General features: G+C 59.2%; 53 protein-coding genes and 3 pseudogenes (2 of these 56 running past the window's edge). 22 read left to right on the top strand and 34 right to left on the bottom strand.

Going from position 1 to position 57,225, the window contains the following annotated elements; translation table 11 throughout:
• The 3 genes and pseudogenes from recA to RBB80_RS14420 all read right to left on the bottom strand — a co-directional run.
• Window positions 1-585 (bottom strand): annotated as a pseudogene (recA, locus tag RBB80_RS14430) (recombinase RecA) (it extends 480 nt beyond the left edge of the window).
• 344 nt (window positions 586-929) lie between these two features.
• The gene (locus RBB80_RS14425) at window positions 930-1,295 is read right to left on the bottom strand and encodes a hypothetical protein (protein ID WP_433968954.1); all 366 of its coding nucleotides are present in this window, start codon (window positions 1,293-1,295) and stop codon (window positions 930-932) included.
• Window positions 1,296-1,341: 46 nt separating this feature from the next.
• Window positions 1,342-2,982: an FAD-dependent thymidylate synthase gene (locus RBB80_RS14420; RefSeq protein ID WP_433968952.1), complete on the bottom strand. Its 1,641-nt coding sequence runs from the start codon at window positions 2,980-2,982 to the stop codon at window positions 1,342-1,344.
• 199 nt (window positions 2,983-3,181) lie between these two features.
• Between RBB80_RS14420 and RBB80_RS14415 the strand changes: the two are divergent.
• From RBB80_RS14415 to RBB80_RS14390, 6 genes and pseudogenes are all read left to right on the top strand, one after another.
• Window positions 3,182-3,954 (top strand): annotated as a pseudogene (locus tag RBB80_RS14415) (YqjF family protein).
• A gap of 40 nt (window positions 3,955-3,994) precedes the next feature.
• On the top strand, window positions 3,995-4,741 hold the full coding sequence (gene fabG / locus RBB80_RS14410; RefSeq protein ID WP_433968951.1) for a 3-oxoacyl-[acyl-carrier-protein] reductase: 747 nt from the start codon (window positions 3,995-3,997) through the stop codon (window positions 4,739-4,741).
• Between the two features lie 450 nt (window positions 4,742-5,191).
• A complete protein-coding gene (locus RBB80_RS14405; protein ID WP_433968950.1) occupies window positions 5,192-6,310 on the top strand; it encodes a hypothetical protein in 1,119 nt (372 codons plus the stop codon).
• Between the two features lie 68 nt (window positions 6,311-6,378).
• Window positions 6,379-7,164, top strand: coding sequence for a class I SAM-dependent methyltransferase (locus RBB80_RS14400; protein WP_433968949.1), 786 nt, complete (start codon window positions 6,379-6,381; stop codon window positions 7,162-7,164).
• A gap of 287 nt (window positions 7,165-7,451) precedes the next feature.
• On the top strand, window positions 7,452-7,799 hold the full coding sequence (locus RBB80_RS14395) for a helix-turn-helix domain-containing protein (RefSeq protein WP_433969674.1): 348 nt from the start codon (window positions 7,452-7,454) through the stop codon (window positions 7,797-7,799).
• Between the two features lie 21 nt (window positions 7,800-7,820).
• A complete protein-coding gene (locus tag RBB80_RS14390) occupies window positions 7,821-8,312 on the top strand; it encodes a GAF domain-containing protein (protein ID WP_433968947.1) in 492 nt (163 codons plus the stop codon).
• A 382-nt stretch (window positions 8,313-8,694) separates the two neighbouring features.
• Here RBB80_RS14390 and RBB80_RS14385 read toward each other — a convergent pair whose 3' ends face one another.
• Window positions 8,695-9,126: a hypothetical protein gene (locus tag RBB80_RS14385; RefSeq protein WP_433970168.1), complete on the bottom strand. Its 432-nt coding sequence runs from the start codon at window positions 9,124-9,126 to the stop codon at window positions 8,695-8,697.
• Here RBB80_RS14385 and RBB80_RS14380 point away from each other — a divergent pair.
• Both RBB80_RS14380 and RBB80_RS14375 read left to right on the top strand, forming a co-directional pair.
• Window positions 9,049-10,686, top strand: coding sequence for a carboxypeptidase regulatory-like domain-containing protein (locus RBB80_RS14380; protein WP_433969673.1), 1,638 nt, complete (start codon window positions 9,049-9,051; stop codon window positions 10,684-10,686). The genes RBB80_RS14385 and RBB80_RS14380 overlap by 78 nt on opposite strands.
• Window positions 10,608-12,464 (top strand): hypothetical protein, encoded by a 1,857-nt coding sequence (locus RBB80_RS14375; protein WP_433968945.1) that lies wholly within the window; start codon window positions 10,608-10,610, stop codon window positions 12,462-12,464. The genes RBB80_RS14380 and RBB80_RS14375 overlap by 79 nt, the downstream gene beginning before the upstream one ends.
• Window positions 12,465-12,627: 163 nt before the next feature.
• Here RBB80_RS14375 and RBB80_RS14370 read toward each other — a convergent pair whose 3' ends face one another.
• The 7 genes from RBB80_RS14370 to RBB80_RS14340 all read right to left on the bottom strand — a co-directional run bounded on the left by RBB80_RS14370 (window position 12,628) and on the right by RBB80_RS14340 (window position 17,917).
• Window positions 12,628-13,458, bottom strand: a complete 831-nt coding sequence (locus RBB80_RS14370; RefSeq protein WP_433968943.1) for a rhomboid family intramembrane serine protease — start codon at window positions 13,456-13,458, stop codon at window positions 12,628-12,630.
• A gap of 133 nt (window positions 13,459-13,591) precedes the next feature.
• A complete protein-coding gene (locus RBB80_RS14365; protein WP_433968941.1) occupies window positions 13,592-14,083 on the bottom strand; it encodes a hypothetical protein in 492 nt (163 codons plus the stop codon).
• A gap of 106 nt (window positions 14,084-14,189) precedes the next feature.
• Entirely contained in the window at window positions 14,190-15,269 is a 1,080-nt protein-coding gene (locus RBB80_RS14360; RefSeq protein WP_433968939.1) for an MBL fold metallo-hydrolase, read from the bottom strand.
• Window positions 15,270-15,343: 74 nt separating this feature from the next.
• The gene (locus RBB80_RS14355) at window positions 15,344-15,583 is read right to left on the bottom strand and encodes a hypothetical protein (protein ID WP_433968937.1); all 240 of its coding nucleotides are present in this window, start codon (window positions 15,581-15,583) and stop codon (window positions 15,344-15,346) included.
• Between the two features lie 19 nt (window positions 15,584-15,602).
• Window positions 15,603-16,058, bottom strand: coding sequence for a MaoC family dehydratase (locus RBB80_RS14350; RefSeq protein ID WP_433968935.1), 456 nt, complete (start codon window positions 16,056-16,058; stop codon window positions 15,603-15,605).
• An 85-nt stretch (window positions 16,059-16,143) separates the two neighbouring features.
• Window positions 16,144-17,004, bottom strand: a complete 861-nt coding sequence (locus RBB80_RS14345) for a 3-hydroxybutyryl-CoA dehydrogenase (RefSeq protein WP_433968933.1) — start codon at window positions 17,002-17,004, stop codon at window positions 16,144-16,146.
• Window positions 17,005-17,056: 52 nt separating this feature from the next.
• Complete coding sequence (locus RBB80_RS14340; RefSeq protein WP_433968932.1) at window positions 17,057-17,917, bottom strand: PP2C family protein-serine/threonine phosphatase; 861 nt, start codon at window positions 17,915-17,917, stop codon at window positions 17,057-17,059.
• 259 nt (window positions 17,918-18,176) lie between these two features.
• On the opposite strand from RBB80_RS14340, the gene RBB80_RS14335 reads away from it, so the two are divergent.
• The gene (locus tag RBB80_RS14335) at window positions 18,177-18,917 is read left to right on the top strand and encodes a DNA-methyltransferase (protein WP_433969672.1); all 741 of its coding nucleotides are present in this window, start codon (window positions 18,177-18,179) and stop codon (window positions 18,915-18,917) included.
• Here RBB80_RS14335 and RBB80_RS14330 read toward each other — a convergent pair.
• The 5 genes from RBB80_RS14330 to RBB80_RS14310 form a co-directional block, all read right to left on the bottom strand.
• On the bottom strand, window positions 18,880-19,422 hold the full coding sequence (locus RBB80_RS14330; RefSeq protein ID WP_433968930.1) for a DUF4870 domain-containing protein: 543 nt from the start codon (window positions 19,420-19,422) through the stop codon (window positions 18,880-18,882). The genes RBB80_RS14335 and RBB80_RS14330 overlap by 38 nt on opposite strands.
• Window positions 19,423-19,642: 220 nt before the next feature.
• Window positions 19,643-20,194 carry a hypothetical protein gene (locus RBB80_RS14325; RefSeq protein ID WP_433968928.1) on the bottom strand — a complete coding sequence of 184 codons (552 nt, stop codon included), beginning with the start codon at window positions 20,192-20,194 and terminating at the stop codon, window positions 19,643-19,645.
• Window positions 20,191-20,454 carry a hypothetical protein gene (locus RBB80_RS14320; protein WP_433968927.1) on the bottom strand — a complete coding sequence of 88 codons (264 nt, stop codon included), beginning with the start codon at window positions 20,452-20,454 and terminating at the stop codon, window positions 20,191-20,193. The genes RBB80_RS14325 and RBB80_RS14320 overlap by 4 nt, the downstream gene beginning before the upstream one ends.
• 71 nt (window positions 20,455-20,525) lie before the next feature.
• On the bottom strand, window positions 20,526-21,458 hold the full coding sequence (locus tag RBB80_RS14315) for a metallophosphoesterase (protein ID WP_433968925.1): 933 nt from the start codon (window positions 21,456-21,458) through the stop codon (window positions 20,526-20,528).
• A 50-nt stretch (window positions 21,459-21,508) separates the two neighbouring features.
• Complete coding sequence (locus tag RBB80_RS14310) at window positions 21,509-22,174, bottom strand: Bax inhibitor-1/YccA family protein (protein WP_433968923.1); 666 nt, start codon at window positions 22,172-22,174, stop codon at window positions 21,509-21,511.
• Between the two features lie 176 nt (window positions 22,175-22,350).
• On the opposite strand from RBB80_RS14310, the gene RBB80_RS14305 reads away from it, so the two are divergent.
• From RBB80_RS14305 to RBB80_RS14280, 6 genes are all read left to right on the top strand, one after another.
• Complete coding sequence (locus RBB80_RS14305; protein ID WP_433968921.1) at window positions 22,351-22,809, top strand: vitamin K epoxide reductase family protein; 459 nt, start codon at window positions 22,351-22,353, stop codon at window positions 22,807-22,809.
• Window positions 22,810-22,924: 115 nt separating this feature from the next.
• Window positions 22,925-23,323, top strand: coding sequence for a hypothetical protein (locus tag RBB80_RS14300; protein ID WP_433968919.1), 399 nt, complete (start codon window positions 22,925-22,927; stop codon window positions 23,321-23,323).
• Between the two features lie 425 nt (window positions 23,324-23,748).
• Entirely contained in the window at window positions 23,749-24,498 is a 750-nt protein-coding gene (locus RBB80_RS14295) for a dehypoxanthine futalosine cyclase (protein WP_433968917.1), read from the top strand.
• Between the two features lie 73 nt (window positions 24,499-24,571).
• Complete coding sequence (locus RBB80_RS14290; RefSeq protein ID WP_433968916.1) at window positions 24,572-24,895, top strand: hypothetical protein; 324 nt, start codon at window positions 24,572-24,574, stop codon at window positions 24,893-24,895.
• Window positions 24,862-26,268, top strand: a complete 1,407-nt coding sequence (locus RBB80_RS14285) for a glycosyltransferase (protein WP_433968915.1) — start codon at window positions 24,862-24,864, stop codon at window positions 26,266-26,268. Before RBB80_RS14290 ends, RBB80_RS14285 begins: the two co-directional genes overlap by 34 nt.
• A 78-nt stretch (window positions 26,269-26,346) precedes the next feature.
• Complete coding sequence (locus tag RBB80_RS14280; protein ID WP_433968914.1) at window positions 26,347-26,739, top strand: hypothetical protein; 393 nt, start codon at window positions 26,347-26,349, stop codon at window positions 26,737-26,739.
• A gap of 89 nt (window positions 26,740-26,828) precedes the next feature.
• On the opposite strand, the gene RBB80_RS14275 is transcribed toward RBB80_RS14280, so the two are convergent.
• The 9 genes from RBB80_RS14275 to RBB80_RS14235 all read right to left on the bottom strand — a co-directional run bounded on the left by RBB80_RS14275 (window position 26,829) and on the right by RBB80_RS14235 (window position 38,754).
• Complete coding sequence (locus tag RBB80_RS14275; protein WP_433968912.1) at window positions 26,829-27,473, bottom strand: hypothetical protein; 645 nt, start codon at window positions 27,471-27,473, stop codon at window positions 26,829-26,831.
• Window positions 27,455-27,664 (bottom strand): hypothetical protein, encoded by a 210-nt coding sequence (locus tag RBB80_RS14270; protein WP_433968910.1) that lies wholly within the window; start codon window positions 27,662-27,664, stop codon window positions 27,455-27,457. The genes RBB80_RS14275 and RBB80_RS14270 overlap by 19 nt, the downstream gene beginning before the upstream one ends.
• Window positions 27,665-28,084: 420 nt before the next feature.
• A complete protein-coding gene (locus tag RBB80_RS14265) occupies window positions 28,085-30,679 on the bottom strand; it encodes an Rne/Rng family ribonuclease (protein ID WP_433968909.1) in 2,595 nt (864 codons plus the stop codon).
• 5 nt (window positions 30,680-30,684) lie between these two features.
• Window positions 30,685-31,851, bottom strand: coding sequence for a hypothetical protein (locus RBB80_RS14260; RefSeq protein ID WP_433968907.1), 1,167 nt, complete (start codon window positions 31,849-31,851; stop codon window positions 30,685-30,687).
• Between the two features lie 583 nt (window positions 31,852-32,434).
• Entirely contained in the window at window positions 32,435-33,535 is a 1,101-nt protein-coding gene (rodA, locus tag RBB80_RS14255; protein WP_433968905.1) for a rod shape-determining protein RodA, read from the bottom strand.
• 12 nt (window positions 33,536-33,547) lie between these two features.
• Entirely contained in the window at window positions 33,548-35,476 is a 1,929-nt protein-coding gene (gene mrdA / locus RBB80_RS14250; RefSeq protein ID WP_433968904.1) for a penicillin-binding protein 2, read from the bottom strand.
• An 87-nt stretch (window positions 35,477-35,563) separates the two neighbouring features.
• Complete coding sequence (gene mreD / locus RBB80_RS14245; RefSeq protein ID WP_433968902.1) at window positions 35,564-36,088, bottom strand: rod shape-determining protein MreD; 525 nt, start codon at window positions 36,086-36,088, stop codon at window positions 35,564-35,566.
• 18 nt (window positions 36,089-36,106) lie between these two features.
• On the bottom strand, window positions 36,107-37,417 hold the full coding sequence (gene mreC, locus RBB80_RS14240) for a rod shape-determining protein MreC (RefSeq protein ID WP_433968901.1): 1,311 nt from the start codon (window positions 37,415-37,417) through the stop codon (window positions 36,107-36,109).
• A gap of 176 nt (window positions 37,418-37,593) precedes the next feature.
• On the bottom strand, window positions 37,594-38,754 hold the full coding sequence (locus tag RBB80_RS14235; RefSeq protein ID WP_433968899.1) for an alpha/beta hydrolase-fold protein: 1,161 nt from the start codon (window positions 38,752-38,754) through the stop codon (window positions 37,594-37,596).
• Window positions 38,755-38,814: 60 nt separating this feature from the next.
• Between RBB80_RS14235 and era the strand changes: the two genes are divergently transcribed.
• The gene (era, locus tag RBB80_RS14230) at window positions 38,815-39,861 is read left to right on the top strand and encodes a GTPase Era (protein ID WP_433968897.1); all 1,047 of its coding nucleotides are present in this window, start codon (window positions 38,815-38,817) and stop codon (window positions 39,859-39,861) included.
• Between the two features lies 1 nt (window position 39,862).
• Window positions 39,863-40,186, top strand: coding sequence for a hypothetical protein (locus RBB80_RS14225; protein WP_433968895.1), 324 nt, complete (start codon window positions 39,863-39,865; stop codon window positions 40,184-40,186).
• Here the strand turns inward: RBB80_RS14225 and RBB80_RS14220 are convergent, their stop codons facing one another.
• The 4 genes and pseudogenes from RBB80_RS14220 to ald form a co-directional block, all read right to left on the bottom strand.
• Window positions 40,187-41,557, bottom strand: a complete 1,371-nt coding sequence (locus RBB80_RS14220; RefSeq protein ID WP_433968893.1) for a sigma-54-dependent transcriptional regulator — start codon at window positions 41,555-41,557, stop codon at window positions 40,187-40,189.
• Complete coding sequence (locus tag RBB80_RS14215; protein WP_433968891.1) at window positions 41,554-42,219, bottom strand: sensor histidine kinase; 666 nt, start codon at window positions 42,217-42,219, stop codon at window positions 41,554-41,556. Before RBB80_RS14215 ends, RBB80_RS14220 begins: the two co-directional genes overlap by 4 nt.
• A 20-nt stretch (window positions 42,220-42,239) precedes the next feature.
• Window positions 42,240-44,162, bottom strand: coding sequence for a sensor histidine kinase (locus RBB80_RS14210; RefSeq protein WP_433968889.1), 1,923 nt, complete (start codon window positions 44,160-44,162; stop codon window positions 42,240-42,242).
• 81 nt (window positions 44,163-44,243) lie between these two features.
• Window positions 44,244-45,355 (bottom strand): annotated as a pseudogene (ald, locus tag RBB80_RS14205) (alanine dehydrogenase).
• 185 nt (window positions 45,356-45,540) lie between these two features.
• Here ald and RBB80_RS14200 point away from each other — a divergent pair.
• Together RBB80_RS14200 and RBB80_RS14195 are read left to right on the top strand one after the other, a co-directional pair.
• Entirely contained in the window at window positions 45,541-46,878 is a 1,338-nt protein-coding gene (locus tag RBB80_RS14200) for a hypothetical protein (protein ID WP_433968887.1), read from the top strand.
• A gap of 75 nt (window positions 46,879-46,953) precedes the next feature.
• A complete protein-coding gene (locus RBB80_RS14195) occupies window positions 46,954-48,018 on the top strand; it encodes a rod shape-determining protein (protein ID WP_281376834.1) in 1,065 nt (354 codons plus the stop codon).
• A gap of 472 nt (window positions 48,019-48,490) precedes the next feature.
• Here RBB80_RS14195 and RBB80_RS14190 read toward each other — a convergent pair whose 3' ends face one another.
• From RBB80_RS14190 to RBB80_RS14175, 4 genes are all read right to left on the bottom strand, one after another.
• Window positions 48,491-49,969 (bottom strand): hemolysin family protein, encoded by a 1,479-nt coding sequence (locus tag RBB80_RS14190; protein WP_433968885.1) that lies wholly within the window; start codon window positions 49,967-49,969, stop codon window positions 48,491-48,493.
• Window positions 49,966-50,628: an rRNA maturation RNase YbeY gene (gene ybeY, locus RBB80_RS14185; RefSeq protein ID WP_433968884.1), complete on the bottom strand. Its 663-nt coding sequence runs from the start codon at window positions 50,626-50,628 to the stop codon at window positions 49,966-49,968. Before ybeY ends, RBB80_RS14190 begins: the two co-directional genes overlap by 4 nt.
• Window positions 50,625-51,566, bottom strand: coding sequence for a glycoside hydrolase family 16 protein (locus RBB80_RS14180; RefSeq protein WP_433968882.1), 942 nt, complete (start codon window positions 51,564-51,566; stop codon window positions 50,625-50,627). The genes ybeY and RBB80_RS14180 overlap by 4 nt, the downstream gene beginning before the upstream one ends.
• A 78-nt stretch (window positions 51,567-51,644) precedes the next feature.
• On the bottom strand, window positions 51,645-52,664 hold the full coding sequence (locus RBB80_RS14175; protein WP_433969670.1) for a PhoH family protein: 1,020 nt from the start codon (window positions 52,662-52,664) through the stop codon (window positions 51,645-51,647).
• 462 nt (window positions 52,665-53,126) lie between these two features.
• On the opposite strand from RBB80_RS14175, the gene rpsT reads away from it, so the two are divergent.
• A complete protein-coding gene (rpsT, locus tag RBB80_RS14170; protein WP_183768804.1) occupies window positions 53,127-53,405 on the top strand; it encodes a 30S ribosomal protein S20 in 279 nt (92 codons plus the stop codon).
• 3 nt (window positions 53,406-53,408) lie between these two features.
• Here the strand turns inward: rpsT and RBB80_RS14165 are convergent, their stop codons facing one another.
• Window positions 53,409-55,049: a hypothetical protein gene (locus RBB80_RS14165; protein WP_433968880.1), complete on the bottom strand. Its 1,641-nt coding sequence runs from the start codon at window positions 55,047-55,049 to the stop codon at window positions 53,409-53,411.
• Between RBB80_RS14165 and RBB80_RS14160 the strand changes: the two genes are divergently transcribed.
• Together RBB80_RS14160 and RBB80_RS14155 are read left to right on the top strand one after the other, a co-directional pair.
• Window positions 55,021-55,299, top strand: a complete 279-nt coding sequence (locus RBB80_RS14160) for a hypothetical protein (RefSeq protein WP_433968878.1) — start codon at window positions 55,021-55,023, stop codon at window positions 55,297-55,299. The two genes, RBB80_RS14165 and RBB80_RS14160, sit on opposite strands and share 29 nt — an antisense overlap.
• Window positions 55,300-55,567: 268 nt before the next feature.
• On the top strand, window positions 55,568-57,225 hold the 5' portion of the coding sequence (locus RBB80_RS14155; RefSeq protein ID WP_433968877.1) for a M13 family metallopeptidase. Its footprint extends 460 nt past the window's final position; 1,658 of the gene's 2,118 nt are visible here — the first part of the coding sequence; the start codon lies at window positions 55,568-55,570; the stop codon falls past the right edge of the window.

The following is a 57,225-nucleotide window of genomic DNA, read 5'->3' as shown; positions in this document are numbered from 1 at the left end:
TCGCGGATCTGGTTGATGAAGATCAGGCAGGTACGCGATTTTGAGACGGTTCCGGTGAGTTTCCGGAGTGCCTGACTCATCAAACGTGCCTGTAGGCCCATGTGGGAGTCGCCCATCTCGCCGTCAAGTTCGGCCTTGGGGACGAGCGCGGCGACCGAGTCGACCACGAGGACGTCGATGGCGTTGGAGCGGACGAGGGCTTCGACGATCTCGAGGGCCTGTTCGCCGTAGTCGGGCTGCGAGACGAGGAGGTTGTCGATGTCTACGCCGAGCTTTGCAGCATACGCGGGGTCGAGGGCGTGTTCGGCGTCGACGAAGGCTGCGAGGCCACCGGCTTTTGTGCCTCGGCGATGATCTGGAGGGTGATGGTGGTCTTACCCGAGGATTCAGGACCGAAGATTTCGATGACGCGTCCGCGGGGACGCCGCCCACGCCGAGGGCTGCGTCGAAGGAGATGGAACCGGTAGAGATGACCGAGATGGGCACGACGTCTTTCGAGCCGAGCCGCATGATGGAACCCTTGCCAAACTGCTTTTCCAGCCCGGAAAGGGCCAGTTCTATTGCCTTGCTGCGGTCATCTGCCACGATATTTCTCTCCTGGAGGGGGTGAGAGGGAGGTTGATGTTTCAATTTGGGATTCTAGCATTCAAAACGGGAAAAGCAAATAAAAGGCGAATACAACTTAGAGGTGATTCTGAAAGACCTGGTCCTGCCGGACGGGCCCACTGCGCGTGGGGCGGTCACTTCGTGACTTGTATACCTTTTTTGCGGTGAGTGAAGGGCGCTGGGCCTCCCGTTGGTCGGCGATGAATGGTTCCGACCAACGGGAGGAGCTATACGGCTCATCTTGCCTTAGACCGGTATACCCGTCACGAAGTGACCGCCGCCCGCGCAGGGCGCCCGTCCGGCAGGACCTATTTCGTTATGTGCTAGTGACGGTCGTCGTGGTCATGACGGTCGTCGTGGTCATGATGGTCGTGATCGTGATGATCGCCATGATCGTCGTGATCCCAGTGGCCTTCATGCATGCGCCAGCCTTCCTGATAGTGGTCGTAGTGCGGATGGCTCCAGTAGGCGCCGGCATAGGGTGGACGGTCCCAGCGGCCGGGAACCCAGACGTAGCGACCGTCGTTGGCTCCCCAGTAGCCATCGACCCAGGCATACCCGTCTCCGGGCATCGGTGGGCGTACTTCGTAACGCATCGGCGGAGGTGTTCTGCCGATGTAGATGCCGATCTGACCAAACACGGGCATTGTAAGGGTGACTGTGGTGACAGCAGCAAAAAGCCATTTCATCTTCAAATTAAGTTCTCTCCGTTTCAGTTCCACGTTTGAGGGAACCCTATCTTGGTGGCAATGTCAATGACCCCAGCGGTGTCTTCCACGATACGGGATCCGGCTGTAAGCGCGGCAAGAGGTGAAGTTGGGTGCCGTTCAAGCTGCCACACAGGGCAGTTATGTGCGCTTGAGGGGCGCCTCTTCCGCGCCTATTAGCCGGGAAGGAGCGGTTATCTCCGCAGCAGGTCGACTGGCTCGTTGACGTCTTCGATGCGGAAGTATTGAGCGAGTGACGGGTGTTTTTGGCGACGGCCTTGTACATCTCCCAGGCGACGCGGCGGTAGCTGAAGTGGCCGGCGACGCCTGAGCGGAGTTCGGAGATGTAGAGGGCTTCGGCGAAGTCCATCTTGAACAGAGAGCGGCAACGGGTAGCGAGTGGGAGGAGATACTGCGCGGATTGCGCGGCCTCGGGGACGTTGCTGTCGCGGAGGGTGCGGTAGGTGGCGTAGGTGGCGGCGAGGGTTTCGCTGTAGAGAGTTTCGAGGCCGGCTTCGGCGAGAGTGGGCTGGCCGGGGCAGATGGGCTCGTCGTAGCCGTGGAGGTCAGTGTAGGACTGAAGGAGCTGGACGCAGCGGCGATGTCGGTGCATGTCGCGGAAGCCGCCGATGTCCATGAGAATGTCGAAGCGGAGGCTGTGACCGGAGGAGAAGCTGCGGAGGAGCTCGTCGTGGCGGCCGCGATGCTTGGTGCCGAGGGAGACGATCTCGCCGCGCTGGTTGGCGCTGAGAGCCGCGACCTGATGGCGAAGCTGGCGGTAGGGATAGTGGCAGTGCGGGTAGAGGAGCGAGGTGGCGAGTTCGATCTCGAGGGGCTCGTCGCCGTCGAGGAGATCGACTACGGGCGCGGGGGCGATGGGCTGGCTGCCCATGAGGAGCTTGGCGGCGTGGGCGAGTTCGCTGCGGGTTTCTTTGAGGTAGACGTTGGGTGTGGCGTATTTGACCAGCGTGGGCGCGGCTTTTACAGGACGCAGGAAGGCTTCGTGGATGCGCTGGCCGCAGTTGGCGTCGAGGGAACCGATCTCTTCGCAGAGAATCTCGCCGGCTGCGTGCTGAACGTTCCATGCGGGCTCGGAGGCGGCGTTGCGTAGCTTTTCGCCGAGCTGGCGGATCTCGGCGAAGTCGCTGGTGAGCAGGCGCGAGACCTGGGTTTCGAGGGTGCGGGCGTTGACGATCTGACCGAGCGAGGTGTTGGTTGCGAGCGGGAGGAGGTAGCGGGCGACGTCGAAGGCTCGGGCCTTGAGGGTGCGATCGTAGGCGTCGGGCTTCATGGATTCGGGCTGCTGGATGGCAGTCTTGAGCGCGGTGAGCATGCCGGCGCCGATCTTGTCGTAGGCGGCGAAGAGGCGCTCGACGACGGCGGTGAAGGTGGGTGTTTCGGCAGCCAGCGCGGGGGTGAACCAGCCGGATAGACGGAAGTTCTGGTAGCGGGTGGAGCGCTCCTGGCCGTCCCAGCGGGTCTCGTCGACGAGTTCGATGGCGGCGAGGAGGCTGAGACGCTCGATGGCGAAGGGGATGTGGGCGAGGTCGGCGATGGAGCGATGGCCGTAGGCGAAGTAGAAGGTGTTGAGAAACTGCTCGGCGCGCTGGGAGCTGATCTCGGCGAGAGACTCCTTCATGGTGAGAGCGGAGCGGGAGTACTTGGCCATGGCGTAGGCGAGAACTTCTGGGTCGGCGCCGTGGATCGCGTAGACGTCGGTCTCGCTGGCCGGTGGATGGGCGGCGGGGGCGTTGGCGGGGAGGTCTGGGTGTCTGTCTTCTGGTTCGCTGGCATGGTGATGCTCAGGATACTTGATCCTGTGAAGCTGGTTTTCCGAAGGGTGATTCCGCGACGACTATGCTGAGATTATGGATGTTTTGAACGCTGTGGAGCATCGACCGTATGCATTGCCGGCCGGTCGATGGCGCATGGCGCAGAGATGGAACGACCTGCTGTTCGCGCACTGGCCGATTGCGGTGGACGCGATGGCGCGGTTGCTGCCGGCGGGGCTGGAGGTCGACAGCTTCGACGGATGGGCGTGGGTTGGCGTGGTGCCGTTCTGGATGGACCAGGTGCGGACGCGGGCGGTCGGCAAGGGATGCGTCACCGTGCCCGGCACGGCTTCGTTTTGTGAGTTGAATCTACGAACGTATGTGCGGTCGCGCACCACTGGACTGCGCGGGGTTTATTTTTCTCGCTCGATGCGGCAAGTGCGCTGGCTGTTCTGGGTGCGCGAACGCTGTTCCACCTGCCGTATTTTCTGGCCAACATGCAACGTGAGACCGCTGAAGATGGAACGATCAAGTACAAGAGCAAACGGCTGCTGACTACGCGCAGCGTCAGGTTTGAAGCGAGCTATCGCGGGCTGCATAAGATCGCGGGGCCGAGTGTCGACGGCACGCTGGAACACTTTTTGACAGAGCGCTACTGCCTGTTTACGCCGCACAATGGGAGGGTGCTGGTGGGGCATATTCATCATCTTCCCTGGCCGCTGGAGCGGGCCGAGGCAGAGATTCGCGTGAATGAACTGCCCGCGGCGCATGGAATTACACCGCCGGATCGGGCGCCGGTGCTGCACTTTGCGCGGGAGCTGAATGTTTATATCTGGTCGTTGCGGGAAGACGGTCGCAGAATCCGCTGAACGGGTTCGTATAATGGTGGGGTTTGATTCAAGGAGAGTTATGAGCATTTCGGCAAGTCGTGTTGCGTTGGTGACTGGAGCTTCGCAGGGGATCGGGCGCGCCTGTGCGCTGGAGCTGGCGCGGGCGGGAGCGACAGTGGCGCTGGCGGCAAGAAATCTCGAAAAGCTGGGCGACGTGGCTGCGGAGATTGCGGCTGCCGGTGGAAAGGCGCATGCGTTTGCGCTGGATGTTTCGAGCGAAGAGTCGATCAAAGAGTGCGCTAAGGCAGTGATTGCCCACTTTGGCGCGGTGAATATTCTGGTCAACAATGCCGGGATCACACGCGACATCCTGGCTCTGCGGATGAAGCGGAAGGACTGGGACGATGTGCTGACGACGAACCTGACCGGGGCTTTCCTGATGACCCAGGCGGTCATGTCGCAGATGGTGAAGAGCCGCTGGGGGCGGATCATCAACGTCACCTCGGTGGTGGGGCAGACGGGACAGGCGGGACAGGCGAACTACGCGGCCTCGAAGGCGGGGTTGATCGGGCTGACCAAGTCGCTGGCCCGAGAGCTGGCGAGCCGGACGATCACGGTGAATGCGGTGGCTCCGGGATTCATCGAGACAGCCATGACGGAAGTCCTGACCGTGGAGCAGAAGGCAATGAATGCGCAGTTCATTCCGCTGGGCCGAGTTGGAACCGACGTCGAGGTCGCCTATGCTGTTGCGTTTCTTGCATCGGAGGAGGCCGGCTACATTACCGGGCACACGTTGGACGTCAACGGCGGGATGCACATGGGGTAACAGGCTCTATGGGTTACCACTGTGCAGAGGAAACTTTAATCTCAGTTTCGTCCGCCACTTGCTGTAATGTCTTTCTAGCATTCGATTTATGATTCGATTTTTTGAATCTCGATGTCGATCTTTTGCGCCCGTGGGAGACATTTCGGGTTGCCTCCCATAGACAATATGGGTAGGAGTTGAGAGACCAGATTTCGAATCACAACAGCGGTTGTTGAAGCAGGAAAGATCCATCTGTTTGATTTGGCGTGTGCATATCAGCCTCTGCCTCACTCATTTGCCGGAAGCTGTTCCTAATTTTTTATAGGCAAGCTGGCCATAGAACCGGCAAGACGCATCACACGAACAGACCAAGGTCTACCGCACCGCAAAGACTAACGTCCTCTACAGTTTCAGCGATCTTCGGTTCACTACGTAACTATGCTGTCGACCAGACATGAAGCGAAGGACTTATTGGGCAATGATTTGGACGCCGCGCACTTTTTCGTTCTGCGCGGACGGGCCGCGATTCTGCGTATTCAGCCTGTCCTGGTTCGTTTGAGCGCGCTGTGCAAACAGACCGGGGCGATGGACTACCTCGAGTACTTCCTAACCGGAACTGACAATCTCAAGAAGATTCCCTACCTGGTGCTGATAGGAAAGCGGGATCTCGACCTTGCCGCACTGCGGGCAGAAGACCTGAAGGGCGCGGTACTGGTTTATGAGTACAAGGTGCTGGGGATGCCGTCGCGCGTCTTCACCACGAGTGACTTCAACGGGAGCAGAGCTGTGATTGCACTGCCTGCGGAGCGGACAAAGATCTCGGCCAGCGTAGGCCGCTACCTGATGACGAACGGCGCGCAGGTTGTCATGCTTAGTTATGCGGGCGAGGGCGATGAGACGTGGTCGGAGTGCTTTGACGGCTCGATTGCCGGGGATAAAAAACGCTTGTGGACCACGCAGACACGCGAGGTTGGGGCCACCATCGTGCTGGAGAAGACGATCGATGAGACCCTGTCCGCCATGGGCAAACACACACGCCGAAACCTGAGGTACTACCGCCGCAAGGCCGAAGCAGAGCTCGGGTGCATCTTTGAAGGCGACGTGAAGAAGATGCTGGACAAAGCGCAACTGATCGAATTGAACCTGGCCTCGACGCATCCTGTCTCCGAGGCCGTACTCGAGAGGCGATACAGCACGATGAAGGCGCTGGACGGGTTATTTTGCGTTGGCGTGAAGACTCCCGACGGCCAGTGGATCAGCCTGCTGGGCGGCAGGAGACATCATGGCGTGTCGGAGATCGACTGGCAGATGAATCGCGGAGGACTCGAGAGGTACTCGGTAGGAACGGTGATTCGGGCGTACCTGATCGAGCACGAGATCGAGATCGCGACGGACAGGCTGTTCTTCGAAGGTGGGACGCCGCACTCGATGCGGCATGCGTTCATCTCCGAGAAGGCGGTCGATATCGTGGTGGCGAAGCGGTCGCTGTTTGTCTCGCTGCTGCGCCGGGTGGCCCACTGGTCACCGCCAAGAAAGAACTTTCTTCTGCAGACGCTGGTTGATCCTGCGTTGCGTTGGGAGTTGCACTAAGCTTCTGCTCAGGGGATGAAGCCGGCGGGACTTCGTTCGCAGAGACTCTGACGCAGACACGATATCCAATGACGAGACTCAGCACAGCATGGTCGAAGCTGCGATGGTCGTTGGCTCAGCGCGGGCTGGCGGGAACGATGCGGACCGCGCTGGGACGTCTGCAACCACAGAACAGCACCGTGGGTGTAGAGAAGCCGATGCTCCATCCGTTCGATCAACGCTACGGCGTCGATACGAGCGGGCTGATCGGCGGTGGGGACTTGCGCTCGGGCCATAAAAACGATGTGTTCAATACCGCGTACTACGGCATGGCTCCTTCGCGGTTTCGGCGAGTGCTCGAAGATTGGATCTCCGACTCCGGACACGCCGCGATCTCCCAGTACAGCTTCATCGATCTTGGGTGTGGGAAGGGTCGCGCGGTGATGATGGCCTCGGAGTTTTCGTTTCGGCAGGTGATTGGTGTAGAGCTGAACGCAGCGCTGGCCAAGACTGCCGAGTCGAACCTGGCCGCGTGGATCGGCGCCGGCCGAGCGGTATGCCCGGTGCAGATTCTCTGTCAGGACGCCACTGAATTTTCGTTTCCGGATGGACCTTGCCTGCTTTATCTCTTCAATCCGTTCGCAGCTCCGGTGGTGAAGCGGCTGATCGAGCAGCTGGAGACTGAATTTGCGGACAGCCCGGGAGTGCTGGACGTCATCTACTTCAACCCCGAGGCTGGAGAGTTGCTGGAGGCTCATGCGGGCTTCAAACTTCTGTGGACCGGCACGGTAAAGATGTCGGAGGAGGATACGGCGGCGGACCACGTTGCCTCGCCGGAGGATCTATGCAGCGTGTACCGGTGGGTGGGAGTGTGACTGACCCCTCCGCAGGACCCATGCGCTGAGAGGACAGGTTACTTCAGGGCTAGTAACTGATCCTGTAATGCCTTGGGCGGTTCCAAACTCACGCAGAGTTCAAGTAAGGCTTCAGGGTTTGGCCGGTAACTGGCTCTCGATGAACCTGGGGTGGTTCCGAATAGCCCTGATCCCCAAGATAGGCATTGACCAACTCGTTGCGGCTGTTTACTTTGTGGCTAATGGCTGACATGCAAACTATACCTGTTGATCTGGCGAACGAGTCGATTGAGGCTCTTTCCATCTCGATGAATATCGGTTCTACGATTCGCGGATATCGGCTGCAAAAAGGCATGTCGCAGGGCGACATCGAGAAGCGGACCGGGCTGTTGCGCTGTTATCTCTCGCGGGTGGAGAACGGGCACACGGTGCCGTCGCTTGAGACGCTGCAGAAGATTGCGCGGGCGCTGGACCTGCAGCTGTCGGAGTTCTTTGCCGAAGAGACGATGGCCAAAGAGATGTCGGGGCTGAACCTGGGCGAAGAAGAGATTCGGTTCTTAACGCAGGTGCAACGGTACTCGGCTCACCTGTCGGAGAGCGACCGAAGACTGTTGTTGGCGATGGTGAGAAAGTTCGCTCAGACGACACTCAGCTAAGACAAACCGGAGGGTTGACTGGTGCCGGATAGCGAACTTCTTCATAAGCTCAGAGACATCACTGCTGAAAAATCAGATCGCGCAACCAGAGCAAAACGAATCGCGGATGCAATTCGGAGGGAAGGATCCTGGCGTTGGGTGGGGATCTATGATGTGGACTTCCAACGCGGACTGGTAGTGAATATCGCATGGAGTGGGTACTCCGCGCCGTCGCACCCTGCGTTTCCTATTACGCAAGGGCTCACCGCGAGAGCGATTGCTGGAATAAGAACGGTCAACGCTGGAAATGTAGCCGATGATTCGGGCTACATGACCACGTTTGACAGCACGCGCGCGGAGATCATCGTTCCGGTTCTTGGCCACGGCCACGGCGATCGAGTCATCGGCACACTGGATGTGGAGAGCGAACACCTGAATGCGTTCGATGCAGACGCTCAGGCGCTGCTGGAAGAGTGCGCCCGCGTGCTCGAAGAGTTTTGGGGCCAGGGACAAACGAAGGCCGGGCTGCGATAGGGCCCTGTATTCCTGATTGCCGAGAGCGAGTTCGTCTTGCTCGCTTCCAGTCTGGCGTACTGCATTCGGTAAAAAATCCGCGATTCTTGCGAACTCCACACTTTCGCTGAACGTATGCACTGTATCCCAGGAATGAGAGGATGCAGACGTTACCTTCAGTCCGCTGCGAAATGTAGCGCTGAGAACCGTTCATCCAGTTTTCAGCAAATTCAGTGTCCCGACCCGTCTTGAGACGGGGATCGGAGGAACGTAGTGAAGCTCAGACCCGACGCTGTGTCGTTTTAAATTGACATCCGAAATTTTCTCGGTACGTTAGTCCTACCTCCATTTTTTTAAAGTTCGTAAAATCATCGCGTTACGCGGGCTTTGATCTCAGTTTGGTTCACGTCGAACCACAAACTTTTCGTTGTCTGCGAGGAGCAGAACGGCGTATTTCAAATTCGTTCAGTTCTTCGCTGAATTTCGTTGCCTGAGTAGTGCACTGCTCTATAAGCTGCAATCTTCTTCCACAAGCAAGAACCGCCTTTAGCCGAAGTAATTGAAAGGGGTTGGTGATGAGACGCATGATCATGAGCGCAGAATGTCGAAACTTTGCAGAAGGTTTGACGAATAGGATTTCTTCCAGAGCCTCTTTTTTGTTGTTGCCTTCGCTCTCTTGTTTGCCATCTGTCCGGCAATGTACGGCCAGGCGAGCGGTAGTTTTTCCGGGAATGTCCGTGATAAATCCGGATCGGCCATATCGGGGGCTACGGTCACGGTCACCGCCCAAGGCACCGGCCTGACTCGCGAAGCCAAGACGGACAGCGCCGGGCACTATCTGGTTCCTTTGCTCCCTGTCGAGATTTACACCGTGCGCGTCGACTTCACCGGCTTTCAAAGCACAGAAGCCAAAGATCTCCACCTGCAGGTTGACGAAGCCCGCGAACTCGATTTTTCCATCGCTCCTGCAACCGTAGTCTCTACCGTGACGGTCTCCGGTGACGCCGTAACTGCCGAGACCACGAACCCTTCTCTCGGCCAGGTCATTACCTCGCAGCAGGTGTCGCAGCTTCCCTTGAACGGTCGCGACTTCGTCCAACTCGCCACGCTCACCGCAGGCGCTACGGCAGAGACCAACCCCGGCAGCTTTTTCAACTCCAGCGCCGACAGCGAGGTGGCCGCGCGCGGTCCGTTCTCTCTGTCGGTTGGCGGTTCCCGTCCCAACAGCTCCGATTGGCTCCTCGATGGAGTCGACAATAACGAACTGACGGCGGGCGGAATTGGCGTGTTTTCTTCAATCGACGATATCGCGGAATTCAAGGTGCTCACCTTCACCTATTCCGCGGAATACGGCTCCCGCGCCGGCCCCACCGTGCTGGTGACAACCAAGTCTGGTACCAATAACTTCCACGGATCTCTCTTCGAGTTCGTCCGCAACACCGCTTTCGACGCGAAAGGCGACTTTGACACTACAACTCCGAAGTTCAATCTAAACCAATTTGGCGGCTCGATCGGAGGGCCCATCCTCCACAACAAACTGTTCTTCTTCGTGGATGGCGAGCAGAAGTACCAGCGTCAAGGAATCACCTTCACCGGTCTGGTTCCTGCACTGGCCATGCACACCGGCGACTTCACGGCCGACCCCTTCGGCAAGAATATTTCTACAAACCCCGACGGCAGTTTCAATCCCGTCATCTCTAACCCGAATATGGCCGGCTCAGCCAACCCTTACTTCCAGTGCGACGCCTCCAACAATCCGATCCCCGCGAACCCCGACGGCAGCCAGGCACCGGGGCAGAACTGCAACAAGATTCCTTCAAACCTGATCAACAGCGCCGGTCAGGGACTGATCAATATCTATCCTGCGCCCAATGTTTCCGGCAATGGCTACAACTATGTCAACGAGCCCGTCCGCGTCCTGAACGAAACCAAATTCGATGTTCGACTGGACGAGACGCTCACGGCCAAGGACAACATGTTCGGCCGCTTCAGCTACGACCAGGCGTTCACTTTTGCGCCCGGCGGCGCGCCCGACCTTGCCGAAGCCAATGCCTTCGGCAGCAATGAAAACCTGATCAACCACGCACGCAATGTCGGCGTCGGCTGGAGCCACGTGTTTGCGGCCACTACGCTCAACCAGGCCACCTTCGGGTACGACCGCATCTTCAACTACATTGCCTCGCAGGGTAACTTCTCCTGCGGATCGGCCCTCCTGGGCATTCCCAATGCCAATCTCGGCTGCTCGGCCAGCGGCACCCCTACCTCCGCAAACTCCTACAGTCAAGGTGTGGTTTCCGTCCTGCCCACCAGCGGCTATTGGTCACTCGGCGATCGCGGCTACTCCCCTTTCAGGGTGGAACCAATATCTATTCCTTCAAAGACGATCTCGACCTGATCCGCGGCAAACACGATATTCACGTCGGCATCGATCTCCGTGCCAATCAGATGAATGTGGGCACAGAAGCCTTTGGAGCAGGCTTCCTGCTCCCTGGTGTCACCGGAAACTTCACCGGGGGAGGTTCAGCCGTCGGCAATCCCGAGGCCGACCTGCTGATGGGGATTAGCGGAGGCGCCATCCACGACCAGACCTACAATGGCTCGGTCACCGGTCGCCGCTGGAAGATCATAAGGCCCTTCGTCGAGGATGACTGGCGAATTACCCCCTCGCTGACCCTCAATCTGGGCCTGGCGTGGGGCATCACCACTCCGATCACCGAGGTCCATGACCGGATGGCGGACTACATTCCTTCGACCGGAAACCTTCTAATTGCCGGCCAGAACGGAGTGAGCCGATCGGCGGGCATCAATATGTTCGGGGGCGCATACGAACCCCGCCTGGGCTTCGCCTGGAAGGTTCTCGGCAGCGACAAGACAGTGCTCCGCGGCGGCTTCGGCATTTATCACGATTCGGTCTGGAGCCAGGGCGCGCAGGGCCTGTGGCAAAATCCGCCCAACCTCGGTGAGTCTGATCAATTCGCCGGCGCGGGTTGCGCCTTTGCGACTTCATACTGCGCTATTCACGGCGGCCAGAAACCTTCGGGGACCTTCTACCTCTCCACCGGCTTTACCCCTCTGCCCACGCCGCAAAATGTGAGCACATTCCAAGGCACGTTCTACTATCAACCGCCCAACTTCCAGCCCGGCAGAGTTCATCAATATAACGCCAACGTGGAACGCCAGCTTCCGGGCGATGTTCTGCTCACCGCTGGCTATGCCGGTGCGGTGGGCGGCCACCTGCTGGTAAGCGGCAACGACCTCAACGTCAACAGCCCCTCCGGTTGCGGAACCATACAGGGGTATACGCTCGGCTGCCTGCCCGGCGGCGCACCCTACATTGCTCCGTACAACCTTCCGTTTAATGCGATCTTGCTCTTTGGCGATGTGGGCAAGACCCATTACAACTCGCTGCAGATCAAAGCAGAGACCAAGGCGCCCAAGCACGGTCTTTACGCGCTGATCGCTTACACGTACTCGCGCACATACGACAACGGTCTGACCGATGGCCTGGGCTCGTTGTTGAGCGCCCCGTATTTCCCGTTGCCCAACTGGCAAAACCTCGACTGGGGCCTGTCGCAGATCAACCTGAATCACAGCTTCACCGCAAGCGTCATCTATGATCTGCCATTCGGCAAAGGCAAAGCGTTCGGAAGCACCTGGGGCACTGTGACCGACACGCTTCTCGGCGACTGGCAGGTCACGCTGATTCAAAGGATCTCCTCCGGGTTCCCGGTTCCACTGATCGACAGCCATAACCAGTCGGGCGCTGCCTTTAATGCCGGCGGCAACAGCAACAATTTCAACCGGCCCGACCAGGTTGCCGGCTGCGATACCCACGCAGCAAGTCACAGCCAGTTCCGCTGGATCAATGCTTCCTGCTTCGCCGTCCCGGCTGCAGGCGAGCTCGGCAATGCCAATCGCGTCCCCGCCACGGGACCCGATTTCGTCAACTCCGACTTCTCACTCATCAAGCAATTTCGCTTGCCTCGTGAGATCGGCTTGAACTTCCGCGCTGAATTCTTCAACCTGTTCAATCATCCGCAATACGGATCGCCAATCGCCGACATCAACTTCAATTCACCACCTGCGGGCACAGTCTCCCCTTTCTTCGGCTCAGTGAACTCGACCGTCAACAATCCGCGCTTAATACAACTCGCCCTCAAGCTAACGTTCTGAGATACGTCGAGGCCTTCAATACGTTTCAACAACTCAGCTCGCCGGCGCTCTTCGACTTCAGCGGCGGAGTTAGCAAGTCAGCGAGTTAGCAAGTCAGCGGGAGGTTGGCGGATCGGCAACAACTCCGCTAATCGCTGATTACCACCTTCCGCTGACTCGCTGACTATCGCAGTTTCGTAATGAAATACGCGAAGAGGAAGAGCAGAAACGCGGCAGCGGCGAAGGTGAGCTTCTGCCGCGCGAGGTAGCGGGTGCGGCCGGAGGTCATGCGCGGCACCAAAGGCACGCCTAGCGCCAAACCACTGAGAAAGCCACCTATGTGAGCGTGGTTGTCGATGCGGACGATGCTGGTAAAGTTGGCGCCGATTCCGATGATCAGATTCAACACCGCGAACTGAATCACCGAGCGTCGGAGGCGTTTGAGCTCGAACGCCGGGATAGGGAGCTTCTTGTTCGACAGCAGAACGATCAGGATACCGGCGATGCCGAAGACCGCGCCCGAGGCTCCAGCGCCAACCGAGCCGTAGTCTCGAAAGACCACGTTGGAACACAACCCAAGCATGTTGCCCGCGATACCGGTAAGGACATAGACCGCGATCAGGCCGAAGGGGCCAAGCAGGGGTTCACCGAGCAGACCAAGGTTCCAGAGGCACCACATGTTGGTCGCAATATGGAGCAGACCGACGTGGACGAAGGTGGCCGTAAGCAGGCGATACCACTGGCCATGCAGAATGAACTCTGTGTTCGTGGCCCCGAAGTAGAGCAGCTGGTTGGGTGTCGGGCTGCTGGGCGAGACGCCCCGAAAGATCATGTAGCAGAAGACGGCGATGTTGATGCCTAGCAGAATGTAAGTGCCGGGCGTGGCGAGGATGTTCCAGCCGCGTTCGCGGGAGTTCGGGCGCGAGACCTCGCGCTGATAGTCGGGGATCGGCGGAGCGGGGACCCCGTCGGTGTGCGGCGGAAGGACTTCGCCTTCAGGAGTAGGGGAGGGCATGATGTTCTAGTACGCTATCAAATGCAGGAAGACAGTTGGGGAATCGTTCGTCGGAAGTAGTCGGGCAAAGCACCTCGTCTCGAAAAGTCGATCCCAAGGCTACCTACCGATTACTAAGTGCTCTCAACTGTCGTCAGGCGGCGTCTTTGGTAAAGCGGTCGCGGAGATCTGCAGGGATCCGCTGCTGGACGATGCCGCCGATAAAGCCGGGAAGCGGAGTCGCGACCGCGACCAGCACCCAGAGGAGCGTCGAGAAGATCAGACCGGCAATTGCGACTGCCTCGAGCGAGACGGCGACCGCGTGGGCCTGGTTCAGATGGACCCGGACAGTGTTGATGTGGGTCACGACCTCAACCCGATGAATGACGACAGCAGCCAGCAGAAACGCAACAATCGAAAGTGTGCTCACGCTGATTAGAAGTACATCGATGGTACGGGCAATGCGCTGACGGCGGCGGCAATGGGTGCAGTCAGACAAATGTTGGTCGTAGTCCGTACGCATGGCCGGAGAGAGACCCGAGATGTCATAACGCCAACCGGAGAGAATGTCTCCCACCACCTGATCGATGCAACCCGAGGTGTGTGTTCTTCGGTTGGTCGGAAATGCTAACGCTGTTTTTTTCATCAGTTTATATTCACCATTCTATCCTGTTTGATAGCAGGAAGAAAGCAAAGGATTCATCGAATCGCAACCGTTGGAGTACCCTCACTAAACGTCTGAAAACGCGGAACTAAAGTGTGATCGGATCGAGCGGAACAGCCTGTCCAGCCAACAGAATCCGGTTACCGAGCAGAGTCGGTTGGTTACCCAGCGCCTGCTCCGCAGAAAGACGCGCCAGCTCCGGAGCGTTGTTGGACTCGGAGAGATGGCCGAGGACGATCCAGGCAGCGCCGCCGTCGTAGTCCTTTTGCAGAAACTCAGCGGTCGCGTCATTGGACAGGTGACCGACCCGCGAAAGCACGCGCTGCTTGACCGACCACGGATACGGTCCGTCGCGGAGCATCTCGATATCGTGGTTCGACTCCAATAACAGGACGTCGATGCGTTTGAGAGCGGCCTTGACGTTAGGGGGCATGTAGCCAAGGTCGGTGGCCAACGCCATGCGAATCCCTTCGGCCTCAAAGACGAAGCCACAGGGATCGGCCGCATCGTGCGGGATAGTAAAGGGGGTGATCTCGATGTCGCCGATCGAGAACTGGGTGCCGGAGTGGAAGTACTCCACCGCGGGAAGGTGCGTAGGATCGGTCTTTTGTTCAGCTTTCTGCGCGGCGGCGGCCTCAGGCTCCGGGCCGCAAAGCTCCTCTTCGTCTGGGTCGAGGGGCAACTCCAACGTGGCGTTGGGATCGTCGGAGCGGTTGAGCGCGGCGGCCTCTGCGGAGACGCTGGCAATCGCCTCCGACTGCGCGGCAAGCTGGGCTGCGAGGCCGGCGGTCTGGATATAAGTCGGGGTGCTGGCGGCGATCGCGGTGGCGCGCGCTTCCTTCTCGCGCTGCACGTGATCGAGCCACTTGGCGTAGGTCATCGTGGTACGCGGGGTAAGCATGCGGACCCAGGCGCGGTGGGTCGGCTCGGTAAAGAAAACAGGGATTTTGAGACGGCGGGCCAGGACCGCGAGGCCCGCGATGTGGTCCTGATGCTCGTGCGTGACGAGTATGGCGTCGAGTCTGGCTGGGTCTTCCCCCGCAGCGGCCATGCGCTTCAAAAGTTCGCGACAGGAGAGGCCGGCGTCGACCAGAACGCGGGTCCGGGAGCTGGCGATGACGGTGCTATTGCCTTTGGACCCGGAGGCGAGCACTGTCATACGCATCATCTGGTAAGAATACGCCGATTAATTGTGAGTAAGTCGTCGGGGTAATCAGATTGGTTCTCCCCGGTTAGAGGTGATCAGGACTCCAGGCGGTGAACCGCAGCGATGTCCGAGAGAAGCGTCGAATAGCCACCGCTTCCCAGAGGGACAAAATTGCCGTGGGGACCAGGCTCCACCTTCAGATAAAAGACGTCGGGGGTATCCTCGGCTTCGAAGACGAAGAGGATTTGAGCGAGGAACCGCTCGCCCTCGACGGTCTCTAGAGTGACGACGAGATCGATGCTGGACTTGAGAAGAGCGAGATCCTCACTGGTCATGGGAGTAGCTCATTCTTTGCTAGACAGCGGGCCTGACGGGGGCCAGAAAGTTGACCGTCGAACGCATGACGACCTGATTGCGCTGGTTGAAGGCGAGGGTGCGGGTGCGAACCACGCCGAACTCCTTTCGGGAGTTGGAGTGGCGGACGCCAACCACCTCGATCTCGGTACGGAGCGAATCACCCGGTCGGACAGGCTCGGTCCAGCGCATCTCTTCGACGCCGGCGCCGATCATGCCGCCCGCGACCGTGATCGACTGCACGCGAAGGCGCATGACGACGGCAGCGGTGAGCCAACCCGAGGCAGCGAGGCCCTTGAAGAAGGAGTTCTCTCCGGCGGCCTCGTCGAGATGGAAGGGTTGCGGGTCGTACTTGCTGCCGAACTCCTTGATCTCTTCAGCGGTCACCTTGGCCTGGCCAAGCGAGTTGAACTTCTGGCCTACGTAAAAGTCTTCGAAATAAAACTCCTGGGACATTGTCTCTCCTGTTCCTTTGGATGCTGCGCTTCGCTTCAGGCTTCGGCTGGTTTGGTTAGTGTAAAGCGGCACGGACTCGTCCTGCTCAAGACGTTGGGTAGGTGTAGAAACCTCGACCCGATTTTCTTCCCAGCCAGCCGGCGTCGACCATGCGAACCAGCAGCGGACAGGGGTTGTACTTCGGGCTGCCGAGACCTTCTGCCAGAACGCGCATGATGTCGGCGCAGACGTCGAGGCCGATGAAGTCGGCGAGCGTGAGCGGCCCCATCGGGTGCGCCATGCCAAGCACGAAGACCTGATCGACGGCCTCGGCGGTGGCAACGCCCTCCATCACCGAGTAGATGGCCTCGTTGATCAGCGGCATCAACACCCGGTTTGAGATGAAGCCTGCAGCGTCGTTGACCTCAACCGGCGTCTTGCCGAGCTGCAGCGAGAGCGCATGGACAGCGTCGAAGGTCGCCTGTGAGGTCGTGAGACCGCGGATGACCTCCACCAGCTGCATCACCGGCACAGGGTTGAAGAAGTGCATGCCGATAACCTGTTCGGGGCGCTTCGTCATTGCCGCGAGCTTCGTGATCGAGATGGAACTGGTGTTCGTCGCGAGGATGGCGCCGGCGGGAAGGATGCGATCGAGATCCCGAAAGATCTCCGACTTGATCGCGAACTTCTCGGTCGCCGCTTCAATGGCAAAGCTGCTACTGCCGAGCGCCTCGCGGTCGAGCGTCGGAGTAATGCGTGCCCTGGCCTCATCGGCCTGCTGCTGGGTCAGCTTGTTCTTCGCTACTTCGCGCGCAAGATTTTTCTCGATGGCGGCGAGCCCGCGATCAAGAAACGGTTGTTGGAGATCGTAGAGGATCACGTTGAAGCCGGAGCGGGCGCAGACGTGCGCGATGCCGTTGCCCATGGTCCCGGCGCCGAGGATTGCAATGGTTTTCAAGTCGGACATAGAGGAGTTTCAGACGACTTCGCAGTGTAGCAGTTTGCGAGGGGTACGCGGATCAGGGACGGGGCAGATCAGGGGCAACGGCGACCAGCAAGACGGTGATGTTGTCGTTGCCACCATTCCGATTGGCCGTCGTAATCAGCTCTTCGCACGCTATGGTGAGTGCCGCCGCGGTCTGCGGGTTGGGAATCGAGGTCAGAATCTCCGCGATCTCTTCGTCGCTGACCTCGTGGGTCAGACCGTCGGAGGCGAGCATATACACGTCGTTCGCCTGGGGGCGATGACTTTGAATCTCCGCCTGCACCGTAGCCTGCGAACCAATGGCGCGAGTGATGAGGTTGCGCATGGGCGAGTGAGCCGCCTGATCGAGCGTGATCTGACCGGCTCTAAGCTGCTCTTCCACGAGCGAATGATCGATGGTGAGCTGCTCGAGCTTGCCGCGACGTTGCCGGTAGCAGCGGCTGTCGCCAACGTGGCCCAGCCAGAGCGTCGGAGGATCGGTAACTCGGGAGTTCAGGTGATTGGCCGTCGAACGACGCGCGGCCGAAGCATTCCCATTCTGCCCGCTGACGACGGGCGTGTGCAGCAACGCGACCAGCGTAGTGCCCATGCCGTTGTACTGCCTCGACTGGCGGGACTGCCGATAGACCGCCTGATTCGCCGCCTGAATCGCAGCATTCATGCGCGCCTCCGGCCTCTGCGGCTCTTCGCTGCTCGCGGTCCGCGGTGGCCCGAGATTCGCCAGGAAGGTATCGGCGGCAAGAGTGCTCGCGACCTCTCCCGCGGCCGCCCCGCCCATGCCGTCGCAGACGACAAACGCCCCGATCTCCGGCGCCGCAGCGCAGGTATCTTCATTGCCCTTACGGACGCGGCCGCGATGGGTGAGCATGGCGTAGATGAGGTGACTGGAGAACATAGTCGAACGAGGCCGATGCAGACAGGCCATCCGAAGAGAACGATACACGTCGCAGCCGAAGAGACCAAGGGTACGTTAGTGTTAGGAGCGGAGACGATGGTATGAACCGGATCGTGCAGGGAGATAATCTGAACGTTTTGCAGTCGCTGGCAGCCGCATCCGTAGAGCTGATCTACGTCGATCCCCCTTTCAATACGGGCAAACGCCAAAGCCGCACCCTGATGAAGACCATTCGCGATGAAGACGGCGACCGCACAGGATTCGGCGGACGACGCTACCGCACCGAAGTACTCGAGCAGCAAAGCGGGGGGCAGGCTACGGCGACAGCTTTGACGACTTCCTTGGGTTCCTGCGACCGCGCCTGGTCGAGGCCCACCGCGTCCTCTCAACCACCGGCTCGCTCTTCTTCCACATCGACTATCGCGAGGTCCACTACTGCAAGGTCATGCTCGACGAGATCTTCGGACGCGAGTGCTTTCAGAACGAGATCATCTGGGCCTACGACTATGGCGCACGCGCGACCAAACGCTGGCCAGCCAAGCACGACAACATCCTGTGGTACACCAGAGACCCCAAGCAATACACCTTCAACCTGAACGAGAGCGACCGGATTCCCTACATGGCTCCGGGACTGGTCGGCGCAACGAAAGCGGCCCGTGGCAAGACGCCCACTGACGTCTGGTGGCACACCATCGTCTCGCCCACAGGCAAGGAGAAGACCGGCTACGCCACGCAGAAGCCGCTGGGAATTCTCGAGCGGATCGTGCGCGTCCACTCAAATTCCGGCGACACGGTGCTCGATTTTTTTGCCGGTAGCGGAACGACCGGCGCGGCCGCAGCCAAACATGATCGCAGCTTCATCATGGTCGACGAGAGCGCCGCGGCCATTGCCGTGATGGAGAAACGGCTCGCGCCCTACAAACCCCAGAGAGACGATTTGCCGCTCCCCAGGGCCCGAAAACCTAGCCGCGCGCCTGCTTCTCGGCGAAGTCGCCAATAACCGGCAGCTTGTACCACTCGCCCTTGCTGGCCTTCAAAATGATAAAGAGCCAGATCAAAAAAAGACCCATGCCGATAACCAGACGCATCAGCGAAAACAGCAGAACGATCCCCGGAACGAAGTGCATGGCTATCTCGGCAAAGGTGATGATCCAATGCAGCACGAACGCAGCGACGCATAATCCGATCGACTGCCACGAGTGAAATCTGACGAGAGGCATCTTGTTGTAGGGCTCGAGCACCAGAAAGATGATCGCCGGAATAATCGTAAGGTAGGCGATCGCCGCGGCAGCATTCTCTGAGAGTCCCGAGTTGGTCGCGGCCGGTGGTGCCGCAACGTAGGCAGGCGGAACGGTAGAGTAAGCCGGCGGCACGTCCGTGTAGTTCGTGGGTGGCGGCACGCTTGCACTTGCAGAGGCGCCGCCCGCCGCAGCAAGGGGCGCACCGCAACTGTTACAAAATGCACTTTGGGCCGAGACTTCTTTGTGGCAGGCCGGACACAGCATGGCAACACTCCTGAGAGATGAAATTGGGGCCCACGTGCAGAAGACAAGTCAGGTCGAGACAACTCTGAAATTTGGACCTCGTCTGAAGTGCTACCCAGCATACCCCGGAACCGGCGCGATTCAATCGACTTTTTCCCGGCTCTAAGTAATTTAGTCCCGTCCGACTGCAGCCCGGGAAAATCGAGGGATGAACCGCACGAGCCTACCGGATCCGGGGAGTTCACTCATGCCCGGTCTTTCGCTCCGCGGCGAGGCAGTCCTCGATCGCCTTCTGCCACTCCGGCCCGTTCTCGCCGTCACGCTTTCCGAGCGCGAGCACGTCCTCATTCGCCCCCGCTTCAAGCGCAGTCCGAACGTACGTCACCTCTACCTTCGTGGTCGACGGAGTGAGCACCGAGAGACGCACATCGACTGTGAAGACGAGGGTCTCGGGAATGAAGGATACATACTGCATCCGGCCTCCCGCTGGATCGAAGACCGTGTTGACCCACACGCTCTTGTGCGGACCATGCTGGACTGTAAAGACAGCTCCCTGAATGTCCTTTGCCGGCTGAGGATACAGAAACTCGGGCCTCCAATGCTCGCCCGCCCAGCACCGCTCCCCGTCTGGGCCGAACAGCGCCGAGGCGCGGCTCAGCGGAGCCGGCACAACGAACTGAAAGCTGTTGCTGACATGGGTAAGAGCCGCTGTTGTTTGCGCGACAGCAGCATGCTGCCCTCCGCCCATCGCGCCCGTTGCAAGTACAAGAGGAAGCAGCGTGCCTGTTTTCATTTGCGCTCCTTCAATCGATGGCTATCGGACGCGCGCAGCGTCAAGCCATAGATGCTTTTCAGTTTCTCGATCTCTTTCAGCGTCTGCGGAGAGAACGCGGACTTGCCTTCGAAGGCGTGAAGCACAATTCCCTCCAGCAGATCCCCAAGGCTCATGTCCTTCAACTCGGCTACGGCTTTCAGGACCTTCAGCAGCCGCTTCTCCATGCGGACGCCTGTCTGAATCCGCTCGATCTCGACGAGGTTCTTCGATTCTGTCATACTTACCAATGTACCACGGTACACAATTACTTACATGAAATCAGACCAATGGCCCCCGGCGTGAGTGGTCTCTAGGTGTTTTGCGGTGAGATCGTCTGGAAGCCGGAGGGCTCGTAGTGCGTGGTGAGCTTGTTGTTTGCGACGGTGACCACCGTAAAGCCTTCGGGCGTGCCGAGACGTGTGCCATGCCACCAGTTGCCGCACACAGCTCCGCTGGTCATGTAAGAAACACCCTTCCACACAACGGTCTCGTTGATGTGAGTGTGGCCTTGCAGAACGCCGAGCACATTATGTCCGGCGAACAGATCCAGAACCTGGTTTGCATTGGCGACGCTCAGGCTGTGGTGAGCCGGCGCGACGGTTGGCTCGGGCAGGTAAGCCCCAAAGGCCGTGACCAGAGGGATGTGAACCGAGACGATAACAGGGGTTCCGGCAGGCAGCGCGGCGAGATCGGCGGCGAGCCACTGAAGCTGTGCCGCATCGATGCGGCCTTCGTAGGCCCGGTCTGGCGTGATGCCGATCGAGTCCAGCACGATGAAGTGGTGGCCCTTGTGATCGAAAGAGTAGTACAGCTTGCCGAAGCGCTCCTCGAAGAGCTTCTTGCCGTAGAGCGGATCATCCTGCGCGATGCCGCTGGCCGGGTAGACGCCGAGAACGTCGTGATTGCCGATGGTGTGATACACCTTCACGCCCAGCTCCTGCTCGGTCTTTTCATAGAGATCGAAGAGGGTGAGCGCGCGCTCCTTCGGCACGCCAAGCGCATCGAAGACGTGATCGCCGCCGTTGATGGCAAAATCGGCTTTGACCACGCGGGCTTTCTTGAACGCAATATCGGTGCCGACAACGCCGTTCAACTCAGGCTGAAGATGCGCATCCGTAACGAACAGAAAAGTGAACGGCTCACGGACTGGCGCCGGTGCGGCAAGAAGCGAAGGCGCAACGGCGGCTGAAAGACCGGTAGCGCCCAGCATCGCGAGAAAGTGTCTGCGGCTGGTTGAGTTCACCGCTTCATGATAAATCGGGAGATCCACTCAGAGGCATGCGCTGATCTGCGCTAATCCCTGCGGCGTCCGCTCATCAACTGCAGGACCGCGAGGAAGATGTTGATCGCGTCGAGATAGATCGACAGCGAAAGCGAGACCGCTGATCGCCCATCGCCACCGGCACGAATGCGCGCAAAGTCGCCGACCGTCAGAAGCGTAAAGATTCCCAGCGTCAGCCAGGAGTAGGTGTCCGGCGTCATGAAGTGGAAGAACATGCTGGCGATGCCGGCGATAATGAGCAGCAACAGAGCCGCGAAGCCGATACCCGCGATGCGGCGATAGTTGATATTGAACAGATACGCGACGCATCCCATGGCCGCCATGCCGAGACCGGTAGTTGCCGCGGCGTTGAAGACGACCGCCGAACCAACAGTTTGAACGTAGCGGTGAATCAGCGGGCCGATCTCCCAGCCCATGAAGTAGGTCAGCGTAAGGAACATGCCCAGCGCCAGGGTCGGACTCGCCTTGCGCGTGAAGGTGATCGCCAGAACGAGTACAAGCACCGCAATCATGCCTGGCAGCGTGCTCCACGCAGGAGCAGTCGCAACGCCGAACGCAGTGATCAGAAAGCCTAACGAAGTAATACCCAGCACCTTGGCAAGCAACGAAGCGGTCTCCTCGCGCGCCCCCTCAATCGTGGTGGGATACCCGTTCATGTTCAAGCGGTTGTCAATCATCTCATCTCTCCGCGGCAAGCCCTGAGAGCCATATTCGGGCCTGTCTCGCCTCTCTCCATGATACGCGTCCTCAACCTTGACCGGTTCATGGGTTAAAAGGTCACGCAGTCCATCCCATCAAACTCCCAGGACAGCCTCCGTCGCCTCCGGCAATCTCACGAAGTAAAATCCAAGTTATGAAGTATCTGATTGCGTTGCTGGCAGTTGCAGGAATTGTCGTTTCGACTATGGCGTTGCACGTTCACTATATGGATCCTGCCCTTGCCCCACCCTGTGCTGTGACCGAAAAATTCGATTGCGGCGCAGTCAATCACAGCCGGTTTGCCGTCTTTCCTCCGCGAACCTTTGACGAAGACCCCAAGGCCGGATCGCATATTCCCGTTGCGATGCTGGGCATCGCAGGCTATGCAGCGATTGGCGTTCTCGCGCTGATGGGCCGCTGGTGGCTGGTCTTCGAATTCGCCCAGGTGGGCTTTCTCTTCGCCGCGTTTCTAAGCTACATCGAGGCGTACGTCCTGCAGAAGTGGTGCATCTATTGTCTTTGGTCGCAGGGTATCGTGACGGCCATTCTACTGGTGACGATCTTTGCGCTCATAACGAGATGGCAGCAGAAGCGCTCGACGCTGACCTCGTAGAAGTCTCGAAATAAAGGTTCGGTACGAATCAGCAAGGGACGCGTCTGGACTAGGATTAGGAATCGGTTTGGGCTGCTGTCGCCACGGTAAACGATAACAAGAACCGGAGTAATCTATGTGGCCAAAGGTATTCGTGCAGTTAGTTGAGTTGCTGCCTCACATCTCACGGCTGGTGCCGATGGCGGACAGGTTTTTCACGTCCAAGGCTGCCGCTGAAAAGGCAAACGAAGCCGCGATGCTGGCCATGGCCGAAGGGGTCCGCGGCGATCTCGGACAGGTCACAAAGGCCCACCTGGGGCTGTACCGCCAGCTTCAGGACCAGAGCGCGCAGATCACGGACGTAGGCGAAGAGGTAAAGCGCGCGCGGCTCTCAATGCAACAGCACGAGCATCGAATGGAGGCACTCGAAAAACAGGTGGCCTCGTTCAGTCTGTGGCTGAAGGCTGGCGTTCCTATCCTGATTGCGCTGGTTTCCATGGTGGTTGTTTTGCTGGTCCGCTTGCTCCAGCGGTAAGTGGGTCTGGGATCGGTTTCAAGCTGAAAATAAACTCGCAAGATGTGGCGTATCCTCCAACACCTAAAAAGGGACGGCTAAAACACCACGTCAACCACGCATTTCACCACAACTTCACCACGTTTTCACCACAGCAAACACGCCAAAAATCCAAAATACCCCTGAAAAAACGCGCTTTCCCCCATCCAGAATTTTTTCTGGCAAAAACCGTAGAATTGAAGCATGGGAATTAGCCGGAACGAAGCTCTGGACTGCTTTCGCAGCGATGATCTGATTGGGATTGGAATGGAAGCCGACGCCGTACGCCGCCGGCTGCACCCGAAGGGGTTGTAAGTTACGCGATCGACGGAAGAGTAACCTACACGCAATCCGCGACTGGCGCGGGTTTTGATCAACTCTGCAAGCAGATCTCCAACATAGTCGCGATGGGCGGTCACGGCGTGATGCTTCAGGGCGTGGTAACCCCGGCGCTCACAATCTCCTGGTTCGACGGGCTATTTCGCAGCATCAAACAACGCTTCCCTGCTATTTGGCTCCACTCCCTCTCCGCCAGCGAGATTCTCTCAATCGCAGAGCAAACGGGAGCAACCGTAGAGGACACCATCGCACGACTGCACACCGCCGGACTCGACTCAATCCCGGGTGATGACGCGGGTATTCTCGACGACGTGGTACAACAAGGCTCCCGCGCAAAATGGTCCACGGCGGACTGGCTGGCAGTCCATCGCGCCGCCCACAAGCTCGGCATGCAGACCACCGCCACTATGACCTTTGGCTGCGGCGAGACGATGGAGCATCGCGTCAATCACCTGGAAGCAGTGCGCGGTCTGCAAGAAGAGACGAGCGGTTTTGCCTCATTCACACCGTTGGCCTACGCACCGAAAGCCTCGTCAATGCAGGGGTTCGAGGAGGCAACGGCGGTCGAGTATCTGAAGACGCTGGCGATTTCACGAATGTACCTCGACAATATTGAGAACGTGCAGTCGAACCTGGAGACGCAGGGCCTCAAAGTGTTGCAGGTGGGTCTGCGCTTCGGCGGCAACGACGTAGGCAGCGTGATGCTTGCCGAGGGGGCGAATGCGGCGACCGAGGAGCAGCTGCGGCAGGTCATTCGCGACGCAGGGTTCAAGCCTGTTCAACGCGATACGGTCTTCCGAACCATGTTTTTGAACTGAGGGGCAAGCGTTGTCTCTTACTGAAGTACGGACGTCTTAACCTGATTTCAAGCGGTGATTCGCGTAGAATCAGGTGGATACTCGAACCCTTCGTGGAGCAACGACCCTGCAATTTCCTCTTCATACTTTGACGTCCCAACTCGGGTTGCTGGTCGGTCCAAAGGGCTTCGGTCACTATTGGAAGACGCACTACGCGGACAAGACGTTCGAGCACCTATATCGATGGAATGCGTTCGATACGGCGATGCTGATTCCCTACTTCATCGTCATGATCATCCTGGCGTTTTATGGGATTCACCGCTATCAGTTGGTGTGGCTTTACTTCAAAAACAAAAAAATGCAGCGAAGTGGAGTGAGCCGCCCATGCGGTTTGCTGAAGGCCAGCTGCCGTTTGTGACGATTCAACTACCGATCTTCAATGAACAATTTGTGATCGAGCGGTTGATTGAGGCGGTCTGCAGACTGGACTATCCGCGAGACCGCTTTGAGATTCAGGTGCTGGACGATTCAACCGATGAGACGACCGAAGTAGCGCGGGCGATCGTCGAACGCTACGCTCGCGGATTCGTTGGAATGGGTCCGCAGCCGATCGTGTATCTGCATCGCAGCAACCGGCACGGGTATAAGGCGGGAGCGCTGGACAAGGGTCTCGATGTCGCTCGTGGCGAGTTTGTGGCGATCTTCGATGCAGACTTTGTGCCTCCGCGGCAGTGGGTGATGCAGGTGATTCATCACTTCGCGCAGCCGGAGATCGGCATGGTGCAGACGCGGTGGACACATCTGAATCGGAACTACAGCTTTCTGACGCAGGTTGAGGCGATTTTGCTCGATGGGCATTTTGTGCTCGAGCATGGAGGACGAAGCCGGGCTGGAGTGTTCTTTAATTTCAACGGCACGGCGGGGATGTGGCGGCGAGAGACGATCTCAACCGCGGGCGGTTGGCAGCATGACACGCTGACTGAGGATACAGACCTGAGCTATCGGGCGCAGTTGGTGGGGTGGCAGTTCAAGTATCTGCAGGATGTGGAGTGCCCGGCGGAGCTGCCGATTGAGATGACTGCCTTCAAAACGCAGCAGGCGCGATGGGCAAAGGGTCTAATCCAGACAGGGAAAAAGATTCTGCCGCGGGTGCTGAAGAGCGATGCTCCGTGGCATACGAAGCTGGAGGCGTGGTATCACCTTACGGCGAATATCAGCTATCCGTTGATGATTGTGCTGAGTGTTTTGCTGATGCCCGCGATGATTATCCGCAGCTGGCAAGGCTATATCCAGATGCTGCTGATCGACTTCCCGCTGTTCGTCGCCAGCACGATGTCGGTTTCAACGTTCTACATGGTGAGCCAGAAGGAGCTCTATCCGAAGAGCTGGTACAAATCGATCGTGTACGTACCGTTTGTCATGGCACTGGGTGGGGTCGGGTTGACGATCACCAATACCAAGGCTGTGTTGGAGGCGCTGTTCGGAGTGAAGAGCGCGTTTGCGAGGACGCCGAAGTACAGCGTGAAGAAAAAGGGCGAGAAGAGCCAGGCGAAGGTGTATCGCAAACGACTGGGTGTAATTCCCTGGATTGAGATGGCGATTGGATGCTATTTTGCCTGGACCGTCTACTATGCGATTTCGACGGAGAACTTCTTTACGGTGCCGTTTCTTGTGTTGTTTGTGTTTGGGTACTGGTACACAGGCCTGTTGAGCCTGTTGCAAGGCCGGTTTGAACGAAGCCGCGACCCCGACCAGGAGATGCACGAGAAGCCGTATCCAGTGGGCGTTTAGACGACTGATAGACTGGCTGTCGATGTCTCCGGAAAAAGGTGCCGGCAGATTCGCGGCGCAGGAGACCAGAATGGGTTCATGATTACTGGCGCTTTTCTTCTACTTGCAATCGTTCTTGGGTATTTGGTGACGGTGGGCCTGTCGATGGCGGCAACCTTTGCCATGACTGCGGCCTCGCCCGATCTGGTCGCGCGGGACTACCGAATCACGCCAAGATACAAGTTTCTGCAAGCCGGGGTGTGGTTGCTGTGCACAACGGTGGGAGGGTATATGACAGATCTCGTCCTCGGGAGAGATCACTCTCCGTGGATTGGCGGGATAGGTTTAATGGCCGTACTTATCGGCGTGTTGTGGACAAATGCGTGGGAGATGCGTCAGCGTGGAGTTGGCCATCAGATCCTGATGAGCGCTGCAACAGTGGTCGGAGTGAGTGCGGGATTTTTTCTTCGGCTCCGATGGTCCGCTGCCTGAATAGGCACTTAATCGTTATATGTCAGAATCTCAAAAAAGAAGAGAGGCAATGCGCCTCTCTTCTTCCGGCTCGATTTCGTAGGAAACCTCTAGAAACGTAGACCAAAGGTGATCGGGATGTAGCTTGTCTTCGCGCTGTTCTGGGGGAAGACGTTGAAGCCGTTGCCGTTTGCGTCGCCCAAGGAGAATGGGCGCTGCGAGTTGAATGTGTAGACATAACGGCCCTCAACGAAGAACCGCGTTGAAGCGAACCGAGAGACCTTATAGGTGAAGCCCAGGCCGCCATTCAATCCGAATGCGTTGCTGGTGTACTTGTCGATAGTTGAGTTGGCCGCAAACTGGAAGCAGCCGAAGAAGTCACACGCAGTACCGATGGTTGGAACGGTAAAGTTCGCGGTCTTGTGATAGAAGCCTGCTCCACCGATCACATATGCGCCCTTGGTATCTGAGGTGTAGTAGTTGACGATCGGATTGAGAGTGAAGGACCAGTCATGGCTGTTTCCACCTAGCTGAGTCAGTGGATTGCCGTTTTGATCGGTTGCGCCAAGAGAGTTATAGATGGCCAACAAGTTGTTGAGTGTCGCTGTCTGGATCCCGAAGTTGTCGTAATCGAACTGGGCGATGACGCCGAAGGTCTTGTTGAAGTTGCGACCGATGCCACCCTGAATCTTCCAACTGGTCGTGAGTGCGCTGTGAGTGGGGCCAGTCGGTACCGTCAAACCGCCGCCGACCACGAAGGTATACTTCGCGGAGCCATCAGCGTTGGTGCGGCTGTCGTTGTAGTTTGGGCGACTATAACGACGACGTGGCGGGGCTGGTTCGCATCGCTGCTGAGGTTGAAGTCCACCGCATTGGCGGTCTCAACGCTGCCGGTGCTGCTGCTATAGCCAAGATCATCCGGAGTGTAAAGATTGAGCGGTGCCACGAGGCTCGCCTTAACGTTAATTGGCGGCAAAGAGGATGCCGTGCCGGCAGACTGCTGCGCACGAAGGCCCAGGGTCCCTGCTGCAACAAAAAGGTGACTGCCGCGGTGCGGCCAAGGATACGGTGTAGGCGATTCCCGGTGATCGTGGTGTGCATCTTTGCGTGGCTCCCTTAGTGCTTTGAGGTTCTTCATTGGCTTCAACCCAACTCTAACGCGCTTGTTGTGTAAGACGCAGGAAATGTCGTTCAGGATGACAAACCGCTAGAGTTTTTACACTTCGGCTCGGCTACAAGCTGCTGAGAGAGGAATAGTTACGGGCGTCCTGGAGTTGGACGCCCGTAATATCTCGTGAGTGTGGGTCGGGGTTTTACAGAGATCCGTCACTGGCTGAAGCCTGAAGATCCTCTCCGAGATGACACCCTAGTGAATGTCGAACTGCTCAGGGTGCAGGCTGGGGTCGGATTTGACCAGGATGGTCTTGCCAACCATCTCTTCCATCTCCTGTAGCCACTTTGTGCCTGGTGCTTTGAGTTGTTTGACAACCTCGGGGTTGACGCGAAGCATCACGTCGCCGCGGTCCAGGTGCTTCTGCATCTTGCGCATCTCGATGTAAATGTCGTTGCAGACCGTGACTGGCGACTTGACCATGCCGGTACCGGTGCAGATGTTGCAGGTGGTAGACAGGGTGCGCTCGAGCGACTGCTTGACCCGCTTGCGAGTGATGGCGACCAGGCCAAAGTCGTTGAACTGAAGAACCTTCGAAGGGGCTCGATCGGTCTTCAACTCCTCTTCGAGCGCAGCCATGACCTTGTTGCGGTTCTTTCGCTCGTCCATGTCGATGAAGTCGATGATGATGATGCCGCCAAGATCGCGCAGACGAATCTGACGAACGATCTCCGGGATGGCATCGAGGTTGGTCTTGACGATGGTGTCTTCGAGGCGAGCAGTCTTGCCGACGAACTTCCCGGTGTTGATGTCGATCGCGACGAGGGCTTCTGTCTGGTTGATGACGATCGATCCGCCGGACTTGAGCCAGACTTTGGAGCGGAGCGCCTTATTGATCTCTTCGGTGATGCCGAACTGCTCGAAGAGAGGTGTCTCCTTGGTATAGAGCTTCACGCGGCGAATCAGCGAGGGCTGGAAACGCTGCAGGAAGCGCAGAACGCGCTCGTATTCACTCTCGCTGTCGACCCAGATGGCGGAGAAGGTGTCTGTGACCTGATCGCGAAGGATGCGCTCGACGAGATTGAGGTCGTGATAAATGAGAGCTGGAGACTTCGAAGACTCGGAGCGCTGCTTGATGTCGGCCCAGAGGTTGAGGAGGAAGCGCAGGTCGGAGCGAAGCTCCTCTTCGGTGGCCCCTGACGCGGCCGTGCGAACGATGAACCCGCCGGCAGCCTCGCCCTTTTCGCTAAGCAGAATCTCCTTCAGACGGCGGCGTTCGCTATCAGAGTCGATCTTGCGGGAGACGCCGGTGTGATTGACGGTTGGCATGAAGACCAGGAAGCGGCCCGGAAGTGCAATGTGCGACGTGATGCGTGCACCCTTCTTCGCGATCGGCTCCTTCGCGATCTGAACCAGGATCTCCTGGCCTGGCTTGAGCAACTCGCTGATGGCCGGTAGATTTGTGGACTGCATGGAGCTGCGGCCGCCACGACGATCGCGACCACCACCGCCGCTGGCACGTTCACGGTCGCCTGCGCCGCCGGTGTTGCGGGGTCGATCATTGCGATCGCTGCGGCCATAGCGGTCTCCGCGGCGCCCATCTCGTCGACCATCTCGGCGACCACGGCCACGGTCCTGATCACGATTGCGATCGGTTGCGGGAGCTGCAGCACCAGCCTGCGACTGATCGAATCCGTTGGCAGCTACTTCGTCGCCTTCCACGAGCTCTTCGTGCAGAACATCTTCTTCCGTGTCCGACTCGTCGAGGTCCTCTTCGTCCGTGTCCTCCAAACCGCCGACGAGAGGATCGTAGATCGCGTCCTCTTCTTCGAGGTCGTCCTCCTCTTCTTCGTCCACGTTGCCGGAGCGGGTGATCTGGTCGATGGACATCTCGCGGATCATAGTGCCGAGATCGGCTGCCCCTTCGAGTGTCTCTTCTTCCTCAAAGTCGTCCATCTCTTCGATGGAACTGGCGTGGAGGGTAGTGTTGAAGTCCTCGTCGTCGAGTGTCTCCTCTTCAAGAGAGCCGATGCCTGGCGCAAAGTGCTGGGGAGCCGCTTCGTCTGCGATGACGTTGTCGGCAGGATTCGCGATAGCAGTCTCGTGCTCAATCGGCGTCACAGTCTCGGTGGCATGCTCGGGCGTAAAGATCGCGACCGGAGCCTCAGAGTGCATCTCGCCCGTGGCGTGGAGCGTGGTCAACTCGTGAGGTGCAGGCGCTGTCTCGGCGAGAACTGCGGATGCGGACTCAACATGGGTTGCTGCAGGAGTCTGCCAGTCAAATGGCTCGTATCCGGTGGTGGCGGGCTCGCCGTGCAGCTGCGCAACGTGCTCGTCAGGGCCTGGAGTGATGCTGTGAACGGCGCTGTGATCGTGGGCTTGCGGCTCGGCCGAGGCCTCCGGCTGGATCTCCTCTGGAGCATCGAGCACTGGGGCGCTCTGACGATACTCACTGGGAGCTGCCGGGTCGATGCGATAGGAGGCGGAGGCGTCGGTGGGTTCGTACTCGACGGGCTCGGCCGGGGTCTCGTGCTGAAGTTGCTCGGGCGAGATAAGGTCGGGATGCGTGGCGGGAAGAACCTCGGGCTGCTCCTCAATCGGCTCGGCGACGCTGAATCCGTCGGCTTCGCGAATGACTTCGGCGTGAGGCAGTGATGCCGCCGGGGTGGCATTGCGATAGTCTGCACGGGCCTCCTGGCGATGTTCTGCGCGAGGCTCATTGCGACTCTCCTGACGGCGATGACGGGAGAGAGACTCGCCAGGAAGGATCGATCCGCCGTCCCAGCCCTCTGGAATGGTGAATGCCGGCGCGGATGGGACGATGACGTTTATCTCGACGGGCTTTGACACTGCGGCTACAGGCTCGTCTCCGCCCTTGCGGTACTTGGAGAGAGACTCGCCAGGGAGAACGATGGGCTCTGGAGCGTTTGCATCGAGTTCAGGCGCCTGATCGTAGGCGGGTGAGTCGTCGACGCCGTAGAGCGAGGTTTTGGGGCGAAGCCGCGAGGGATGCGTGGCTCGCGATCACGGCCGCCACGGTCACCTCGATTGCCGCGGTCGTTGCGGCCTCCGCGATTACGTCCCCCGCGATCGTTGCGGGCGCCACGGTCATTTCCCCGGTCGCGATTGCCGCGGTCTGCGTTCTCCGCAGAAGAGGCGGTGGTCGTCTCGGGGGTCCCGTAGGCAGAGGCGATTGGCGCAGTAGGGCTACTGGAAGGCGCAATAGGTGCGGCGGCTCCGTCGATGTCGAAAGAGTCTTCGTCATAGGCGACCTCAGCGGAGGGGTTATCCGGAGCGGCGCTGGCAACATTCGGCGACTCGTCGCGTTGTCCCGGACCTCGGCCACGACGACGGCCACGACGGCCACGCCAGCGGCGGCTGCCATCTGCACCAGGAGCTCCTTCGCCGATCTCGCCTCCATCGTTTCGGTCGGTGATGATATTTTCAGATGGCTGGTCGGCGGAGAAATAGTCGGCGACCGGCGCGTCGAAGGCGTCATCCGGCAACGTGGGTGCGAGGGGGTCGGCGACGGGCTGGCGGTCGCGGTTGCCGCCGCGGTCTCGACGGCCTCTGCCACCGCGGCCACGGTCGCCACGACCACCTCGGTCGCCGCGGTCCGGGCGCTCGGAGGAGCGGATGCCGGAGTCATTGGTCTGGTCGAGACGGTCTGGAGGACTGGCTACCGTGCCTTCGATGGTGGTGGCGCTCCCGTTGCGGTCGCCACGGTCGTTGCGCCGCCCCTCGGAGCGGCGGCCGGAATCGCCATTCGTATCGAAGTCAGCCGAGTCGCCGGCCTCCTCCATGAAATCGGTGATGTAAAGGAAGGCGTCGCGCTCGAGGCCGATATCCACGAACGAGGACTGCATGCCTGGCAGAACGCGTGTGACTTTGCCGTTATAGATGGATCCGGCGAGAGTGTATTCGTTCTCGCGCTCGTAATAGATTTCGGTTAGGGCGTCGTTTTCGACGATGGCGAGACGGGTCTCGTGGGGAGTACTGGAGATATAAATTTCTTTCGACATTCGCTGTGCTCTTTCTGCCCGACCTCTATGAGGTTCGAGCGGCAGACGCGACAGAGAACAATCGGGAGTTCGCCTGACCAAGAGGCCAGGTTTGGCTCACCGTGGAGCGGACAGATTACGGGCTGCGGAAGCTCGTGAACAGAACTCGACGACCGGTGCGAGGTGAGAGTACAGCTCTGCCGTGTGCGCACTCGAGGCGAGGGCGGATTCGGCGGTACCGGGTAGATCGGGGACACGGGGGATGCTTCAAGCAATTCGAAACATGCGGAGTTTGTGACCAGAACAACCTCAAAATCAGAGATTTGAGGCGGGGCCGTTCGCCATCCGGATGCAATCATTCCCTAAAACCTGTCCGGCCAACGGATCGATGTCTCTGGCTGGCCGGCCTTTTCTTCTAAAAAGTCTTTTGTTGCCGCTGACTGGCGACCGTGCGCCTGAGTAGCGGGGTACACTGAGCGGCATCTACAGCCGAACAGGTGCTGCTAAACAGTATTGCACTAAAGCCGTTGCAAAAGCCACACGGCATTCACATTCCTTTGTTGCACAGCTATAACCCCTTGCGATCCGCTAGTTGATAAGCCGCTTAGTTGACGAACCGCCGCATCCGGATGTTCATGACGATGCCGAGGGAAAGAAAAGTAAAGAGAACCGACGACCCGCCATAGCTCAGCAGCGGCAGAGGAATGCCCGTGACCGGCATCAGGCCAACGACCATACCGACATTAACGGCGATCTGGAAGACGATTACTGCGACCACCCCCATGATGATGAAGCTGCCAGGAAGATCGGAGGCGGTCTGGGCGTTCTGAATCAAGCGCATAAGGATAAGGAAGTAGAGGAGCAGAACCCCGATGGCGCCCACGAAGCCGTGCTCTTCGCAAAAGGCCGCGAAGATGAAGTCGGTGTAAGGGATCGGAAGGAAATCGCCCTGGGTCTGGGTCCCCTTGTTCGCACCCTTACCCCAGATGCCGCCCGAGCCGACGGCTATCAGAGATTGGCGGATCTGGTAGCCGGAGCCCCGCATGTCAGAGTCGGGGTCCATGAAGGCATTGATGCGCGCCTGCTGGTAGGGCTTCAGGTGCTTGCCGCTCTTCCAGGCGATACCGCCGATAAGCGCAAGCGCAAGAACCACCAGGCCAACCTGCTTGAAGCGGATGCCGCCGAGGAACAACCCGCAGATCAAAATCGGGAGATAAGTTAACGCGGTCCCAAGATCCGGCTGCTTGAGTACGAGCGCCATCGGAACGACAACCATGGCGGCGGCCTTGCCGATGTCGCCCCACGTGAGCTCCTTTCCCGCCAACCCCCAAAAATAGCGGGCAATAGCAAGGATGAGCACAAGCTTGACCCACTCGGACGGCTGAAAGTGGATGCCGCCGGGAAATTTGATCCAGCGCCGCCCACCCAGCACCTTCGTGCCGACGATCAGGACGGCAATGAGCGAGAGCACGCTGATTCCATAGGCCCAGTGGATGATGTCGATCAGGCGGTGATAGTCGATCATCGAGATGACAAACATCAGGAACAGACCACCGGCGAGGAACTGGATTTGTTTGTGGTCGAAGCCGTGAAACTTGGTATGCAGCGTAGCCGACTTGATCTCAAGTACCGAGATCAGCGAGAGCAGGAGCACAAATCCGAGAAGGACCCAGTCGAAGTCGCGGTACGAGGAGAAACGGGGCATGGCTGGTCTGTCCTATTCGGCGCTCGGTACGGTAGGTGCTTCGTTGGTGGGGGTCGTGGGTTTGGCAGGCTCCGGCGTGGTGGCTATGCGGACGTTGTTGTCGCGCTTGCGCTGCTTGTTGACGTAGGCGTTGATGACCTGAGCCGCGAGCGGGGCGGAGGCTTCGGCTCCCCACCCGCCATGCTCGCATAGAACGGCAACGACGATGTCCGGATTGCGGCGCGGTGCCATGCCCACGAACCAGGCGTTGGCGCGCTCGGCTCCCTTGCCCAGGCTGGTGGCCCCGGCGCTATGGCTGACAACCTGGGCGGTTCCGGTCTTGCCGGCGAAGTCGATGCCCGCCAGGTGGACGGCTGCGGCGGTGCCCGTGGTCGTGGTGGCGGCCATGGCGTCGGTGATGGTCTCCCAGTTGTCGGGGGTAATGGGGATGACGCGGTCGCCGGAGCCGGGGTAGCTGGCGAGGATGTTTTCTTCGATCTCCTTAGGAACCTCGTCAGGGAAGACGACATGCGGGCGCTTGAGGGCTCCGCCGGAGGCGATGCCGCCGAGAGCTCGCGCGAGCTGCAGCGGCGTGACTGTGGTGGCGCCCTGGCCGATACCAACCGAGATGGTCTCGCCGGCGAACCACTTGTCATGGAAGTTCTTGAGCTTCCACTGGGTGGAGGGCATGGTACCGGCAGCCTCGTCCGGCAGGTCTATGCCGGTCTTCTGCGAGAGCCCTACCGCGGTGGCATACCTGGCGATGGTGTCGATGCCGAGCTTTTCAGCCAGCGTGTAGTAGTAGGTGTCGCAGGACCACGGAATCGCGTGGTCGATATCGACCATGCCGTGATGTTTATCGCAGGCGAAGAAGTGCCCGTAGAACGTGGCGCCGCCGTTGCACACCACGCGCATGGTCTGGGCGACGTTCTCTTCGAGCCCGGCAAACGACATGATGATCTTGAAGGTGGAACCCGGCGCAAGCTGTGCCTGGATGGTCTTGTTCAGCAGGGGATGGTTCGGGTCGGTGATGATCTGGTTCCAGTAAGCTCGGGTGAGGCGGACGGAAAACTGGTTGGGATCGAAGGTGGGGCGGGAGACCATGGCAAGAATCTCGCCGGTGTGCGGATCCATGGCGACGAGCGCGCCGTTCTTGCCCTCCATGGCCTTTTCGGCGGCCATCTGGATGTCGAGGTCGATGGTGAGCTTGAGGTCTTTGCCCGGAGTTGCGAGCTCCTGGCCGAGGTGGCCGAGCTCTTTGCCGTGGCTGTTGACGATAACGTCGCGGCTGCCATCGACTCCACGAAGAAGCGCATCGTAGGTCTGCTCGACACCGGAGCGGCCGACCACGTCACCCGAAGAGTAAAAGGCGTAGCGTGGGTCGTTGAGCATCTGTTCCGAGACTTCGCCGACATAACCGATAAGGTGGGCGGCGAATCCGTCACTGGGGTAGAGTCGGCGCTGCTCGTCGAGGGTTTCAAGCTCGGGGAGCTCGTCGCGGTGGGCTGCGATGAAGGCCTGTTCGTCAGGGGAGATGTCCTGCTTGAGAGGAATGGGTTGGTATTTCGGAGCAATCTCGTAGCGGCGGAGGGTGGATTGAATCTGTTCGACAGAGATGTGAAGGCCTTGCGCGATCAGTGGAAGATCTGCGTCAAGATCTTTGACCTGCTCGCGGAGGAGATAACAAGAGACCGAAGGGTAGTTGTCGACGAGGAGACGGCCCTCTCGGTCAAACAGGCGGCCACGCGGAGCGAGGATCGGAACCTTGCGAATTCGATTGGCTTCGGCGAGCGCGCGGAAGTTGTCAGCGCCGAGAACCTGGAGACGCCACAGACCGGTGATAAGAACGATCAGAATGAGTGCGACGATGTACTGAGCGGCATGAAGCTTCCCCGCAGAGACCTTCTCGGCCCTGCCGTTGGGGCCGACGTCATTCGGGTCGATATGGTGCGTTAGTTCCATGTTTATCTCAGTCTACGACTGGAGTTGATGATTCGTGTCTACCACTGTTGTGTCGTGAGTGCCGTTTAGACGAATCAAAACCACGTTTTACTCGTTGCGTTTCGTGTTATCGAGCAGAAAGAAGATAGGAAGGGCCACGACTGTATTGATTGCAGCTCGGAAAAACTCATGGCTCCAATAGATGTGGAAGTTGGTGAGTCCAAGAAGACGGCGGTTGATGAGGAAGAGCAGGAAACTATTGATAAGAAAGAATCCGAAGTTGATAAGAATGCGGGTCGTGAGGTTTTCAACGTCAACCTGGATGCCGATGCTGGCCGCGATATAGCCGATGACAGACTTCGCCATGCCGTTGACCCCGATGGGCTGAGCGGTGAGGGCGTCCTGAAGAAGCCCGATGGCCGCCCCAGTGAGGGTTCCGGCAACAGGGTTGCGTCGCGAGACAGCAAAGAAGATGGTGACGATCAGAGGAAGATCGAGGATGGCAAGTCGCGGAAACGGCCTGGGGAGCAGCGCCTGCAGAAGGATCGCCCCCAGCGGAACGAGCAACGCGACGGCAGAGGGAAAGCTGTGCTGCTCTAGCTCTCGACGGGATGTAAAGCTGCGGGTGGCCATGGTGTAATTAGCAGACTGCTACGGCTGTGGGTTCGGGGACTGGTTCGGGGGCTGAACCGAGTCCGGTGGAGGCTGAGGTTTCCGAGGCTTTGGCTGCACCGGCTTCTGCGTGGCTGGCTGAGTCGTTGCGTCTGGAGTCGAGGTATGGGGCACAACCGGATTGGCTGCCTCAGTAGCTCCGGGTTTGAGATCTGCCGCAGAAGGAGTCGCTCCCGGCGAATAGCGATCGGAGTGAATAGTGGGAAGCGGCTTCGGCACCACCTTGAGGGGAGGAGTAGTGACCGCGGGTGCCGTCGCTGCTCCACTCTTCTTGGTGTCGTCGTCTCCCTCATGAATGCTCGGCAAGCGATCAGCCACTATCTGAGCCGCCGAGCGGGCAGCAGCCTCAGCGGCCTGTTGATCCGCGAGCTGTTTCGCAGCGGCCTGGGCCTCGGCAGTCGCGGCTCCTGCAGCAAGATCCTTCTGGGCCGCCACGGGAAGGGTGGTCTGGGTACCGGTGATCACCAGAACTTCCTCAAGCTGGTTCAAATTAGCAGCGGGTCGAAGCTGGATGAGCGTGTAAGGCTGGTGATCCGGGTCGACCTTGATGGACTCAATCGTGCCGACTGGAAGCCCGCGCGGATAAACCTGGTCGCCGCCGGAGCTGAGCACCTGTTCACCCGGCTTGATGCGATCGTCAGGAGTCAAATTGTTGATAAGGATCTGGCCGGTGGTGCTGCCACGAAGAATCGCACGAATCCGCGTGGTAGCAAGCAGCACGCCCGCTCCCGAGGTCTGGTCGTTAATCAGCAGCACCTGCGAGGTATGCGGGAAGACATCGCGGATCTTTCCGACGATGCCGTCCGGAGTAATCACCGCCTGGTCCGCTTTGAGACCGTCCTTCGCGCCCTTGTCGATATAGACCACGCGAGAGAGATCGTTTCCGCTCGTCCCAATCACCTGCGCCGCAACAGTGGTGGAGACGTAGTGTTGCTGGAAGTCCAGCATGGCCTGCAGGCGATGCCCCTGCATGGCGTCTTCGGCGAAGGAGGCCTGCTCCAGCCGGAGCCGCGCAATCTGCTGCTGAAGGTCGTAATTTTGTTGGCGAGTGTTGCGGAGGTCGACATAGTCGGACCATCCATAACGGACAGTGTGGCCGATTCCGTGGAAGAATCGCTCGAATGGAGTGACGATGGAGACGGCCCAGTAGCGGATAAGCGTAACCCTGTTGCTATCGGACGCACCCGATTCGACCGGGCGGCGAACCTGCACCGCAAGGCCGATCGTCTGGGCCAGCAGGATCGCCACCAGCACCAGAACGTTTTTGAACCGTGTGAAGAAAGATTCCATGCGCTAACACCGATTATCCGCGAAGTCACGCGCGGGCGGAGGTGGCGTGCTGGATGCGCAGCCCAACTTTTCTTCCTTCCCTGCCGAACGAACTTCCCCACGACGCAGCACTCGCGCAATACCCCGATCGGATCTACGAGGTGATCCATGCCACGTTCGTGCCTGTTGCCCGGCCACTACTTCGGTTGAAAGAGCAGCGGGGCAAACTGGCTCAAATTATCCCGCCAGACCATCCACGTGTGGTAGCCAGGTGTTTCGATCTGTTTCACTTGCATGTTCTTGCTCTTGAGAAACTCAACCAGTCTCCGGTTCGGCTCGATCAGCGAGTCCTCCGTTCCGCAAGCCACCCAAAGCAGGCGAAGATCGGCGGTCTTGGGGTTGAGCGATGCCAATTTGCCCTCGTAGTTCAGGTTGTGAACGGCCGAGCTGAATCCCCCGACCCAGGCAAACTTATCAGTGTGCGAGAGCCCGACCTCCAGGCTTTCAAGACCACCCATGGATAGTCCGGTGATGGCGCGGTCGTTGCGATCCTTGGAGACGTGGTACTCAGCTTCAACACGCGGAAGAACCTCGGTGAGCAAGGCCTTGGCAAAAAGGTCGGTGTTCCGGTCGATGGCGGCAGGATCCTCCCACACATTAAACTGATGGATGAACGACATATCGCCATACCCCAGCGGCATCACCACAACCATCGGCTTGATCTTGCCTTGCGCCAGCAGATTGTCGAGGATCAGATCGACCCGGCCCACCGCCGTCCAGCCTGAGTCGGAGTCACTCCACCCATGCAGCAGATACAGCACCGGATACGGCTGCGGAGCCTTCGGGTCATAGCCCGGCGGAGTATAGACGTAGTAGCGACTCTGATTTTGAGGCAGGCCAAGGACAGTGTTCGTCGTGTAGTTGTAGTGGTGCAGGACACCGTGCGGGACGTTAGTCACCTCCCACAGTTGCGGCGTGTCGCCTGGCACCGTCAGCTCGTTCGCAACATCCACCAGGTTGATCGTCGTATCCGCATTGGCAGGATCAAGCCGTGAATCGCCGTCCGCCTCGAAGTGATATCCGTAGATCTCGGGCGGCAGAGACGGCGTAGTCACCGTCCAGATGCCGGCCGCATCCTTCTTCATCGGCAGCTTCTTCGGCAATCCGCCGACCACAAGTTCAACCGTGGTCGCCGCGGCATCTTTGTAGGAGAAGGTCACCGTCCGGTCAGAGTGAACCTCGATCGAAGAGAAGGGTTTGAGGGCTTGAGCCGAAAGGAAAAGGGGCGCGGTGACGGAGGATAGCAGGGCCAGACCTCGAGCGAATCTGTGAGCAGTCCGCAGTTTGGTGAAGTTCATACGAGTCAGTTTAGACGACGTTTGCGGATTCGGGCATGGCAACAGCGCATAATAAAGACAATGGCCTTTCGCTCCGGTTTCGTCTCCATCATCGGTCGCCCCAACGCGGGCAAATCTACCTTGCTCAATGCCCTGCTCGGACAGAAGCTCGCTATCGTCACGCACAAGCCACAGACGACGCGCACACGCATCCACGGCGTGCTCGAAGTTCCCCTGAAAAAGAAGGCAAAAAGCGAACCCGGACACCCCGCCGCTCAAGTGGTTCTGGTCGATACCCCGGGCATCCACAAGCCGGACACTCAGCTCGACAAACGGATGATGCAGGAGGTCCACGATGCGCTGGAGTCACGCGACGCCGTGCTCTTCATCGTCGACGTCACCCACCGCCTGCCAAAAGTCCCGGGCGAGCGAGACAGTGGGAAAGCCACAGGCCGCATGGGAATGTCCGCCGCCGAAGACGACTTCGCGCTCTCGCTGATCAAAAAGCTGGAATGCCCCGTGATCCTGGTTCTGAATAAGATGGACGCGATTCCGAAGAAAGACCTTCTCCCGCTGATAGCGCACTGGTCCACGCTGCACTCCTTCGCGGATGTCATCCCCATCTCGGCCCGCAAAAAGGAAGGGCTTGAACTGCTTCTGGAAAAAATCGTCGGTCAACTCAAAGAGGGCCAGCGCTACTTTCCGAAGCATCAACTGACCGACCAGCCGGAGCGTTTCCTCGTCGCTGAACTCATCCGCGAAAAGATTTTAATGCTGACCGGCGAAGAAGTCCCTTACGCCACTGCGGTAGTGATCGAGAAGTTCGAAGAGCCCGCCTCCATGAAGAAGATGAAGGACGGCAAGCTGCCGGTGACGAAGATCTCGGCAGCCATCTTCTGCGAGCGAACAGGCCAGAAGGCGATCCTCATCGGCAAGCAGGGCGAGATGCTGAAGCGGATCGGCACCGCAGCCCGCAAAGACATCGAATCACTCCTGGGCACACGCGTATTTCTCGAACTCTTCGTCAAGGTGCAGGAGGAGTGGCGCTCCAGCCGCGGCTTCGTCGAAGATCTCGACTGGCGGCGGCAGTTGGAGTTGATTGCGGAAAAACAGCAAACGGAAGAGTGAGATGAGAACCAGACGGCCAGCACTACCCAAGGCATCTGAGGAGATGCAGCGGCGGTCGATTCTGTTGATAGAAGAGGTGCGACGGTGGCCTGAGACAAGGACAGGCCGCATGTTTGGCATGATCAGCATCTATCGGGGCGATACAATCTTTGCCCTGCTTCCCGGCACAAGAGGGTTGGAGCTGCCGAACGCAATCGCAACGAAACGGAATGAACCTGGTCAGACTGAAGGCGAAAAGTGGCAAAGCTTCGCGATTGAAGACGATGGCGAACTTTCGGCAGCTCTGAAACACCTCGAAGAAGCGTATCGCAAAGCGAGAAAGTAACTATTCCTTCACGCTGACGCCAAGAGCCTTCATCTTGCGATACAGATGGCTGCGTTCAAGTCCGAGCCCTTCGGCGGCGCGGCTGACGTTGCCGTGGAACTCATCTAGTTTTTTCAGGATGTAGTCGCGTTCGTACGCTTCACGAGCCTGCAGCAGGCTGGTGAACTCTTCGCGGCCATTACCTTTATTGGCGTCGCGAGCGGAGTCGCGATACACGAGCATGGGAAGATGCTTGCGCTCGATGCGGTGCGTCTTCGGGTTCAGGATCAGGACACGCTCGACAAGATTGCGTAACTCGCGCACGTTGCCGGGCCAATGATATTGCTTCAATGCGGCAAGTGCGTCTTCGGTCATCTCGACGTGAGGACGGCCGTACTCTGCGCCAAACTGCTGGAGAAACTCTTTGACGAGCAGAGGAATATCTTCCTTACGGTCGCGCAGAGGCGGCACAAAAAACGGAATAACGTTGAGGCGATAGAACAGATCTTCGCGGAAATTGCCGCGAGCGATCTCCTCTTCAAGATTCTTATTGGTAGCTGCAATAACACGCACATCAACGTGCACAGGGTGCGAAGCACCGACCGGAAGAAAGCGCTGCTCATCCAAAGCCCGCAACACCTTGGCCTGCGTCTTCAGGCTCATGTCGCCAACTTCATCGAGGAAGAGTGTGCCGCCATCCGCTCTCTCAAACGTTCCGCGCTTCTCGGTCGGGCCTCCCGGCACCGCTCCATGGCGATAGCCAAAGAGTTCGCTCTCGATGTAATCCTCGGGAATCGCCGCACAGTTGAGCTCAACAAACGGCCGGTCCTTCCGCAGACTCTCCGCGTGCATAGCTCTCCCGACAAGCTCCTTCCCTGCCCCCGATTCCCCGTAGATCAGCACGCGGCCGTTCGTAGGCGCCATCAGTTTGATCTGCTGGCGCAGCGCCTTCATCGGGACGGAGTTTCCTGTCACTGTCCCCTTTGTGAGTTGGCGTGAGAACTCCTGGTTATCCTCGCGCATCTGGCGAGCCTTCATCGCGTTCTTCAGAACGATGAGCGTGCGGTCGAGCGAGAGAGGCTTCTCGAGAAAGTCATAGGCCCCCAGCTTCGTGGCGCGAACCGCAGCTTCGATCGTGCCGTGGCCGCTGATGATGACAACCTCAGGCACGTTCGTCGACTCCATCTGACGGATCTCGGTCAGAGTATCGAGACCGTCGCGATCGGGCAGCCAGATGTCGAGCAAAACAACATCGTAGGCAGCATCTCGAAGTAGCTCGAGAGCTTCACCCGCAGTCGCGGCTGTGGTGACGAGATAATCCTCTTCACGAAGGATGCTTTCGAGCGACTCGCGGATTTCAGCTTCGTCGTCAACGATCAGTACGTGGTTCATTGTGGGCCTCTGGGGAGGGTGGAGGCAAAGTCGTCCTCTGCTTTAGTGTTGCTATGAACTGGAGTCTCAGTGGCAGATTCAACCTGAACTGGCGGCTGATCGCCGTTTTGCGGGATCGCGAAGGTATTGAAGCCCATTGGAGCCTCAGCGTCGCTGTCGGGCGAAAGGGCTGGGCGTAGTTCGATGATGAACCTCGCTCCTGCAGGTTCGTTCTTCTCAGCACGTATCGTGCCCTGGTGCTCCTGAATAATCTTTGCGGCAATCGCGAGGCCGAGGCCGGTGCCACGCTGCTTGGTCGAGAAGTAAGGCAGAAAGAGACGCTCGCGCATGTCATCGGTAAGACCAGAGCCGCTGTCGGCGATCGCAAGTTCGACCATTCCGTTCTCCAGCAAACACGTGCTGATCTGAAGCTCGCGGTAGAGGCTCTGCTGCATAGCCTCGGCGGCGTTGTCGATGAGATTGCCGAGTGCACGTTTGAGCGCCTCAGGGTCCGCCATAATCAGCGGCAGGTCGGGGCTCATCTTGCGCACGATGCGAACCGCCTGCATGCGTCCGGCGAACAGCGCGAGCGAGTTCTCAACAATCGTATTAAGGTCTGCAGGCTTGGGCCGAGCCGTAGGAAACTCAGCGAGCGCGGCAAACTGGTCGACAAGCGAACGCATGCTCTCGACCGAAGACGTGATCACCTCCGAGCATCGACGGATGACCGCGATCGAGGGCGGCTCAGCAGCGCTGGGGGCGTGACCTCGGCGACGGCGCGCGCGAGGCGATCGATGTGGCGGCGAATCTGCTCGGCGCTGAGGCTGATCGGTGTGAGCGGATTCTTGATCTCGTGAGCCACACGCCGCGCCACTTCCTTCCACGCGGATTGCTTCTGCGCACGCAGCAGCTCGGTCGCGTTTTCAAGAACAACCACATACCCCTGGTGCTCGCGGCGCATGCGTTCCGTGGCCGCCGGCATCTCCAGCAGAGCGACCGTAGCCAGCAGGTTCATCGTCCCGCTAAACCTATCGACCGAGCTCTGTGGAAAGCCTGAAATCTCAATCTCACTCGACGCCGACCCCATGCGATGGCTGCGTTTAATCAGCCGGTCAAGCACCTCGGACACCTCAGGCGGAAAGACCTCCTCGATCACCAGCCCATAGAACGGCCTCTGCCCGCCCGGATCCATCATCTCGCTCAGCGCGCGGTTGGCAAGGATGATGCGTCGATCGGTGTCGAGTGTAGCAACTCCATTCGGAATCGTTTCGAGCATCGTCTCCAACTCGCCGCGCCGCGCCTCAAGCGCAGTGTTGGCGGCACTAAGCTGCACGGTAGATTCCTCCACCGCGCGCCGGCTGCCCTCAAGATCCGCCGCCATGTGATTGAAGCTGCGCACCAGCTCGCCGAGCTCTTCGGTCGCACTCTCCTGCACGCGATGGCCGTAGTCTCCCTGAGCGATCGCCTCCATCGCATCCGCCAGCGCCTCCACCGGCTTCGTCACCTGTTTCGACAGATGCAGCGCAAGCCAGCACGACGCGAACAGGGCAAGGCTCGTCATCATCAGCAGCAGGAGCATATAAAGATCCCTGATCTGACGCCGCTCGCTATAAAGCACCCAGTACGCATCCGCCGCCTTGCGCAGATTGGTCATGGTCGCAGCCATTCCAAACGGCATCGGCAGGCCTACGACAACGGTCTCACCCTGTTTGAGAGTGGTCGCACCCAGCGCGTAGTCCGTAGAACCCAGCGAGAACACGGGCTGGTCGATGCGCTGCGCAGCGGCAAGAATCGCGGTATCCGTTGGATCCGTAGGTGCACGCGCGCCCGACTCGTCCGTATCGGCCCCGGCCACCTGATCCGGGAGCCAAACCTTAACCTGCGCCGTCGCACCGGCGCGCTGCGGCATGTGAAACGATGCAACGACGCGGCCCTCGCGATAGACAATCGCAAAGCCGTTCTGCAGCGTGATCTCGTGCTGTCGTAAAACCTCGTGGATCGCCTCGCGATTCCGCGTCGCCGCCGACGGCACGACCGCATGAGCCACACCAGGCACCGGACCGTGGTTCGAGTGGCGACCAGACCCACGAACCGAAGCGGCTGAGCGTGCAGTACCCGGCGCTTTAGCCTCGGGAGCAACCACCGGCGCTGCGGGAAGGCTGGCGGCAATCGAATCCGCCTCCGCGCGAGCGTTCGCGGTCGTGTAGTGCGCCAGCTCCAACGCCATATTATTGCTGTCTTCCCGCATATCCGTCACGGGCTGCGTAAACCAGCGGTCCACCGCGCGGTTCATCAGCTGATAGCTGAACGCAAACATCGAGGCGATAGGAACCAGACTCACCAGCACCGCGCCCCACAGCATCCGCGTGCGCAGACGCGTTCCCATCACGCGACTGCGCTGGTCGGCATACAGCTTCAACACGTTGCGGACCAGCAGCAGAAGCACCACGACAAAGAGAAGAAACGCCACAATCGACAGGCCTGTGAAGATGACCGTCTGCTGCGTGCTGGCCGGCTTCGGCAGCTGCGTGTTGAACGCGTTCAGAGTGGCAAGGGCCACGAAGAGGATGAGCAGGCACGCACCCAGAGCCACGATCCAAATCTTTCGCCGGTTCGTAGTTCCCATGGCCCGCGCCCTCCTCAATCCCCCAGATTATATGCGGGCGGAGCGCGCATCCCCTCGCTCAACCCGCAACAGCCGCGGCGGCTATACGAGCTTCGCCACAGCCTGCCAATCGCGCTTCTGCGCCTGGGCCACTGCACCGTAGGTCAGAACGCCGTTGAACGTATTGACCCCCTCTGCGATCCCCTTGTCTTCACTGATCGCCGCGGTGGCCCCCAGCCGCGCCAGCTTCAACACGTATGGAAAGGTCGCGTTCGTCAAGGCAAGCGTCGAGGTATTCGGCACTGCCGCAGGCATATTCGTCACGCAGTAGTGCACCACTCCGTTGACCTCATACGACGGATTCGAGTGCGTGGTCGGGTGCGCGGTCTCGATGCATCCTCCCTGGTCGATCGCAACATCGACGATCACCGCGCCCTTCTTCATCTTCGCCACCATCGCCTTGGTCACGATCTTCGGCGCAGCCGCACCGGAATCAGAACGCCTCCGATCACAAGATCAGCTTCGCGAACAGCGTGTTCGATGTTGTAGCTATTGGACGCAACGGTGTAGATGCGGCCGCCAAAGATATCATCAAGCTCGCGCAGGCGATTCAGGTTCAGGTCGATCAGCGTCACCTTCGCCCCCATGCCCAGCGCAATCTTCGCAGCGTTCGTGCCCACGATACCGCCGCCGATAATGCAGACGTTCCCCGGAGGCACACCCGGAACGCCGCCCAGAAGAACCCCGCGTCCGCCATGCTCCTTCTCAAGATAAGCTGCGCCAACCTGGACGCTCATGCGACCGGCAACCTCGCTCATCGGGGTCAGCAGCGGCAGCGCTCCGGCGCGATCGCGAACAGTCTCATAAGCAATGCCTGTAACCTTCGAGGCGAGCAGCGCATCGGTCAGGTCGTTCAACGGAGCGAGGTGGAGATACGTAAAAAGAACCAGGCCCTCGCGAAAGTGCTTGTACTCCTTTTCGACCGGCTCCTTCACCTTGACGATCATCTCGGCCAACCGCCACACGTCATGGGCTGAGCCGACGATCTCCGCGCCCGCTTCCTGGTACTCGTCGTCCGGCATGGCGGACAGCGCCCCGGCGTCATGTTCCACCAGAACCTTGTGTCCCGCTTCAACCAGTGCTTTGACGCCAGCCGGGGTTACCCCTACGCGGCTCTCGTGATCCTTAACTTCCTTAGGCACACCAATAATCATTCGTCTGTCTCCACATCGTTGAAGCTTCTTTCGATTGTATCTATTTGCACTACAACGATGTCACGGGAGGAGGAGAAGGCCCCTCTTTGCGCTCAGTTCCATAAACGAACCAGGCCGACGACACCGTGAGGAAAGAGCACAGTAAAAAAGGTAGCAACCGGGTCAACTTCGATTAGATTGGGCAGATGCCATCAATCGCAGGCGGTTTGGATCAGACAAAGCAAGACCGCCGCCTGCTGCTGGTGCTGCTGATCGTCCCTGTCGTGGTGTCGCTGGCCGCAGCGTGGACCCTCGATCATGCGAAGGCAAACAGGTCGCTCTTTTCCATCACTAATCTGGTGGGACCAACGACGCAGAGCCTGCTGGCCGGCCGCGGTATTACGGTCTGCACCGAGGACATGGGGACTCGTGGCAATCCCATCTGCTTCCATGCGGCGCGCATGCCGGTCACAGCCACTACGGTCGCGTGGGGCATCCGGATCTTTGGCGACCGCTACGTTTCCGTCGCCTGCTTCAAAACGATCCTTCTGTTGTTGCCCGTCGAGTTGGCCATCTATTTAGCATGGTGTCGTCTGCCGCGGCCGTTCGGTAGCAGGCTGATGGTAATCCTTCTCCTTCTTACTCCGTTCCTGATTCCGGCGTTTCTCGCCGACGTGACCAATCTGCAGGTAGACGAGGGCTTCTCCTATAGTTTTCTGGCGATGGCCTCGGCGATGCTGTTTCTCGACCGCGACGGTCTGCGCGGCGTTCGAGGTGCCGTGCTCTTCGCCGCCGCGCTCGATGCGCTTTATCTCTCGAAGAGCGGGATGCTGGCGGCCGTCCTGGTGCTGCTGGGGGGCTTTCTGGCGTTGGAGCGTCAACCAAAGCTGCGATGGCTCCTCGTGCTCCTGGTTGCCGCAGCGCCTGCGGGGTGGGCGCTCCATCAGCATCATACGAGTGGGCGATACAGCGTGGGCACCAGCTTCGACGGGATCAATCTGCACAAGGGCAACAACGCCGGATTCCTTCAAAACTACCCGCCGACCCACGGCGACTCGCTCGACTGGTACGACTTCGAGTTGAATCGCGGAATGAGCTTCCCGGACGAGTGGAGCTTCAACGACTACCATCGCCGGGCGGCGCTCCAGTATCTGCGAACTCACCCTCGAGAGACGCTGTCAGGAGATCTGCGCAAGCTCAGGATCCTCTTTTTCACGGTCGAGAAGTACGGCTCGACCGCGAACTCTGGCGCGGGTCGACTGATCGAAATCGGCGGGATGTTGGTCTTCCGGCTGATGTTCTGGGTCGCGACTGTCAGCGCAATCGTTCTTCTGCTCCGGCAGCGACTTGAAGGAGATCGATCGCTGCGCGTGGCCGCGGCTACTTTTCTTGCCCTGGTCGCAGCCTCTACGCTGCCCTACCTCGCGGGTTTCGCCTACACCCGGCATGTCAGCATTCTCATCTATCCCTCGGCTCTGTTCTGCTGTCGTCTGCTGTGTGAACCAGAACGGGACTACAACGGAAGAGGCATGCTAACTGGTTAGGTTAGGTGCTGAAATAGCGCTTGCGAAAGGAATACACTAATGGGAGTCTCTTTTTAGGATCGACCTCAAACACCTATGTCTTCGAATAGTTTTCAGATGCGTTACTCCCGCATTCACAATATGCGGTCCCTCTTCAGCCTCTTTTCCAGCGACCTTGCTATCGACCTCGGCACGGCAAACACCCTCGTCTTCGCCCATGGCAAAGGCATCATCGTCAACGAGCCCTCCATTATCGCGGTGAACAAGATCACCAACGAGGTCGAGGCGGTCGGCAAAGAAGCCAAGGAGATGCTTGGCCGCACGCCGGGAAATATTGTTGCCATCAAACCGATGAAAGATGGCGTCATCGCCGACTTTCGCCACACCGAGAAGATGTTGAACTACTTCATCCAGAAGGCGCACAACCGGAAGATGATGGTTCACCCGCGCATCGTGATCGGCGTTCCCTCTGAGATCACGCAGGTGGAAAAACGAGCTGTTATGGACTCGGCTTACCGAGCCAAAGCCTCCGAGGTTCACCTGGTCGAACAGGCCATGGTCGCCGCCATTGGCGCTGGTTTGCCCATCACCGAGCCAGGCGGAAACATGGTCGTCGACATCGGCGGCGGCACCACGGACATCGCGGTCATCTCGCTCGCAGGCATCGTCTACTCGCGCTCCGTGCGCATGGCCGGAAACCAGATGGACGAGGCCGTGATGACCTACCTCAAGCGGAAGTACAACCTGCTCATCGGCGAGCGCACCGCAGAACAGATCAAAATCTCGCTCGGCTCAGCCTACCCGCTCGATAAACCCATCTCGATGGAGGTCAAAGGCCGCAACCTCATCGAGGGCGTGCCGAAGACAATCACCATCGAAGACTCCGAGATCCGAGAAGCCCTCAGCGAGTGCATCGCAACCATCATTAACGCCATCCGCGTAGCCCTGGAGCGAACTCCGCCGGAGCTCTCCGCCGATATCTCCGACCGAGGCATCGTCCTCACCGGCGGCGGCGCGCTCATCAAGAACCTGGACAAGCGCATCCGGGAGGAGACAGGGCTTCCCGTCTCGATCGCCGACGATCCCCTGGCATCCGTCGTGCTCGGAACAGGAAAGATGCTCTCCGACTTCAAGCTGCTCCGAAAGATCTCAATCGACTAGTCAGGGCACTGTTGCAGCAGTTCAACTCTGGTTACAGGCAGGTCTCGGACTCAGTCCGGGACCTTTCCGTTTCAGAGACTGTCCTGCCGGACGGGCCTCCTGCGCGGAGTGCGGCCACTTCGTGGCGCGTATACCTTTCTGGGCAGGATCGACCCTCGACCCTCCCGCTGGTCGGCACCACGAGATCCCAACCTGCGACCAACGGGAGCACCCACGCGAAGCCATCACAAGTCACGAAGTGACCGCGCCACGCGGAGTGGGCCCGTCCGGCAGGACAGCCAAAATAAAGTTGAAAACGTGGCGTGTTTTTAGCCCCCCGAATTATGACTGCCTAAACTCCATCTCAGCCACGCAAATCACCACACTCGCACCATCAAAACACCACGTCAAAACGGGCTATTTTCGCAAAATCCCCTCATTTTTGCTACATCCCACCACCAGAAAAAAATATTCAAAAATGCGCTCAAAATCCCTAGTAGAGGTCCGGAGGATTCGTAAGACTGACGCGAATACGGTCGATCCGCCGGTCCGTGCTCGCAAGCACCTCCAGCCGCAATCCATCCTCTTCCACCACCTCGCCGGGCAGCGGAATATGTCCGGCAATCTCGGAGACTAGGCCGCCCAGGGTGGTGGATTCGTAGTGCTCGGGGAGACGGACGGCTGTAGGGTCGTCGCGTGTGTCGCGGGGCTCGCGCAAGTCTTTTTGCTCATCGAACTCTTCCCTGTCGTCGCTCCAGCGAGCGGCCTCTGCGGATTCGGTGTCTTCGTCTTCGGGGTCGTGGGGTTCGCTGTCTTCGGCGGGGCGGCCGTTGCGATTGGGCTGTTCGAACTGATCGGCAAAGAGATCGCGGAGGCGCGAAAGCTCGAAGGAACCGGAGACAACGTAGGCACCGTTGGGCTCACGGATGGGTTCATCGTCTGCTTCGGACTCGTCGTGTTCATCAGCGATGTTTCCGACGATGGCCTCAAGCAAATCCTCAATGGTGACAAGGCCTGCGACGCTGCCGTACTCGTCAATGACCATGCGCATGTGCTGTTTTTCGCGCTGCATCTCACGGAGGAGCTCAGCTACTTTTTTGGTCTCGGGGACGAAGGCGGCGGGGCGCTGCATCTGGGCGACGGTGAGCGTGTCGGCCTCGGTGTCGAGGACTTTGAGGAGGTCATGGGCGAAGGCGATGCCGGTGACGTGATCGAGCGAACCGTTGTAGACGGGGACGCGGGAAAAGGCGTGCTCGTTGATGGTTGCGGTGAACTCCTGCAGGGTGAGGGTGCCTGGCACCGCGAAGATTTCGGGGCGCGGGGTCATGACTTCGAGGACGATCTTGTCGCCGAACTCAACGGCAGAGCGGACGAGTTCGCGGTCCGACTCTTCGAGGATGCCCTCCTCTTCGCCAGCCTCGAGAAGTGCGTCCATGGCTTCGGAGGGGTGGTCCTCTTCGGTTGTGTCTTCCGGTTCGGCGAGGGCGGCGATGGAGAGGAGAAGGCCGAGGAGAAGAGTTACGGGAAGGATGAGATAGAAGAGTGTCTGCAGGAGGGGCGTGATGCGCGCGATCCAGAGGCCGCGGGTGCGGGAGAAGAGGAGTTGCGGGAGAAGACGGTCGAAGATGAGGATGAGGAGGATAAGCTCGAAGACGGCGCGGAGGACTTCACTGAGGCTTGGGGTGCGAGCGAGGGTTGGGACGAGCGTGGTGTGGGTGTAGAGGCGGAGGCCGGAGAGCAGGGCCAGGGCAGCCAGGGAGAGCTGGCGAAGGACAGAGGCGGAGAGGGCGATGGACTCGCGACCGAGGCGGAGGCGGGGTTCGACGACTCGCTCCCAGGAGTCGATGTTGTCCTGATACTCGCGGGCGAGAAACTTGCCCATCTCGGAGTAGATGCGGTCGACGTAGGCGGCTAGCGCGAGGATGCCGAGGAGGAGGATGAGAGCGAAGGTGTAGGCGTAGGCGGGAGTCACTTTGCGCCTCGCTTGTTTCTGGCCTTTGTGGCTTTGGATTTTGTGATGGTTCGAGCGGAATGCGGGGGTCTCTCCACTGCGGCGGCGTAGAGCGCCGCCTTCGGTCGAGATGACGATTTTTTAGCAGGGTCTTGAGATGTTTTTCTTGATCGGGTAGACCGAATTTTTAAACGGGAGGAGCTCTTTTTGACTGCGGGTGACAGCAATTTTCGGGAGTGCGCGGTTGTTCGCTCGATGAGAGTATTGGAGAGTTTGAGTTTGCTGCGGATAGTGGCCTCGCGGGCGGCCATCTCTCCGTTGTCGGTTTCGTGGTCGAAACCTGAGAGGTGGAGGAGGCCGTGAAGGAGGAGGATTTTTACTTCGTCGCGGAGGGAGTGGCCATAGGTAGCAGCCTGACGGGCTGCGGTTTCGAGGGAGATGGCAAGGTCTCCGGCGTGGGTGGGTGCGATCTCGGCGGGCGTGGGGAAGCTGAGGACGTCGGTGGGCTTGTTTTTGCCGCGGAAAGATTTGTTGAGGCGGCGGAGGGTGGGGTCGTCGGCGAGCAGGACCTCGACGTTGCCGGTGAGGCCGACGGCGAGGCGGGCACGGTTGAGGAAGCTCGTCAGGCCGGGGCGTGAGACGTTTTCTTTGAGGCCAGGCGGTGGTTCGATGGTGATCATTGAAGAGGCTTCGGAGTGGCCGCTGCGATGGGTGTTTGGCTGGGCTTCGTCTGATTTGGTTTATAGACGCGGACGTAGTCGACGACCATCTGCTGGGGGAAGGTGGTGGTCTGGTCGGGATTGCCGGGCCAGCTGCCGCCGGTGGCGAGATTCAAAATGATGAAGAACGGATGATCGAAGACCCAATGGGTGCCTGGTGGCAGGTCGGCGGGAGTGCGGTGGGTGATGAGGTGATCGTCGATGAAGAATTTTATGTCGTTCGGGGTCCACTCGACGGAGTAGAGATGAAAGGCAGTGTTGACGGCCTCGCCTGTGGGGAGGGTGAACTTTGCGGTGATGGGGTTTCCACCGCTGTATCCGGGGCCGTGGAGGGTACTGTGAACCTCGGTTGGATTGCCGATGTTCTCCATGATGTCGATCTCACCGGATTTGGGCCAGGGGTCGGAGTCGATGTTGCTGCCGAGGAGCCAGAAGGCGGGCCAGATGCCTTTGCCGGTGGGGAGTTTTATACGGGCTTCGAAGCGTCCGTAGGGCTGGGAGAAGAGGCCCTTGGTGAGGATGCGGGCGGAGGTGTAGTGCCGCGTGATGCCGTCGGGGCCCGTGTGAGTTTCTTTGAGGGCGGTGATGAGGAGGTGGCCGTCCTGTTGGCGTACGTTGTCGGGACGGTTGGTGTAGGACTCGAGTTCGTGGTTGCCGTAGCCGCCACCCCCTATGTCGTAGGTCCATTTGGCGGGGTCGGGGGAGGATCCGTTGGGGCCGTTGAACTCGTCGCTCCATGTTAGGGCCCAGCCGGGTGGGGTTGATGGGGACTGGGCTTTCAGGATGGCTGGAAGTGCGGCGAGTAGGAGCGCGAGGCAGGCGTGTGTGAGGGTGCGCACGTTGCCGGGGCGGCGGAGCGCGGGGATGGGGTGAGTACTTGGAGGTTCGGTGGTGGTCATCGCTTGGGAGCAGGTGATGCTAAATGTCGCAGGGGCTGGATTCGCCCCCTGTGATTGATTATCGCAGATTGGTTGAGTTCATTGAGGTTTTGGCATGGGTTTGGCGGCCTGGATGACGTTTGGGTCGGGCAGGGCGGCTTCGCCGATGGGGAGCGGAAGCTGCTGCTGCGCCTTGCCGTAACTGTCGTAGGCCCGGACGATGCGCTGGACGAGCTGGTGGCGGACGACGTCGACATCTTCGAAGTGGCAGAAGCGAATGCCTTCTACGCCGTCGAGGACGTGGAGAGCTTCGAGGAGGCCGGATTTCTTTGGGTTGGGCAGGTCGGTCTGGGTGAGGTCGCCGGTGATGACGGCCTTGGAGTTGTTGCCGAGACGGGTGACGAACATCTTCATCTGTTCCATGGTGGTGTTCTGGGCTTCGTCCATGATGATGAAGGCGTCGGAGAGGGTGCGGCCGCGCATAAAGGCAAGCGGGGCGACCTCGATGACGTTGGACTCGAGGAGCTTGTCGACCTTGACGGGGTCGAGGAGATCGTAGAGGGCGTCGTAGAGGGGCGGAGGTAGGGTCGACTTTTCCTGGAGGGAGCCGGGGAGAAAGCCGAGACGTTCGCCGGCTTCAACTGCGGGACGGACCAGGATGATGCGGCTGACCTTTTTGGCCATGAGCGCGGAGACTGCCATGGCTACGGCGAGGTAGGTTTTTCCGGTGCCGGCGGGGCCTAGGCCGAAGGTCATGTCGGACTGCTCGATGGCTTCGACGTACTTGCGCTGGTTGGGCGAGCGGGGCTGAACCATGCGCTTGACACCGGCCGAGCGCTGCTTACCTGCGTCGACAAGAGATTTGAGGGTGGTGGTGGAATCGGCGACGACGAGCTTAAGCATTCCGTTGAGTTCGCCGTTGTGGAGGTTGACGCCGGATTTTCGGAGGGTGTCGAAGTCGGTGAAGACTTGTTCGACGCGGGCAACGTTGGTGGCTTCGCCGGTAACGTGGATAGCGTCGGAGCGGAGATCGATCGTGACGTTGAGTTTGTCCTCGAGGATGCGGAGGTTTTCGTCGTGGGTCCCGTACAGGGGCTCAATGCCAGGTGTGATTTCCAGGGATTTTTAATCAAGTAGTGTGCTGACCTCCGTCAGGGGAGCTGGGTTGGTGTATGGCCGGGTGACTTGGGAGTTTTTGAGGGGATGAGCGGACACTGGCTGGCGGCGCATTGGCTGCGCCTCTTGACTGCGACCGGGATGGCGGAAGGTGCCAATCTAGTGTCGAAGATGGGCAAAGAGTAGAACGTCGAAAAGATGGCGTCAAGGGGCAAATGATGAATTGATTTTGGTGCGGAACCGGGATTGGATCGCGGTGCGGCATGTTTTCTACGGATTGGATGCTTTGGGGGGCTTATACGCCGTATTTTCGGATAGAGGATGGGTTGACCGAAGGCCCGGCTTTCCGTAGACTTAGATATTGCAGGGAGTGCGGCGGGCCGTGACTGGAAGCAGAAGTCGGCTGGCCTTGAGCCTGCATCCCATTTTCCCCTACAAAATGTACGGGTTGAGAGAAGAGAGTTTATGGCAAATCATGTTTCGTCTTTGAAGCGCGCACGTCAGACCGTAGCTAAGACTGCGGTGAACCGCTCAAACAAGAGCAAGCTGCGTGGAACCCTGCGCCAGCTGCGGGAGTCGATCGCCAAGGGCGACCACGCCGCCGCAACCACCCAATACCGCGAGACCGCGTCGATTCTGGACAAGAGCGTGCAGAAGGGCGTTCTGCACAAGAACACCGCGAGCCGCTACAAAAGCCGCTTGAACGCGCGTGTGAAGGCTGTTGCGCCTAAGAAGGCTGCTTAATTTTCAGTTGTTGATTTGAAGGTTCGGGCGTAGAGATTTATGAAAGGCTGGCTTGCGGGAGACCGTAGCCAGCCTTTTTCTGTTTGTCCCTGTTGCCGGTAGGCGACTCGAAACGTCAACCGCAACGACGAAATACAGGGATCTCTCCACTGCGTCACGCGATGAGACCGCGTGACTTCGGTCGAGATGACGATTCGTGGGTGCGGATGATTGGGTGCAGATTGTTTGGTAGTGCCGATTGCTTCGTGGGTGCAGATTGTTTCGTGGGTGCAGATTGCTTCGTGGGTGCAGATTGTTTCGTGGGTGCAGATTGCTTCGTGGGTGCAGATTGTTTCGTGGATGAGAGAGCTTATTGAGGGTTGTCCTTTGGGCGGTCGGAATTGGCTGGGCGATCTGATGGTTTGTCTGTGGGGAGGGTGTAGAGGGTGGGTGGTTTGCGGTGGACTTCGGGTGTCTGGTCGCCAGAGGCTTGTACGGCGTCCGTCGATGCTTCAGCAGCATCGCTGGATGCCGCGGCGGGGGATGCGTTTGCAGGCGGAGGCGTTTGGGTGGAGTCGGGGGTGCTGTGTTTGCTGTGGTGGGGGCGACCGCGTTGGCGGGCTGAGCCTCGGGTTGAACAGTGGAATCGGCTTCTTCAGCGGATGGGGAGGGCTGGCTGACGAAGCGGACGGGGAGATCGTTCTCGGGCGGAGCGGAGGTCTGGGCTAGTTTGACCGCATTCTCCTCTTTGGGGGTAAGGGGCGGGAGACGATAGATCTCAATGGCGCCGGCATGGATGAGGGCGAGGGACAAGCCGTCGGGGGAGAGGGCGAAGTTCTGGCCTGCCCGCTCTACGGGGGTGCAGTCGGCGTGGAGGATTTGCTTGCCGGTGTCGGTCTGATAGACGACGACCGTTTGCGACGAGATCTCATCGGCGCTAATGGGCTGATCGGCGATAGCGGAGGAGTGGAGGAGGACGCGGCTGAGGGCGAATCGGCCGCTGGACGGGGCGTAGACGAGAGACGGGGCGATGAAGTCTCCGAAGAGGCCCTGCTCCCACATCTCCTGCCCCCGCATGTTGAAGCCGCCGACTGCACCGACAGTATGACTACTATTGCGGCAGCCGAAGACGATGAACTCGCTGTGGCTGACGAAGAGGGGGAAGGGGCGGCAGGTGGAGTCGAAGGGAGAGAGTTCGTCGACCTTGCCAGCGTAGGAGTGAAAGTCGAAGGCGTAGTGTTGATGGCCCTGGTCGACGGTGGCCAGATAGCCGGCGATGGTGACGGGAACTCCGCCGGTGCCCCTGGACCGGGCGATGCCGGCGGAGCTGGATCTGATGGCAGCACCGGGTTCCGGTGGCAGGTGGAGGCGATAGAAGTTGATTTGAACGACGGGGGTCAGGAGCCGGCTCGACCGGGGTGGGGCCGAAGAGAGGAGTCTTCGGTTTGGGAGGTGCCGGGGTGCGCTTGACGGTCTCGACGGTGAGCAGGTCGGCATCGGGAGAGAGGATGACGGCGGCGATGCGGCGATTGTCTGTGGAGAGAAAAGGGTGCTCGGTGAAGGGCTGGCCGGTGGAGAGGTTGGCGAGAGGAGCGAAGGTGGTGAGGGTGTCGCGGATACGGAGGAGGAAGTGACCGTGGCCCAGATTCCAGAGATATTGGCCATGGTCGTGGGTGCGCCAGGTGGTGCGGGCCAAAATGTGGCCAGAGGGAAGTTCGAGGAGGACGGCGTCGATGGTGCGGTCCATGTCGTCCTCCGGCTCGTCGGGCAGGCGCTTGAGGAGGTGCCGGGCGCTGAAGGTGAGCAGGAGATGTTGATGGTCGACGTAGTGAATCGTCAACATGGAGCTGCCTGCGAGGAGGAACTGCTCGGAGAGGGTTGGAAGCCGAACGGTTCCAGGGGCAGGCGCAGCTGAGGCTCGGGACCTCGGGCTGCGAAGAGGGGAGAGCGAGGGAAAAAGAAGAACACCCATGAGCGGGAGGGGCGGCGGAACGTCGAAATGAGAGATCTGGGAACCGTCATGGGAGTAGACGCGTATCTCTGCTCACTGAGAACGCTGGCTGTAATGCTTTCACAGACGCGCGGGCGACGCCAAGGTATGCGGACGAACGGGTGAAAATAATGGCCGGCGTTGGGTTGGTGATACAAAGGCTGCAGAAATTCTGCACACAAAGGATGATGAAATGTCGAACGCATGGATGTTGGGAGTGCCTGGCACAATGAGACGCCGGGCTGGAGTTGGTTCAGTGATTGGCTTGGCTATGGCCGGCGCCTGGACTGCAGGATTGGCACAGCAGACCAAGCTGGTGAGCGGCAATAGCAAGCCGACCGAGACTTATCTACCGATTCCGGGATTCGATACCACCTCTCTGGATATGTCGGTCGATCCATGTAACGACTTTTACAAGTTTGCCTGCGGGAAGTTCGCGGCGAACCATCCGATCCCTGCAGATCAACCGAATGTGGACCAGTTCTACGCGCTGTATAACGTGAACACTCAATCGTTGAATGGGATTTTGAATAAGGCGGCTGCCGGTGGCGCGGGGCGTTCTCCTGATGAGCAGAAGATTGGCGACTACTACAAGGCCTGCATGGACACGGACGCGATTGAAGCGAAAGGACTGGCTCCAGTCGAACCGCTGTTGCATGAGATTGACGCCGTGAAGAGCAAGTCTGACCTGCCGCCACTGATGGGGAAGCTGCAGAGGATCGGGGTGAATGTGTTCTTCGGTTATGGGGAACAGCAGGACTTTAAGGATGCGACCAAGCAGATTGCGATTGCACAGCAGGGTGGGCTGGGGTTGCCGGAAAAAGACTATTACCTGCGAACGGGAGCGAAAGACGTCGAGCTGCGAGAGCAGTATGTTGCTCACGTGGCAAAAATGCTGGAGCTCGCGGGGAGCGCTCCAGAGAAAGCGAAGAAGGATGCGCAATCCATCATGACGTTCGAGACCGCGCTGGCCAAGGCCTCTATGAGCGTGACTGAGATGCGCGACCCGGAGAAGACCTACCATTTGCAGCCGATTGCGACGTTCGAGGCGAGTCTGCCGGGGTTCAAATTTGGAGAGTTCGAGGATGAAATGCACTCTCCGCATGTGACCGAGATTAACAATTCGACGCCCGATTTCTTTCCTGTTCTCGAGAAGGAGATCCAGGCGACCGACTTGGAGACGCTGAAGGCCTACATGCGATATCAGGTGTTGACGACATCGGCTGGCAGGCTGCCGAAGAGGTTCGACGCAGAGAACTTCGACTTCTATGGACGCATCCTGAATGGCCAGCCCGAGCAGGCAGCACGATGGAAGCGCTGCTCGAACTCCGTGAATGGCGCGCTGGGCGAGGCGTTGGGCAAGGTATATGTGGAGCAGTACTTTGCCGGAGACAGCAAGGCGAAGATGGTGGAGATGGTCGGCGACATTGAGGCAGCGATGGGACGGGATATCGACCAACTGGACTGGATGTCGGCGGCGACAAAGGTGAAAGCGAAGGAGAAGCTGCACGAGGTTGCGAACAAGATTGGGTATCCGGATAAGTTCCGTGACTACTCGAAGCTCGAGATCAAACCGGATGACGCACTGGGCAATGCGCGACGCGCCGATGCGTTTGAGAATGACCGGCAGTTGAACAAGATCGGCAAACCGGTGGACCACAGCGAGTGGGGTATGACTCCTCCTGAGGTGAACGCTTATTACAACCAGAGCATGAACGACATCAACTTCCCTGCTGGAATTTTGCAGCCCTCGTTCTATGATCCGAAGCAGGATGACGCAGTGAACTACGGGCATATCGGCGCAGTGATTGGGCATGAGCTGACACATGGGTTCGACGATGAGGGGAAGAA

The sequence above is a fragment of the Tunturiibacter gelidiferens genome (assembly GCF_051013345.1).
GTDB lineage: Bacteria > Acidobacteriota > Terriglobia > Terriglobales > Acidobacteriaceae > Edaphobacter > Edaphobacter gelidiferens_A.
Note: the sequence above shows the minus strand (reverse complement) of the source record. Positions and strands in the feature narration are given on the sequence as shown.

What these genes read in the sequence shown, in the direction of transcription:
- RBB80_RS14345 (WP_433968933.1), bottom strand. Translation starts at nt 17,004, where the DNA reads ATGTCCGACTTGAAAACCATTGCAATCCTCGGCGCCGGGACCATGGGC.
- RBB80_RS14365 (WP_433968941.1), bottom strand. Translation starts at nt 14,083, where the DNA reads ATGAAAAAAACAGCGTTAGCATTTCCGACCAACCGAAGAACACACACC.
- RBB80_RS14360 (WP_433968939.1), bottom strand. Translation starts at nt 15,269, where the DNA reads ATGATGCGTATGACAGTGCTCGCCTCCGGGTCCAAAGGCAATAGCACC.
- RBB80_RS14225 (WP_433968895.1), top strand. Translation starts at nt 39,863, where the DNA reads ATGAGAACCAGACGGCCAGCACTACCCAAGGCATCTGAGGAGATGCAG.
- ybeY (WP_433968884.1), bottom strand. Translation starts at nt 50,628, where the DNA reads ATGATCACCATCGAACCACCGCCTGGCCTCAAAGAAAACGTCTCACGC.
- RBB80_RS14195 (WP_281376834.1), top strand. Translation starts at nt 46,954, where the DNA reads ATGTCTTCGAATAGTTTTCAGATGCGTTACTCCCGCATTCACAATATG.
- mreD (WP_433968902.1), bottom strand. Translation starts at nt 36,088, where the DNA reads ATGGCCACCCGCAGCTTTACATCCCGTCGAGAGCTAGAGCAGCACAGC.
- mreC (WP_433968901.1), bottom strand. Translation starts at nt 37,417, where the DNA reads ATGGAATCTTTCTTCACACGGTTCAAAAACGTTCTGGTGCTGGTGGCG.
- rodA (WP_433968905.1), bottom strand. Translation starts at nt 33,535, where the DNA reads ATGCCCCGTTTCTCCTCGTACCGCGACTTCGACTGGGTCCTTCTCGGA.
- RBB80_RS14340 (WP_433968932.1), bottom strand. Translation starts at nt 17,917, where the DNA reads ATGTTCTCCAGTCACCTCATCTACGCCATGCTCACCCATCGCGGCCGC.
- RBB80_RS14330 (WP_433968930.1), bottom strand. Translation starts at nt 19,422, where the DNA reads ATGCTGTGTCCGGCCTGCCACAAAGAAGTCTCGGCCCAAAGTGCATTT.
- RBB80_RS14295 (WP_433968917.1), top strand. Translation starts at nt 23,749, where the DNA reads ATGGGCGGTCACGGCGTGATGCTTCAGGGCGTGGTAACCCCGGCGCTC.
- rpsT (WP_183768804.1), top strand. Translation starts at nt 53,127, where the DNA reads ATGGCAAATCATGTTTCGTCTTTGAAGCGCGCACGTCAGACCGTAGCT.
- RBB80_RS14310 (WP_433968923.1), bottom strand. Translation starts at nt 22,174, where the DNA reads ATGATTGACAACCGCTTGAACATGAACGGGTATCCCACCACGATTGAG.
- fabG (WP_433968951.1), top strand. Translation starts at nt 3,995, where the DNA reads ATGAGCATTTCGGCAAGTCGTGTTGCGTTGGTGACTGGAGCTTCGCAG.
- RBB80_RS14300 (WP_433968919.1), top strand. Translation starts at nt 22,925, where the DNA reads ATGTGGCCAAAGGTATTCGTGCAGTTAGTTGAGTTGCTGCCTCACATC.
- RBB80_RS14400 (WP_433968949.1), top strand. Translation starts at nt 6,379, where the DNA reads ATGACGAGACTCAGCACAGCATGGTCGAAGCTGCGATGGTCGTTGGCT.
- era (WP_433968897.1), top strand. Translation starts at nt 38,815, where the DNA reads ATGGCCTTTCGCTCCGGTTTCGTCTCCATCATCGGTCGCCCCAACGCG.
- RBB80_RS14320 (WP_433968927.1), bottom strand. Translation starts at nt 20,454, where the DNA reads ATGACAGAATCGAAGAACCTCGTCGAGATCGAGCGGATTCAGACAGGC.
- RBB80_RS14350 (WP_433968935.1), bottom strand. Translation starts at nt 16,058, where the DNA reads ATGTCCCAGGAGTTTTATTTCGAAGACTTTTACGTAGGCCAGAAGTTC.
- RBB80_RS14200 (WP_433968887.1), top strand. Translation starts at nt 45,541, where the DNA reads ATGCCATCAATCGCAGGCGGTTTGGATCAGACAAAGCAAGACCGCCGC.
- RBB80_RS14210 (WP_433968889.1), bottom strand. Translation starts at nt 44,162, where the DNA reads ATGGGAACTACGAACCGGCGAAAGATTTGGATCGTGGCTCTGGGTGCG.
- RBB80_RS14325 (WP_433968928.1), bottom strand. Translation starts at nt 20,194, where the DNA reads ATGAAAACAGGCACGCTGCTTCCTCTTGTACTTGCAACGGGCGCGATG.
- RBB80_RS14395 (WP_433969674.1), top strand. Translation starts at nt 7,452, where the DNA reads ATGAATATCGGTTCTACGATTCGCGGATATCGGCTGCAAAAAGGCATG.
- RBB80_RS14220 (WP_433968893.1), bottom strand. Translation starts at nt 41,557, where the DNA reads ATGAACCACGTACTGATCGTTGACGACGAAGCTGAAATCCGCGAGTCG.
- RBB80_RS14180 (WP_433968882.1), bottom strand. Translation starts at nt 51,566, where the DNA reads ATGACCACCACCGAACCTCCAAGTACTCACCCCATCCCCGCGCTCCGC.
- RBB80_RS14370 (WP_433968943.1), bottom strand. Translation starts at nt 13,458, where the DNA reads ATGCCCTCCCCTACTCCTGAAGGCGAAGTCCTTCCGCCGCACACCGAC.
- RBB80_RS14215 (WP_433968891.1), bottom strand. Translation starts at nt 42,219, where the DNA reads ATGCGTTCGCTTGTCGACCAGTTTGCCGCGCTCGCTGAGTTTCCTACG.
- RBB80_RS14420 (WP_433968952.1), bottom strand. Translation starts at nt 2,982, where the DNA reads ATGGCCAAGTACTCCCGCTCCGCTCTCACCATGAAGGAGTCTCTCGCC.
- RBB80_RS14425 (WP_433968954.1), bottom strand. Translation starts at nt 1,295, where the DNA reads ATGAAATGGCTTTTTGCTGCTGTCACCACAGTCACCCTTACAATGCCC.
- mrdA (WP_433968904.1), bottom strand. Translation starts at nt 35,476, where the DNA reads ATGGAACTAACGCACCATATCGACCCGAATGACGTCGGCCCCAACGGC.
- RBB80_RS14260 (WP_433968907.1), bottom strand. Translation starts at nt 31,851, where the DNA reads ATGTCGAAAGAAATTTATATCTCCAGTACTCCCCACGAGACCCGTCTC.
- RBB80_RS14285 (WP_433968915.1), top strand. Translation starts at nt 24,862, where the DNA reads ATGCGGTTTGCTGAAGGCCAGCTGCCGTTTGTGACGATTCAACTACCG.
- RBB80_RS14305 (WP_433968921.1), top strand. Translation starts at nt 22,351, where the DNA reads ATGAAGTATCTGATTGCGTTGCTGGCAGTTGCAGGAATTGTCGTTTCG.
- RBB80_RS14280 (WP_433968914.1), top strand. Translation starts at nt 26,347, where the DNA reads ATGATTACTGGCGCTTTTCTTCTACTTGCAATCGTTCTTGGGTATTTG.
- RBB80_RS14355 (WP_433968937.1), bottom strand. Translation starts at nt 15,583, where the DNA reads ATGACCAGTGAGGATCTCGCTCTTCTCAAGTCCAGCATCGATCTCGTC.
- RBB80_RS14235 (WP_433968899.1), bottom strand. Translation starts at nt 38,754, where the DNA reads ATGAACTTCACCAAACTGCGGACTGCTCACAGATTCGCTCGAGGTCTG.
- RBB80_RS14165 (WP_433968880.1), bottom strand. Translation starts at nt 55,049, where the DNA reads ATGGCCAATATCTCTGGAATCTGGGCCACGGTCACTTCCTCCTCCGTA.